54 protein-coding genes and 1 riboswitch (1 of these 55 running past the window's edge) are annotated in these 54,662 nt (G+C 74.1%); of the genes, 33 read left to right on the top strand and 21 right to left on the bottom strand.

The window, feature by feature from the left end:
• Positions 1-484, bottom strand: partial view of a TMEM165/GDT1 family protein gene (locus ADL08_RS06460; RefSeq protein WP_053641084.1) — the 5' portion only. The gene continues 101 nt to the left of window position 1, outside the view; only the first 484 of its 585 coding nucleotides appear in the window; its start codon is at positions 482-484; its stop codon lies beyond the left edge, outside the window.
• 298 nt (positions 485-782) lie between these two features.
• Between ADL08_RS06460 and ADL08_RS06455 the strand changes: the two genes are divergently transcribed.
• From ADL08_RS06455 to ADL08_RS06445, 3 genes are read left to right on the top strand one after another with little or no spacing between them, the layout of a single operon-like run.
• Positions 783-1,421, top strand: a complete 639-nt coding sequence (locus ADL08_RS06455; RefSeq protein WP_078968396.1) for a TetR/AcrR family transcriptional regulator — start codon at positions 783-785, stop codon at positions 1,419-1,421.
• Positions 1,418-2,953, top strand: a complete 1,536-nt coding sequence (locus tag ADL08_RS06450; RefSeq protein ID WP_053641083.1) for an MFS transporter — start codon at positions 1,418-1,420, stop codon at positions 2,951-2,953. The genes ADL08_RS06455 and ADL08_RS06450 overlap by 4 nt, the downstream gene beginning before the upstream one ends.
• A gap of 1 nt (position 2,954) precedes the next feature.
• Positions 2,955-4,067, top strand: a complete 1,113-nt coding sequence (locus tag ADL08_RS06445) for a PP2C family protein-serine/threonine phosphatase (RefSeq protein ID WP_053641082.1) — start codon at positions 2,955-2,957, stop codon at positions 4,065-4,067.
• 11 nt (positions 4,068-4,078) lie between these two features.
• Here the strand turns inward: ADL08_RS06445 and ADL08_RS06440 are convergent, their stop codons facing one another.
• Positions 4,079-5,443: an NtaA/DmoA family FMN-dependent monooxygenase gene (locus ADL08_RS06440; protein WP_053641081.1), complete on the bottom strand. Its 1,365-nt coding sequence runs from the start codon at positions 5,441-5,443 to the stop codon at positions 4,079-4,081.
• Positions 5,440-6,561 (bottom strand): LLM class flavin-dependent oxidoreductase, encoded by a 1,122-nt coding sequence (locus ADL08_RS06435; protein ID WP_053641080.1) that lies wholly within the window; start codon positions 6,559-6,561, stop codon positions 5,440-5,442. The genes ADL08_RS06440 and ADL08_RS06435 overlap by 4 nt, the downstream gene beginning before the upstream one ends.
• A gap of 608 nt (positions 6,562-7,169) precedes the next feature.
• Between ADL08_RS06435 and ADL08_RS06430 the strand changes: the two genes are divergently transcribed.
• Positions 7,170-8,351 (top strand): alpha/beta hydrolase family protein, encoded by a 1,182-nt coding sequence (locus tag ADL08_RS06430; protein ID WP_053641079.1) that lies wholly within the window; start codon positions 7,170-7,172, stop codon positions 8,349-8,351.
• 15 nt (positions 8,352-8,366) lie between these two features.
• Here ADL08_RS06430 and ADL08_RS06425 read toward each other — a convergent pair whose 3' ends face one another.
• Positions 8,367-8,951 (bottom strand): nucleosidase, encoded by a 585-nt coding sequence (locus ADL08_RS06425; RefSeq protein WP_234352025.1) that lies wholly within the window; start codon positions 8,949-8,951, stop codon positions 8,367-8,369.
• Between the two features lie 245 nt (positions 8,952-9,196).
• Between ADL08_RS06425 and ADL08_RS06420 the strand changes: the two genes are divergently transcribed.
• Positions 9,197-9,562 (top strand): luciferase family protein, encoded by a 366-nt coding sequence (locus ADL08_RS06420; protein ID WP_234352024.1) that lies wholly within the window; start codon positions 9,197-9,199, stop codon positions 9,560-9,562.
• A 44-nt stretch (positions 9,563-9,606) separates the two neighbouring features.
• Here ADL08_RS06420 and ADL08_RS06415 read toward each other — a convergent pair whose 3' ends face one another.
• Positions 9,607-10,098: a PaaI family thioesterase gene (locus ADL08_RS06415; protein ID WP_053641076.1), complete on the bottom strand. Its 492-nt coding sequence runs from the start codon at positions 10,096-10,098 to the stop codon at positions 9,607-9,609.
• Between the two features lie 101 nt (positions 10,099-10,199).
• On the opposite strand from ADL08_RS06415, the gene ADL08_RS06410 reads away from it, so the two are divergent.
• Both ADL08_RS06410 and ADL08_RS06405 read left to right on the top strand, forming a co-directional pair.
• On the top strand, positions 10,200-10,673 hold the full coding sequence (locus ADL08_RS06410; RefSeq protein ID WP_053641075.1) for a winged helix-turn-helix transcriptional regulator: 474 nt from the start codon (positions 10,200-10,202) through the stop codon (positions 10,671-10,673).
• A gap of 171 nt (positions 10,674-10,844) precedes the next feature.
• Positions 10,845-11,714 carry a YhjD/YihY/BrkB family envelope integrity protein gene (locus ADL08_RS06405; protein ID WP_053641074.1) on the top strand — a complete coding sequence of 290 codons (870 nt, stop codon included), beginning with the start codon at positions 10,845-10,847 and terminating at the stop codon, positions 11,712-11,714.
• Positions 11,715-11,760: 46 nt separating this feature from the next.
• On the opposite strand, the gene ADL08_RS06400 is transcribed toward ADL08_RS06405, so the two are convergent.
• Both ADL08_RS06400 and ADL08_RS06395 read right to left on the bottom strand, forming a co-directional pair.
• Entirely contained in the window at positions 11,761-12,570 is an 810-nt protein-coding gene (locus tag ADL08_RS06400; protein ID WP_234352023.1) for an ABC transporter permease subunit, read from the bottom strand.
• 44 nt (positions 12,571-12,614) lie between these two features.
• Positions 12,615-13,523, bottom strand: a complete 909-nt coding sequence (locus ADL08_RS06395) for an ABC transporter ATP-binding protein (protein WP_053641072.1) — start codon at positions 13,521-13,523, stop codon at positions 12,615-12,617.
• A 135-nt stretch (positions 13,524-13,658) separates the two neighbouring features.
• Between ADL08_RS06395 and ADL08_RS06390 the strand changes: the two genes are divergently transcribed.
• From ADL08_RS06390 to ADL08_RS06380, 3 genes are all read left to right on the top strand, one after another.
• Positions 13,659-15,089 carry a histidine kinase gene (locus tag ADL08_RS06390; RefSeq protein WP_053641071.1) on the top strand — a complete coding sequence of 477 codons (1,431 nt, stop codon included), beginning with the start codon at positions 13,659-13,661 and terminating at the stop codon, positions 15,087-15,089.
• Positions 15,086-15,775, top strand: coding sequence for a response regulator (locus tag ADL08_RS06385; RefSeq protein WP_053641070.1), 690 nt, complete (start codon positions 15,086-15,088; stop codon positions 15,773-15,775). Before ADL08_RS06390 ends, ADL08_RS06385 begins: the two co-directional genes overlap by 4 nt.
• A 146-nt stretch (positions 15,776-15,921) precedes the next feature.
• Positions 15,922-16,425 (top strand): NUDIX domain-containing protein, encoded by a 504-nt coding sequence (locus ADL08_RS06380; protein ID WP_053641069.1) that lies wholly within the window; start codon positions 15,922-15,924, stop codon positions 16,423-16,425.
• A gap of 51 nt (positions 16,426-16,476) precedes the next feature.
• Here the strand turns inward: ADL08_RS06380 and ADL08_RS06375 are convergent, their stop codons facing one another.
• Complete coding sequence (locus ADL08_RS06375) at positions 16,477-17,007, bottom strand: AMIN-like domain-containing (lipo)protein (protein ID WP_053641068.1); 531 nt, start codon at positions 17,005-17,007, stop codon at positions 16,477-16,479.
• 98 nt (positions 17,008-17,105) lie between these two features.
• Between ADL08_RS06375 and ADL08_RS06370 the strand changes: the two genes are divergently transcribed.
• The 3 genes from ADL08_RS06370 to ADL08_RS06360 all read left to right on the top strand — a co-directional run bounded on the left by ADL08_RS06370 (position 17,106) and on the right by ADL08_RS06360 (position 18,632).
• Complete coding sequence (locus ADL08_RS06370; protein WP_053641067.1) at positions 17,106-17,747, top strand: DUF6629 family protein; 642 nt, start codon at positions 17,106-17,108, stop codon at positions 17,745-17,747.
• 30 nt (positions 17,748-17,777) lie between these two features.
• Positions 17,778-17,999, top strand: coding sequence for a hypothetical protein (locus ADL08_RS06365; protein ID WP_234352022.1), 222 nt, complete (start codon positions 17,778-17,780; stop codon positions 17,997-17,999).
• A gap of 135 nt (positions 18,000-18,134) precedes the next feature.
• Positions 18,135-18,632, top strand: coding sequence for a peptidylprolyl isomerase (locus tag ADL08_RS06360; protein ID WP_053641065.1), 498 nt, complete (start codon positions 18,135-18,137; stop codon positions 18,630-18,632).
• 287 nt (positions 18,633-18,919) lie between these two features.
• On the opposite strand, the gene ADL08_RS06355 is transcribed toward ADL08_RS06360, so the two are convergent.
• A complete protein-coding gene (locus tag ADL08_RS06355) occupies positions 18,920-19,180 on the bottom strand; it encodes a type B 50S ribosomal protein L31 (RefSeq protein WP_053641064.1) in 261 nt (86 codons plus the stop codon).
• Between the two features lie 171 nt (positions 19,181-19,351).
• Positions 19,352-21,871, bottom strand: a complete 2,520-nt coding sequence (locus ADL08_RS06350; RefSeq protein WP_053641063.1) for a SpoIIE family protein phosphatase — start codon at positions 21,869-21,871, stop codon at positions 19,352-19,354.
• Between the two features lie 152 nt (positions 21,872-22,023).
• Between ADL08_RS06350 and ADL08_RS06345 the strand changes: the two genes are divergently transcribed.
• Positions 22,024-22,788 (top strand): alpha/beta fold hydrolase, encoded by a 765-nt coding sequence (locus ADL08_RS06345; RefSeq protein ID WP_053641062.1) that lies wholly within the window; start codon positions 22,024-22,026, stop codon positions 22,786-22,788.
• A 248-nt stretch (positions 22,789-23,036) separates the two neighbouring features.
• On the top strand, positions 23,037-24,341 hold the full coding sequence (locus ADL08_RS06340; protein WP_053641061.1) for a phosphoribosyltransferase family protein: 1,305 nt from the start codon (positions 23,037-23,039) through the stop codon (positions 24,339-24,341).
• 6 nt (positions 24,342-24,347) lie between these two features.
• On the opposite strand, the gene ADL08_RS06335 is transcribed toward ADL08_RS06340, so the two are convergent.
• A complete protein-coding gene (locus tag ADL08_RS06335; protein ID WP_053641060.1) occupies positions 24,348-25,271 on the bottom strand; it encodes a LysM peptidoglycan-binding domain-containing protein in 924 nt (307 codons plus the stop codon).
• A gap of 4 nt (positions 25,272-25,275) precedes the next feature.
• Positions 25,276-25,459: riboswitch (cyclic di-AMP (ydaO/yuaA leader) on the bottom strand.
• Positions 25,460-25,839: 380 nt separating this feature from the next.
• Between ADL08_RS06335 and ADL08_RS06330 the strand changes: the two genes are divergently transcribed.
• Positions 25,840-26,502: a DUF6197 family protein gene (locus tag ADL08_RS06330; protein WP_053641059.1), complete on the top strand. Its 663-nt coding sequence runs from the start codon at positions 25,840-25,842 to the stop codon at positions 26,500-26,502.
• Between the two features lie 45 nt (positions 26,503-26,547).
• Here ADL08_RS06330 and ADL08_RS06325 read toward each other — a convergent pair whose 3' ends face one another.
• A complete protein-coding gene (locus ADL08_RS06325) occupies positions 26,548-28,572 on the bottom strand; it encodes a phosphocholine-specific phospholipase C (protein ID WP_053641058.1) in 2,025 nt (674 codons plus the stop codon).
• Between the two features lie 168 nt (positions 28,573-28,740).
• Positions 28,741-29,550: a DeoR/GlpR family DNA-binding transcription regulator gene (locus tag ADL08_RS06320; protein ID WP_053641057.1), complete on the bottom strand. Its 810-nt coding sequence runs from the start codon at positions 29,548-29,550 to the stop codon at positions 28,741-28,743.
• A 149-nt stretch (positions 29,551-29,699) separates the two neighbouring features.
• On the opposite strand from ADL08_RS06320, the gene ADL08_RS06315 reads away from it, so the two are divergent.
• On the top strand, positions 29,700-30,623 hold the full coding sequence (locus tag ADL08_RS06315) for an SIS domain-containing protein (RefSeq protein ID WP_053641056.1): 924 nt from the start codon (positions 29,700-29,702) through the stop codon (positions 30,621-30,623).
• Positions 30,624-30,860: 237 nt separating this feature from the next.
• Positions 30,861-31,697, top strand: coding sequence for a class II fructose-bisphosphate aldolase (locus ADL08_RS06310; protein WP_053641055.1), 837 nt, complete (start codon positions 30,861-30,863; stop codon positions 31,695-31,697).
• Between the two features lie 9 nt (positions 31,698-31,706).
• On the opposite strand, the gene ADL08_RS06305 is transcribed toward ADL08_RS06310, so the two are convergent.
• Positions 31,707-32,585, bottom strand: a complete 879-nt coding sequence (locus ADL08_RS06305) for a LysR family transcriptional regulator (RefSeq protein ID WP_053641054.1) — start codon at positions 32,583-32,585, stop codon at positions 31,707-31,709.
• A 72-nt stretch (positions 32,586-32,657) separates the two neighbouring features.
• On the opposite strand from ADL08_RS06305, the gene ADL08_RS06300 reads away from it, so the two are divergent.
• Positions 32,658-33,632, top strand: a complete 975-nt coding sequence (locus ADL08_RS06300) for a DMT family transporter (RefSeq protein WP_234352021.1) — start codon at positions 32,658-32,660, stop codon at positions 33,630-33,632.
• Between the two features lie 154 nt (positions 33,633-33,786).
• Entirely contained in the window at positions 33,787-34,911 is a 1,125-nt protein-coding gene (locus ADL08_RS06295; RefSeq protein WP_053641052.1) for an ABC transporter substrate-binding protein, read from the top strand.
• 103 nt (positions 34,912-35,014) lie between these two features.
• Here the strand turns inward: ADL08_RS06295 and ADL08_RS06290 are convergent, their stop codons facing one another.
• Entirely contained in the window at positions 35,015-35,452 is a 438-nt protein-coding gene (locus tag ADL08_RS06290; RefSeq protein WP_053641051.1) for a nitroreductase family deazaflavin-dependent oxidoreductase, read from the bottom strand.
• Between the two features lie 176 nt (positions 35,453-35,628).
• On the opposite strand from ADL08_RS06290, the gene ADL08_RS06285 reads away from it, so the two are divergent.
• Positions 35,629-36,540 carry an alpha/beta fold hydrolase gene (locus tag ADL08_RS06285; protein ID WP_078968574.1) on the top strand — a complete coding sequence of 304 codons (912 nt, stop codon included), beginning with the start codon at positions 35,629-35,631 and terminating at the stop codon, positions 36,538-36,540.
• A 224-nt stretch (positions 36,541-36,764) separates the two neighbouring features.
• Positions 36,765-37,979: a S8 family peptidase gene (locus ADL08_RS06280; protein ID WP_053641050.1), complete on the top strand. Its 1,215-nt coding sequence runs from the start codon at positions 36,765-36,767 to the stop codon at positions 37,977-37,979.
• Positions 37,980-38,092: 113 nt separating this feature from the next.
• On the opposite strand, the gene ADL08_RS06275 is transcribed toward ADL08_RS06280, so the two are convergent.
• Entirely contained in the window at positions 38,093-38,554 is a 462-nt protein-coding gene (locus ADL08_RS06275; RefSeq protein WP_053641049.1) for an Lrp/AsnC family transcriptional regulator, read from the bottom strand.
• A 94-nt stretch (positions 38,555-38,648) separates the two neighbouring features.
• Between ADL08_RS06275 and ADL08_RS06270 the strand changes: the two genes are divergently transcribed.
• From ADL08_RS06270 to ADL08_RS06260, 3 genes are all read left to right on the top strand, one after another.
• Positions 38,649-39,539: a TIGR03619 family F420-dependent LLM class oxidoreductase gene (locus ADL08_RS06270; RefSeq protein ID WP_053641048.1), complete on the top strand. Its 891-nt coding sequence runs from the start codon at positions 38,649-38,651 to the stop codon at positions 39,537-39,539.
• Entirely contained in the window at positions 39,536-39,964 is a 429-nt protein-coding gene (locus tag ADL08_RS06265; RefSeq protein ID WP_053641047.1) for a nucleoside deaminase, read from the top strand. Before ADL08_RS06270 ends, ADL08_RS06265 begins: the two co-directional genes overlap by 4 nt.
• Positions 39,965-40,035: 71 nt before the next feature.
• A complete protein-coding gene (locus tag ADL08_RS06260) occupies positions 40,036-40,569 on the top strand; it encodes a GNAT family N-acetyltransferase (RefSeq protein WP_053641046.1) in 534 nt (177 codons plus the stop codon).
• Between the two features lie 52 nt (positions 40,570-40,621).
• Here the strand turns inward: ADL08_RS06260 and ADL08_RS06255 are convergent, their stop codons facing one another.
• Positions 40,622-41,908: a serine hydrolase domain-containing protein gene (locus ADL08_RS06255; protein ID WP_234352020.1), complete on the bottom strand. Its 1,287-nt coding sequence runs from the start codon at positions 41,906-41,908 to the stop codon at positions 40,622-40,624.
• A 278-nt stretch (positions 41,909-42,186) separates the two neighbouring features.
• Between ADL08_RS06255 and ADL08_RS06250 the strand changes: the two genes are divergently transcribed.
• From ADL08_RS06250 to ADL08_RS06235, 4 genes are all read left to right on the top strand, one after another.
• Positions 42,187-43,143 (top strand): GlxA family transcriptional regulator, encoded by a 957-nt coding sequence (locus tag ADL08_RS06250; RefSeq protein WP_053641045.1) that lies wholly within the window; start codon positions 42,187-42,189, stop codon positions 43,141-43,143.
• A gap of 124 nt (positions 43,144-43,267) precedes the next feature.
• Complete coding sequence (gene gap, locus ADL08_RS06245) at positions 43,268-44,263, top strand: type I glyceraldehyde-3-phosphate dehydrogenase (protein ID WP_053641044.1); 996 nt, start codon at positions 43,268-43,270, stop codon at positions 44,261-44,263.
• Between the two features lie 153 nt (positions 44,264-44,416).
• Entirely contained in the window at positions 44,417-45,160 is a 744-nt protein-coding gene (locus ADL08_RS06240) for a MerR family transcriptional regulator (protein ID WP_053641043.1), read from the top strand.
• Positions 45,161-45,261: 101 nt separating this feature from the next.
• On the top strand, positions 45,262-46,203 hold the full coding sequence (locus tag ADL08_RS06235) for a bile acid:sodium symporter (RefSeq protein WP_107092160.1): 942 nt from the start codon (positions 45,262-45,264) through the stop codon (positions 46,201-46,203).
• Positions 46,204-46,323: 120 nt separating this feature from the next.
• Here the strand turns inward: ADL08_RS06235 and ADL08_RS37540 are convergent, their stop codons facing one another.
• Both ADL08_RS37540 and ADL08_RS06230 read right to left on the bottom strand, forming a co-directional pair.
• Positions 46,324-46,488: a hypothetical protein gene (locus tag ADL08_RS37540; RefSeq protein WP_199836961.1), complete on the bottom strand. Its 165-nt coding sequence runs from the start codon at positions 46,486-46,488 to the stop codon at positions 46,324-46,326.
• Between the two features lie 144 nt (positions 46,489-46,632).
• Positions 46,633-47,364 (bottom strand): TetR/AcrR family transcriptional regulator, encoded by a 732-nt coding sequence (locus ADL08_RS06230; protein WP_063885246.1) that lies wholly within the window; start codon positions 47,362-47,364, stop codon positions 46,633-46,635.
• 185 nt (positions 47,365-47,549) lie between these two features.
• Here ADL08_RS06230 and ADL08_RS06225 point away from each other — a divergent pair, with 185 nt between their 5' ends.
• The 4 genes from ADL08_RS06225 (at position 47,550) to ADL08_RS06210 (ending at position 52,472) form a co-directional block, all read left to right on the top strand.
• Complete coding sequence (locus ADL08_RS06225) at positions 47,550-49,064, top strand: flavin-containing monooxygenase (protein WP_053641040.1); 1,515 nt, start codon at positions 47,550-47,552, stop codon at positions 49,062-49,064.
• A gap of 54 nt (positions 49,065-49,118) precedes the next feature.
• On the top strand, positions 49,119-50,081 hold the full coding sequence (locus ADL08_RS06220) for an AurF N-oxygenase family protein (protein WP_053641039.1): 963 nt from the start codon (positions 49,119-49,121) through the stop codon (positions 50,079-50,081).
• Between the two features lie 94 nt (positions 50,082-50,175).
• A complete protein-coding gene (locus ADL08_RS06215) occupies positions 50,176-51,783 on the top strand; it encodes an FAD-dependent oxidoreductase (RefSeq protein ID WP_053641038.1) in 1,608 nt (535 codons plus the stop codon).
• A gap of 188 nt (positions 51,784-51,971) precedes the next feature.
• On the top strand, positions 51,972-52,472 hold the full coding sequence (locus tag ADL08_RS06210; RefSeq protein ID WP_053641037.1) for a hemerythrin domain-containing protein: 501 nt from the start codon (positions 51,972-51,974) through the stop codon (positions 52,470-52,472).
• Positions 52,473-52,523: 51 nt separating this feature from the next.
• Here ADL08_RS06210 and ADL08_RS06205 read toward each other — a convergent pair whose 3' ends face one another.
• Together ADL08_RS06205 and ADL08_RS06200 are read right to left on the bottom strand one after the other, a co-directional pair.
• On the bottom strand, positions 52,524-53,564 hold the full coding sequence (locus ADL08_RS06205) for an NAD-dependent epimerase/dehydratase family protein (protein WP_053641125.1): 1,041 nt from the start codon (positions 53,562-53,564) through the stop codon (positions 52,524-52,526).
• A gap of 125 nt (positions 53,565-53,689) precedes the next feature.
• Complete coding sequence (locus ADL08_RS06200) at positions 53,690-54,160, bottom strand: ATP-binding protein (protein WP_053641036.1); 471 nt, start codon at positions 54,158-54,160, stop codon at positions 53,690-53,692.
• Between the last annotated feature and the right edge of the window lie 502 nt (positions 54,161-54,662).

The raw sequence follows: 54,662 nt of genomic DNA, 5'->3' as shown, positions 1-54,662 counted from the left end.
AGCGGCCCGCGACCAGGGCGAGGGCGGAGACGCTCGTCAGGGCGGCGAACGAACCGATCGCCGTCGACCAGGTGCCGTTGGTGGCGGCCAGGTTGGCGGTGGTGATCTGGGTCAGGTCGCCCCACTCGCTGATGAACACGGCCATGAAGGCGGTCGAGAAGACGGGCCAGAAGCCGGTGACCGTCCGGCCGCCCGTGTCGTCGTCCTCGTCGTCGCCCCCGCCGCGCAGCAGCATGAAGGCGCCGAAGCCGAACAAGAGCGCCGAGACGAGTTTGACGATCCAGCCCGGAAGCAGCCCGAGCAGGCTGCCGGCGCCCACCGCGATGGCGACGTGCGCCAGGAAGGCGGTGGAGGTGCCGAACCACACGTACAGGGGCCGCATGCGCGTGCCCATGGCGAGGGACGCGAACATCGTCTTGTCGGGAAGCTCGGCGAGGAAGATCAGCCCGAAGGCGGTGAGGATCGCCAAGGGGTCGAGGTGCATACCGGGGCTCTCTGCTCGGTCCGGGCCCCCGGGCCCCGCACGACACCTCGGTGGGTGACGGGAGGACCACTCGGCCCGGCATGACGGACCGCGGCCACGGATGCGCGGACATGGTTGATGCCTGGCCGAAGGTCTCGCCCGTCCACGTCGTCCGTGGACCCGGCCACCGGGAACCCGGGGGTTCCAGTGTGTCGACGACCGGTTCGCAGGGCTACTCCCCTTCGCTGCCCTCCAGTGTAACGGACCAAGGCGTGAGAGCGAGTAGACACTGTCTACTCGCTCTTGGTAGACAGTGTCCATGCAGAGAGACCAAGAAGGTCACGGGGAACACGGTCGGAAGGACGCCGGACCGCGCGACGATCGCGAGGACGACGGGCTGCGCGGACGGCTCGTCCGGGCCGGCGTCGAGCTCGTGAACGCCGAGGGCGCCCAGGCCCTTTCGCTGCGCGAGATCGCCCGCCGCGCCGGCGTCTCCCACGGTGCCCCCCGCCGTCACTTCCCCACCCACCTCGACCTCCTGTCGGCCATCGCCCGGCAGGGCTTCGCCGAACTGGCCGCCCGCGTCGCCGCCGAGGACCGGGAGGACGCCGGACCCCGCGAGCGGATCGCGCTCCTCGCCCGCGTCTACCTCGACTACGCCGGGTCGCGACGCGGCATGTACGAGCTGATGTTCCGGCACGACCTGCTGGAGAGCGGGCGGCTCGGACTGCGCGAGACGAGCCTGCCGCTCTTCGCCCGGCTCACCGACCTGGTCGCCCGCGTCCGCACCGACACGGACCCGGTCGTCGCCGCGGGCGCCCTCTGGGCCAATCTGCACGGCATCGCCCAGCTCCGGCACTGGGGCAGCCTCCGGCTCGCGACCGGCGGCGCCGATCCCGCCCCGCTGCTCGCGGCCGCCCTCGACGCCCACCTCGGGCCCGGGGAGCCGGCCCCGTGAACCGGCGCCGCACCCCCGTCCTCGCCTGCAGCGTCGTCGGAGCGGCCGTCGTCGCCCTCGACGGCACGGTCCTGACCGTCGCCCAACCCGCCCTCCAGCGCGACCTGCACGCCGACGTCGGCCAGGTCCAGTGGACCAGCACCGGCTACCTCGTGGCCGTCGCGAGCCTCCTGGTCTTCGCGGGCCGCCTCGGCGACCGCTACGGCCACCGCCGGGTCTTCGCCGTCGGCGCCCTCGGTTTCGCCGCCGCCTCCGCCGGTGTCGCCCTGGCCCCCGGCATCGGGTCCGTGATCGCGCTGCGCGTGCTCCAGGGGGTGTGCGGGGCGCTCCTCCAGCCCGCCACCCTCGGCATGCTGCGCACGGCCTTCCCGCCCGGCCGGCTCGCGACCCCGATCGCCGTCCGCACCGCAGTCATCGGCCTCGCGGCCGCCGCCGGACCGCTCGTGGGCGGCGCGTTGGTCTCCGCGTACGGCTGGCGCTCCGTCTTCCTCCTGGGCGTTCCGCCGACCCTCGCCATCGGCCTCCTGGCCCTCGGCACCCGGGAGCCGCACCCCGGGGAAGCGGGAGCCCCCGACCGGACCACGCCCGACGGGACCGTCCCCGACGGGGCCACCGCACCCGGCCTGATCGTCTCCGGCCGAGCCGGACCCCCACCCCGAACCGCCCCCGCGGGCCCGCCCGTGCCCCCCGGTCTCACCGCGCTCGATCCGGTCGGCGCCCTGCTGCTCGCCGTGGCCCTGGGCCTGCTGGTCCACGGGCTCGTCGAGACCGCCCGCCCCGGCGGCGTCCGGCCCGGCGCGCTCGCGTGCGCCGGGGCCGTCGTCGCCGCGACCGCCCTCGCCCGGCACGAACGCCGCGTCGCCCGCCCCCTGCTGCCCCCCGAACTGCTCCGGAGCGTGCCCGTCGTCGCCGGGACCGCCGCGCTCCTCGCCGCCTCGGCGGCCCTCTTCGGCTCGCTGTTCGTGGCGACGTACTTCCTCCAGGACGTCCAGCGGCTCGATCCCCTCGCCTGCGCGCTGCGCGTCCTGCCGCTCGCCCTCCTCATGGTGCTCGGCGCGCCGTTCTGCCCGCTGCTCCAGCGCCGTTTCGGCCCCCGTCGCACGGCGACGGCCGGCGCCGCCCTGCTCGCGCTCGGCGTCCTGCTGCTCTCCCGCCTGGACGCCACGGCCGGCGCCCTCCCCGTCGGCGGCTGCTCCGCCCTCCTCGGCGCCGGTTTCGTCACGCTCATGGTCACCGCCACCTCCGTCGTCGTGCACCGTGCCCCCGAGGCCCACGCCGGAGTCGCCGGGGGCCTCCAGCAGACCGCGATGAACGTCGGCCCGGCGCTCGGCGTCGCCATCGCGACCCTCCTGCTCGCCCTCGTGCCGGACGGAGGATTCGTACCGGCCCGGGGCCTCGCGCTCCCGGCCCTGGCGGCGATCGCCGCCCTCGCGCTGCCCGCCGCCCTCGCCCTGCCCGGCGGCGCCCACCGGGGGACACGCCCGGAGCCGGCGCCATCCCGGCCCGGCCGACGGCCCTGCGTACGATCATGAAATGCCCGCAGCCGGTCCCCGCAGCAGCCCAGGCACGGCGACGCGCACCCAACTCCACATCGGTCGCGCCCTGCCCTTCCTGGTCCTGCTCCTGACGGCCCTCGCCGATGTGCTCACCCCCGACCAGGAGCGCTTCGACCGCCTCCTCGTCGCCGCGCCCGCGCTCGCCGCCGTCACCTGGAGCGTGCGCGGGACCCTCGGCATCGGGCTGCTCACCATGGCGGTCCGCGTGCTGCTCAGCTTCAACCGGGGCGGGGATCCCCTGCCCGAACTCCTCGCCAGCGAGACCGTCATCGCCGTCGTGACCGCCGCAGCGGCCTGGATCAGCAGGGTCCGCACCCGCTACGAGCGCGATCTGCGCGAACTCACCGCCGTCGCCGAGGTCGTCCAGCGGGTCGTGCTGCGCCCCCTGCCCCGGCGCCTCGGCCGGTTCGAACTCCACCTGCTGTACGTGGCGGCCGCCGCCAAGGCCCGGATCGGCGGCGACTTCTACGAGGCCGTCAAGGTCCCCGGAGCCGTGCGCGTCATGCTCGGCGACGTCCAGGGCAAGGGGCTCGGCGCCGTCGAGACCGCCTCCGTCCTGCTCGGCGCGTTCCGCGCGGCCGTCCACGACGCCGAGGACCTGGCCGTCCTCGCGGACCGGCTCGACGAGGGCCTCGCCCGCTACGGCGCCTGGGACCCGGACTCCGACGCCGCCGAACGCTTCGCCACCGTCGTCCTCGTGGAACTCCCCGACGACCGGGACGTCGCACGGCTCCTCAGCTGCGGCCACCCGGCCCCGCTCCTCCAGCACGGGACCGGGGCCGAGCCGGTGCGCTTCGCCGACCCCTCGCTCCCCGTCAACCTCGCGGGCCTCGCCGACAGCCACCGCCGGATCGAGGAGGTCCCCTTCGGCCCGGGGGACCGGCTGCTCCTCTACACCGACGGCGTCAGCGAGACCCGCGACCGGGCGGGCGCCTTCTACCCGCTGGAGGCACGCCTGCGCGGCTGGGGCCGGGAGCCCTCCGACGGCCTCCTGGAACTGCTCCACCGCGACCTCGCCGCCTACGGCGACGGAGGTCCCGACGACGACGTGGCCGCCCTCCTGGTGGTCCGCCCGCCCGACGCCCCCTGAGACCGCCGGGGTCACACCACCGGGGCGAGTCCCAGGTGCTCCCGGAGCGTCGTCCCCGTGTACGCCGTCCGGTACACGCCCCGCTCCTGGAGCTCCGGCACGAGCAGCTCCACGATGTCGTCGAGGCCGTCCGGCACGAGGTACGGCGACACGTTGAAACCGTCCAGGGCCCCGTGCCGGACGAACCGCGCGAACTTCTCGGCGAGCCCGGCGGGAGTCCCCACGTGCCCGCGCTGCGGACCCAGCTCGATGACCGTCTCGCGCAGCGACCAGCCGTTGGCGTCGGCCTTCGCCCGCCACTCGGCCACCACCGCCCGGGGGTCGTCCACCCAGCGCGTCCCGAACTTCCCCTGGTCCTTGGCGACCACCGGATCCTCGGCGGGCAGCGGCCCGTCGGCGTCGCGGCCGGACAGGTCGAAGCCCCAGAGCCGGCTCGCGATGCCGAGCGCCACCGCGGGCGTGACCTGTTCCAGGCGCACCCAGCGGGCCTTCTCCTCCGCCTCCTTCTCGGTCGCCCCGATCACGATCTCCGTGCCCGGCAGGATCCGCAGCGCGTCCTCGGCCCGGCCCGCCGCCCGCAGCCGGCCCCGGATGTCCTCGGCGAAGGCGAGCGCGTCGTCGAAGTCCGTGCCGTGCGCGGAGAAGACGACGTCCACGTGGCGGGCCGCGAAGTCCCGGCCGTCCGCCGAGTCGCCCGCCTGGAAGATCACGGGATGTCCCTGGGCGCTGCGCGGCAGCGTCGGCGCCAGGTCGAGGTCGAACTGGGCGCCCTCCGTCCGTACGCGCCCCACCGCCCCCGGCACCGACCAGGAGCGGGCCTCGGCGGAGTCCGCCACCGCGTCCTGCGCCCAGCCGTTCCACACGGCGCGCGCGACGGACAGGAACTCCTCGGCGCGCCGGTAGCGGTCGGCGTGGTCGAGGAACCCGCCGCGCCGGAAGTTCTCGCCGGTCCAGGCGTTGTGCGTGGTCACCACGTTCCAGCCGGCCCGGCCGCCGGAGAGCAGGTCGAGGCCGGCGAGCCGCCGGGCGAGGTCGCCCGGCTCGTTGTAGGTGGTGTTGGAGGTGGAGACGAGGCCGATCCGCTCGGTCGCGGCGGCGAGCGCCGACAGCTGGGTGATCGAGTCGGGCCGGCCCGCCACGTCCAGCTCGTGGACGCCTCCCCCCGACTCGCGCAGCCGCAGGCCGTCGCCGAGGAAGAAGGCGTCGAAGAGGCCGCGTTCGGCGGTCCTGGTCACCCGCAGGAAGGTGGCCGGGTCGATCTGGGAGCCGCTGGACGGGTCCGACCAGATCGTCCAGTGGTTGACCCCCTGGAAGAACACCCCGAAGTGCAGCCGCGCGTCCGGGCGCGGGACGTCGTTCGGATCGGTGCGGGTCATCGGGTCTCCTCCGGGACGGACGCGGCGGCGCCGGCGGTCGTGAAGCGGCTGAAGGGCCGGGGCAGGCCCAGGGAGGTGCGGAGGGTGGTGCCCGGCAGCGGCCGGGCCGCGAGCCGCCGCACGAACAACTCGGGCAGGACGAGCCGGGAGAGCACGGCGAGGTCCTCGTCGAGGACGAGCGGCCGCAGCCGCACCCCGTCGACGTGCCCGCCGAGCTCCGTGAGCAGCTCCACCAGACCGGCGGCCGGACCGGTGTACCGCAGCCGGTCGGGACGCTCCTCCCACGGCGCGTACCGCTCCAGGTCGGCGATCCGCTCCCGTGCCGTCTCGCGCGGGGTGTCGAGCGCCACTTCGACCTCGGCGAGGGCGAGCGGCGCACCGGCGGCCGCGCCCGCCGCGCCGACCTCGGCCGGAGTCGACCCGCCGACCAGGGCCACGTCGGTCAGCTCCGCCGGGACGAGGCCGGCGGGAGCCAGGACCACGGGCCGGCCCTGCGGCGGGCGCGGCACGATCGACGGCCCCTTCACCGAGTACGTCTCGCCCTCGAAGTCCACGTAGTGCAGCCGCGTCCGGTCCAGGTAGCGGCTGGTGGCCACCGACCGGATCACCGCGTCGTCCTCCCACGAGTCCCACAGGTCCCGTACGACCCGGAGCCCGTCGCGGGCCTCGCGGGCGATCGCGTCGGCGCCCTCGACGACCGCCCGTCCCCAGGCGCGCGCGGCGGCCGGGTCCTCCTCGGTCCCCACCACCCAGCCGGCCCGGCCGGTCGAGACGTGGTCGAGCGAGGCGATCTGCGAGGACACGTGGAACGGCTCGGCGTACGTGGTCGCGAGGACGGGGGCGATGCCGAGGACGCTCGTCGACGCGGCCACGAACGCGGCCCGTTCCACCGCGCCGATCCGGCCCACCGGGCCGGTGCCGTCGGCGGAACCGGGCGGCAGGATCGAGTCCTCCAGGGTGACCAGGGTGAACCCGGCGTTCTCGGCGGCGGCCGCGACCCGGGCGAGACGGCGCGGGCTCAGCAGCTCTCCGGGGGCGTGCGCGGCACGGCGCCACGCGGCGGGATGGGCACCGTCGCCGTCGATCTCGACGGCCAGGTGCAGGGCGGGGCGGGGCATGGGAGTCCTTCCGAACGGCGAGGGCGCGCGGCGGCGCGGCAGCGGTGCGGGGCACGGCTGCGCGGGACCGGGCGACGGGACGTCACGAGAAGCGCGGACCCGGGCCCGGCGCGGGGGATCGCCGCGCCGTCCCGCGCCGGACGGGCACGGGACGCGCGGACCCGCGGGGCGGGATCAGGCGCGCAGGGAAGGACAGATGGCCGAGGCGGTACGGCAGAAGTCGACGTGCCGACGGCAGACGAGCCGGGCACCCGCCCGGACCGGGGCGTACGGCGCCGCAGTCGCTGTGAGCACGTGCGCCTCCCCCCGGGTCCCGGACCCGCCCGGACGCGGGCGGGGACTCCTCACCATAGGCAGGCGGCCTTCCGCACTGTCAAGGTCGTCTCGCCGCACGGAGCCCCCGGCCTACCGGTACGTCAGGGCGGCCGCGGGGGAGGGGAGTCGAGGGGAGCCGGACACCGGGGTCCGGGACGTCGGCACGGGTGCTCGTGGGCGACGGCACGGGTACGCGTGGGCGACGGGCCGGATCCCGCCTCAGACCCGAGGTTGATCGAAAGTGAGCCCACGGGCGGACGCGCGGGACCGTTCGGGGCGCCTACCGTGCCGGCATGACTCGACTCACCAGGGCCGTAGCGGCCACCGTCCTCACCTGTTCCCTCGCCTTAACGGCAGGGGTCGCCACCGCGGCCGCTCCCGACGGCCCCGCCCCCGGCGCCCGCACGGCGGTCACGCAGCCGGCGCGGCCCGCCGTCCTTCCCGCGCCCACCGGGCCGCACGCCGTGGGCAGTACGGTCCTGCCACTGGTCGACCGGTCCCGCACCGACCCCTGGGTGCCCACCGCCGACGGGCGGGCGCTCATGGTCACGCTCCACTACCCGGCCGCGCGCTCCGGCGGCGGCAGCCCCGCCCCGTACGCCACCCGGGAGGAGGCGCGGCTGCTCGCCGAGCAGCTCGGACCCGGCGTCTCCGGCGACGTGCTCGCCCGGACGCGCACCCACAGCAGGACCGACGTCCGGCCCGCTCCGGGCCGCCGCCCCCTGGTGCTGCTCTCGCCGGGCTTCAGCGTCTCCCGCTGGACGCTCACCGCGCTCGCCGAGGACCTCGCCTCGCGCGGCTACGTCGTCGCCTCCGTCGACCACGCCTACGAGTCGTTCGGGATCAGCCTCCCCGGCGGCCGCACCCTCACCTGCGTCGCCTGCGAGGCCCTCGACGAGGGCGGGGTGCACGGGAGCGTGGTCACCTCCACCCGCGCCGCCGACATGCGGTACGTCCTGGACCGGCTCGTCGGCCCCCGATCCGTCTGGCGGTACGCCGACGTGATCGACGCGCGCCGGATCGGCATGGCGGGCCACTCCATCGGAGGGGCGAGCGCGGCCACCGCGATGGCGGCCGACCGCCGCATCGACGCCGGGATCAACATGGACGGCGCCTTCTGGGAGGAGCTTCCGGCGGAGGGCCTGCGGGGCCGCCCGTTCATGATGCTCGGCACCCACGACGAGACGCACCTGCCCGGCGGGACCGACACCAGCTGGGACCGGACGTGGTCCGCGCTCGACGGCTGGAAGCGCTGGATCACGCTGGCCGGATCCGACCACTTCTCCTTCTCGGACGGTCCCGTGATCTCACGTCACTTCGGCCTGCCCGAGCCGGAGCTGCCCGCCGACCGGGCCGTCGCCCTCACCCGGACGTACGTCTCCGCCTTCTTCGACCGGCACCTGCGCGGACTTCCGCGACCGGTCCTGGACGGTCCGACCGCGGCCGACCCGGAGGCGCACTTCCAGAACCCCTGACCGGGGCCGGAACCCTCAGGGGCGGTACGGGACGTTCGCCGCCGCCCAGTCGGCCAGCACCCGCGCGCACCCGGCGACCGATTCCCGCCAGGTGCGCGCGGCACCCTCGCCGGCCTCGTCGCTGACGTGCTTCACGAGGCGCAGCGGCACCCCGGTGACCGCGGCGACGTGCGCGAGGGCGTACCCTTCCATGTCGACGAGCGCCGCCTGCTCCGCGAGCCGGGCACGGGCGATCTCGTCCGAGATGAAGGTGTCGCCGGTGGCCAGGACCACGTCACCGCCGTCCGGCAGGGTCAGCGGCGCCCCGTACGACTCGCCCGTCAGCATGGCGAGCAGCCGCCCGTCGAAGTCGTGCTGCACCACGGTGCCGACGACGTGCGTCCCGGTCAGGCCGGGCCGCAGCGCCCCGGCCGTTCCCAGGTTCACGATCCCGGACGGCCGGGGCCCCCGGCCGAGCACGGTCGCCAGCGCGGTCGCGGCGTTCACCTTGCCCATGCCGGTGAGCAGCACCGGCAGCCCCGTGTCGAGGAACTGCGCCTCTTCCTTGACGGCCAGTACCAGCAGGGGGCGGTCGCCCGTGATCTCTCCCAAGAGTTCCATGGGCGCCACGCTAGTTCGCGGACCTGCCCGCCGTACAACCGGGAGGGCCCGAAGGCCGGCCCCGTCACCTGCGGCGGCTCCGCGACCGACGGGGCCGGCCGCACCGTGACACAGGGTCACTTCCTTCCCACGCGCCGCCGTGCGGCACGGCCGCGCGGGCCCTCCCGATGGCCTGTTTTGCGCGTCGGCCGGATTCTTTCCGCAGGACGCTTGTGCGCGGCCCCGGCGCCCGGCACGCTCCTCGTATGAACACGGCCAGGCATGCCAGTGAACGTCTGATGAGCTGGCCCTCGCTGACCCCCGGCCGTGCCCACTGCGGCGCCGAGGTCGGACTGGGCACCGCGACGCAGGAGATCGTGCACTTCCACGGTGAACACGAGGCCGACGTCCACCTCACCCGCGCCATGATCGCCAAGCTGCGCCCGGCCCTCCTCGGGTCGAGCGCGGTCCGTCTGCGCGCCGGATCCGGCTGGGTGACGGTCCGTCTGGACATGGGCTCCGACATCGACCTGCTGGCCACCCTGGTGAGCGCGGCCCTCCAGGCCAGCGGCGTCCCCGACGCCGTCCCGGACGGCTGCACCCGCACCCGCCCGGTCACCGGCATCCGCTGAGCCCCGGTCCGCCGGACCGCCTGGCGCCCGTGTGACGCGGAAGGCTACGCCGGGACCGGGAACAGCATGCACGTGCTGGTCGCGTGACCGAGCAGCCGGTCCTCCGCGTCGTACAGCCCCGCCTCCGCGAGCGCCGTGCGGCGTCCCCGGGTCAGCACCGTGCCGACCGCTCGGACCTTGCCGGTGGCGGCCGTGACCGGACGGAGGAAACGGGTCGACAGGTCGAGCGAGGTGTACGCCGTGCCCAGGGGGAGCGTGGAGTGCACCGCGCACCCGGTCGCCGAGTCCAGCAGCGTCGCGTACACGCCGCCGTGCACGCTCCCGATCGGGTTGTAGTGCTCCTCGGCCGGCTCGAAGGAGAACACCACCCGCCCGTCCCCGACCTCTTCGAGGTCGAAGCCGAGGAGCGCGGCGATCGGCGGCCCGGGCAGCCGCCCCGCGGCGATCTCCCGCAGGAAGTCGAGCCCCGCCATCGTTCCCGCGGCCCGCGCGGAGGCCGCGGGGTCCTCCCACTCGACCGTGCGCGTTCGCCCCATGACCATGCTCCGTCCGACTCGACCAGCTGACTCTTCATGCCGAAGCTAGCCCTCGTGAAAGCTGACTGTCAACGACACAGTCAGGCGGCTAGAGTGTGACGATGAAGTGGCTGGAGACGGACACGGAGAACTGCTCGGTCCGGCGCACCCTGGACCTGGTCGGCGAGAAGTGGACCCTGCTGATCCTGCGGGACGCGTTCAACGGCGTACGCCGGTACGACGAGTTCCGCCGGCACCTCGGACTCTCCGAGGCCGTCCTCGCCGACCGCCTCCGCAAGCTCGTCGCGGCGGAGATCCTGCGGGCCGAGCCCTACCGCGAACCCGGCGCCCGCACCCGGTACGAGTACCGGCTCACCTCCAAGGGCATCGACCTCTGGCCCGTCCTCCTCGCGCTCAAGCAGTGGGGCGACACCCACGCGGGGACCCCCGAGGGCCCCGTCCTCGACGTCCGCCACACCGACTGCGGAGCCCCCGTCCGAGTGGTCGTCCAGTGCGAGGGGGAGGAACGGGCCCCCCTCTCCGTCCGCGACGTCACCGTCCGCCCCGGCCCCGGCGCCCGCCCCCTCCGCGCCTGAACCCCGCTCGGCGCCCGCCCTCCGGCTCCTGGGCCCCGTTCCCGGCGTCCACCTCCCGAGCTCCCGCCCTCCCGGAGCCCCGGTGCCCGGCCCCGCTCCTCCGGACACCGGACCCACCCGTTCGGCGGCATTCCGCGATGCCGCGCCGCCGGGCCGGGTACCTCACGAGGCATGCCCTCCACACCCGGTCCGCCGCACGACGGTGCCCCCACCGAACACGGCCACTGGTTCCGACGGGTCCACGACCGCGTCGCCGCCTCCTCCGTCGGCCTCGCGTGGAACCGCGGCCGCGCCATGGAACTCATGCACCGCGCCATGGGCTTCGCGGCGCTCAGCCTCCTCACCCTCGTCCCCCTCCTCATCGTCGTCGCAGCGGCCGACCTCGCCAGAGGACAGGGCTTCGCCCGCTGGCTCGTCCAGGGCCTCGGCGTCACCGAGGTCTCCCAGGAGGAGGTCGAGCGGCTCTTCGGCCAGCCGGGACAGGCCCTGCAGCGCACCACCGCCTTCGGCCTCACCGCCCTCGCCGCCTTCGGCGTCACCTTCGGGTCCGCCGTGCAGACCGGATACGAGCGGGTCTGGGACCTCCCCACGGCCCGCTGGCACACCATGTGGCGACACGTGGTCTGGCTCGCCGTCCTCGTCGGGGCCCTCCTCGTCTTCGTCGCCTTCCCCGCCCCCGAGAACGCGCCGACCCTTACCACCGCCGCCGTCGCCCTCGGCGACCTCCTCGGCACCTTCCTCTTCTTCTGGTGGTCCCAGCGCTTCCTGCTCTGCGGACGCATCCGCTGGCGCGCCCTCCTCCCCGGAGCCGCCCTCACCGCACTCGGCCTCCTCGGACTGCGGATCTTCTCCCAGCTCGTCTTCTCCCCCCTCATCGCCTCGAACGCGGTGACGTACGGCCAGTTCGGCACCGTCCTCGTCCTCCAGTCCTGGCTCGTCGGCGTCGGCTTCGTCGTCTACGGAGGCGCCCTCGTCGGCCGCCTCGTCCACGAGCACCTCGTCCGCCGCCGCCTGCGCCGCTTCCGGCCGAACGGCGGCTGACCCCCGTGTCCGTGCCCGCCCCGGTCCGCCGGAGCGGGCACGGCCCTCACAGGTCTTTCCGCCGCACCGCCGCCACCGAGACCGCCACCGCGCCCAGCGCCCACGACGCGTACACCAGCCAGGCACCCCCCGTCGTCCACGGGTACGGCTCCCCGTGGGTCCCCACGGCCACCAGCCGCTGCCACGCGTGGAGCGGCGTCGCATGGGCGAACACCGCCGAGAGACGGCGCTCGTCGCCGAGGACCGACGGCACCAGCAGGAGCAGCACCACCGAGCCGACGACCGAGAGCGCGCTCTGCCGCAGCACCGCGCCGAGCGCCGCCCCGGCCAGCGCGCAGACCGGTGCGAGCAGCGCGGACGCCACGACGATCCGCAGCGCCCCGGGGTGCGTGAGGGGCAGTCCGACGCCCCGCTCCGCGAGCACCGCCTGCGTCGACCAGAACGAAAGCCCCGCGGCGACCGCCCCGAACACGCTCTGAACACCGGCTATGACCAGCAGTTTCGCAGCCATCAGCGCGCCGCGCGCCGGCACCGCCGCGAATGTCGTGCGGACGAGCCCCGTGCCGTACTCGCCCGCCACCGCCACCGCCCCCGTCGCGGCGGCACAGAGGACCAGGACCATGGACGCGTTCCCCGTGAACGCGTCCCACAGCGCCAACTCGTTCGCCACGAACTCGGCCCGGCCCGCCGCGTCGTACTGGAACCAGTAGCGGTAGTGGTCCCAGGCGGTCCCGAGGTTGAAGCCGACCACGACCAGCGCGCCCAGCAGCAACGACCAGGCCGTCGATCGCAGTGACCACAGCTTCAGCCACTCCGACCCCACCAGGTCACGGAAGCGCGCACGAGGCTCCGTCACGGAGCACACCCCACTCGTGGTGCCCGTGGAAATGTCGTAGGAGGTCATCGGGCGTCTCCCGCCATGTACTCGACACTGTCCGCGGTCAGTTCCATGAAGGCTTCCTCCAGAGAGGCGGCACGGGGGACCAGCCGGTCGAGCGGCATCCGGTGCTCCATGGCTATCGCGCCGATCCGGGCGGCCGGCAGTCCCGTGACGGTCAGCAGACCCGACTCCTCCCGGACCTCCGCCCCCTCCGCGAGCAGCAGGGTCCTGAGGGCCGCCCGGTCGGGCGTGCCGACGGTCACGCTCTCCCCGGTACCGCGCGCCGCGAAGTCCGCCAGGCTCTCCGCCGCGATCAGCCTGCCCTTCCCGACGACCACCAGCTCGTCGGCGGTGTGCTCCATCTCGCTCATCAGATGGCTGGAGACGAAGACGGTGCGCCCCTCGGCGGCCAGCCGCCGGAACAGCCCCCGCACCCACTTCACCCCCGCGGGATCGAGGCCGTTGAGCGGCTCGTCGAAGAGCAGCACGGGTGGATCGCCGAGGAGCGCGCCAGCGATGCCGAGCCGCTGCCGCATGCCCAGCGAATAGCCGCCCACCCGCCGTTTCGCGGCCCCCGCGAGCCCGACCTCCTCCAGGACCTCGTCGACCCTCGCGAACGGGACGCGGTTGCCGCGTGCGAGCATCCTCAGATGCGCCCGGCCGGTCCGGCCGCCGTGCACGTCCGTCGTGTCCAGGAGTGCGCCGACGTGCCGCAGGCCGCGCGGCCGGTCCCGGAACGGCCGGCCGTCGACCGTGACGGACCCGCTCGTCGGTGCGTGCAGGCCCAGGGCCGTTCGCAGCGTGGTGCTCTTGCCCGCCCCGTTCGGCCCGAGGAAGCCGGTGACCCGGCCCGGCCGCACGGTGAACGTCAGCCCGTCGACAGCGGTCGTGGCGCCGTAGCGCTTGGTGAGTTCCATGACTTCGATCATGTGCACCACCGTGCCGCCCCGGCCCCCCGGCGGGCATCGGACCAGGGCCGACAATCGGTGTCACCGCCTGTCATCCCCGGTCTTACAACCACGGGTTGATGTCCCGTCGGCTCCCTTCGCCCTACGATCATCCGCATGTCAGCCGCACCGGCAGCACCGTTTCTCAGGAAGATCACCCCCGGCGGGTGGACCGCTCTCGCCTGGCTCGCGGGCCTCCTCTTCACCGCCCTGCTCCGGGTCCGGCTCCCCGGGCAGGAGAAGGCGGAGGTCCTCGCGGGTGTGGTGATCCTCCGCTGGGACGGCCTCACCATGCTGGCCCTCGCCACCCTGCTCGCCCTGCGCGGCAGCGTCCTCCTGGCCCGCCGCCCGGGCGCCGCCCTGCACCATCTGCTCGGCGCGGCCGTCATCGGCTCCCTGCCCCTCGGCGTCACCGCCATACCCCTCGCCCAGTACCTCGCGGTGGACGTGGCCCTCTACACGATCGCCGTGACCCGACCCCACCACGAGTCCGACCGCGCGGTGTTCCTCGGCCTCGGCACCGTCGCCGGCTACCTCGCCGTCCGCCTCGCGTGCGGCTGGAGCGTCGGCACCACCACCGCCCTCGCCGTGGGCCTCACCGCCGCGGTCGCCTGGCTCCTCGGCCGTGCACAGCGGCAGACCCGCGAGCACGCCGAGCAGACCCGGCTCAGGATCGCCGAGCAGGCCGTCACCGCCGAACGGCTGCGGATCGCCCGCGAGATGCACGACACCGTCGCCCACAGCATCGGTATTGTCGCCCTCCAGGCCGGCGCCGCGCGCCGGGTCATCGACAACCGCCCCGACCAGGCCCGCGAAGCCCTCGCCGCCATCGAGACCGCCAGCCGCGAAACCCTGGCCGGGCTGCGGCGCATGCTCGGCGTCCTGCGCACCGCCGACGAGGAGGAGGGTGGGGCCACGAAACACGACCACCGCGGCTCCATCGGCTTCGGCACCGCCTCCGTGAACTCAGGGGCGCCCTCGCTTTCAGAGGTCTCTCCGCACTCCGAGACGTCCCCATCCGCCGAGACGCCGCCGCACCCCGAGACGTCCCCATCCGCCGAGACGTCACCGCACCCCGATACCTCCCCGCATTCCGGCCCGACCGCCCTCCCGAAGGTGCCGGGGCTTCCCGAGATGCCGGGCCTTGCCGCCCTCGACCGGCTCGCCGAGACGACCGCCGCCGCCGGGGTCCGGGTCGCCGTCCGCTGGATCGGTGCTCCCCGGCCGCTGCCCCCGGACATCGACCTCTCCGCCTTCCGGCTCATACAGGAGTCCGTCACCAACGTCGTACGGCACTCCGGCGCCGACCGCTGCACGGTCACCGTCGACCACCGCGACCCGGAGGCCCTCGCCCTCGCCGTCGAGGACCTGGGCCCCACCCCCGGCCGGGAGCGCGAACGGTCCGGCGGGGGCTCCGGCTACGGCCTTCCCGGCATGCGGGAGCGCGTCGGCCTGCTGCACGGGGACTTCACCGCCGGACCCCGCCCGGACGGCGGGTTCCGCGTCACCGCCCGCCTCCCCCTCCCCGCAGGAGTCACCCCCGCATGAGCAGCAGCACCAGCGCGGCCCCCGAGCGGCCCGTCCGCATCGTCCTCGCCGACGACCAGCCCCTCGTGCGGACCGCCCTGAGCATGGTCATCGCCGAGACCGCCGACCTCGTGGTGACCGGCGAGGCCGCCGACGGCGCCGAAGCCGTCCGGCTCGTCGAGGAGACCGGCGCCCACGTCGTCGTCATGGACCTGCGGATGCCCGGCACCGACGGCATCGAGGCCACCCGGCTCATCACCGAAGGCCCCACGGACGCGCGGGTCGTCGTCCTCACCACCTTCGACGACGACGACCACGTGTTCGGAGCGCTGTACGCGGGCGCGTCCGGGTTCCTCGTCAAGGACATGGCCCTGGACGACATCCTCGCCGCCGTCCGCGTCGTCGCCTCCGGTGACGCCCTCATCGCCCCCGCTGTCACCCGGCGCCTCATCAAGGAGTTCACCGACCGCCCCCGGCCCGCGCCCGCCGCGCCACGTCGCCGTGCCGAGGGAATCACCGACCGGGAACGCGAAGTCCTCACCCTCGTCGGCCGCGGCCTCTCCAACACCGAGATCGCCGGCGAACTGCACATCAGCATGGCCACCGCGAAGACCTATGTCACCCGGCTGCTCGCCAAACTGGACGCCCGCGACCGCGTACACCTGGTCATCATCGCGTACGAGACGGGCCTGGTCTCCACCTCCTGACCTTCTGACCTCCTGATCCGCCCCGAGGAGCCGAGGGGAAGGGGTGATCACACGATCCGGTGATCCGCCGGTGAGCGGCCCGGCCGAGCTCCCCGGGCCGCTTGGATGGAGGCGATCCCATCGGCCCGTCGAGAGAGAACCGCCCCATGGCGAACACCTGGCTGCCGCCCGTCGAGTACGTAGCGACCCTCCCGAGAGCGACGGCCTACGCCTGCCTCTACTTCACCGACACCAGGGGCCGCCCCTTCCAGCTGCGCGCCACCTACTACTCCGGGATGTGGCAGTGGCCCGGCGGCAACATGGATCCGGGGGAGACGCCCTGGGAGACGGCGGTGCGCGAGTGCCGCGAGGAGACCGGGATCTCCTTCACCGGGGAACCCCGGCTGCTCGGCACCCACTTCACCACCGACCGGGGCGACGACTGGCCCGCCAACCACATCGGTTTCGTCTTCGACGGCGGCGAACTGACGGACGAGCAGATCGCCGCCGTCGTCCTCGACCCCGAGGAGCACAGCGAATACGCCCTGCGCACGCTGGACGAGTGGGAACGGGAGATGACCCCGGCCGAGTTCGCCCGCCTCGCGGCGACCGACCGCGCCCGCAGGTCCGGGACTCCCGCCTACCTGGAGGCCGGTCCCGGAGAGCACTGAACCGCGCGTCGGCGGGGCCGCCCGTCCGGACGGCCCCGCCGACGGTGCGTCTCAGGACCGGCAGCCCACCGGGTGGGGGACGTCGACCACGAGACGCTCCGGGGAGTGCAGACGGAAGGTCTTGGGCGCGGGTTCGGCGCCGAAGGCGGCTCCTACGGTGACCACGCCCTCGAAGTCGCCGGTCAGCGCGACTCCCTTGAGCGCGGGCAGGGAGACCTTCGCCAGCCTGGGGCCCCGGTACACGGACCTGCCGGCGTCGTCGTGGGCGGCGGCGGGGGAGAGTCTGATCTCCAGGAAGTACTTCCCCGCCAGCGGGACCTTCCGCCCAGAGCCGTCCTGGTACAGCGCGGAGACCTGGCGCACGGTGACCGAGGGCACGGCGCCCCGTACGTCGATCACGAGCCGGTCGAAGGTCGCGTGGCCGCCCCAGCGGGCGTTGACGACCAGGGCCGTCGCCGGGGCCGGCCCGCTCCGGGACGGAGCGCCGGCCGCGCCCGCCGGGATCGTGGCGCCGATCCCGGCGGTCAGCAGGACTCCCGCGGCGGCAGCGGTGGTGACGGCGAACGCATGACGGTGATGCATGACGTCCCCCATTCCTCGTGCTCGGGGACAGTGGTGTCACTGGTGAAGACACCCGCCATGGCCGTACGGTTCCGCCCGATATGAGATAAAAGTGCGCTATGTGCTGGAGTGCTTCGGCCGACCTCTGGGCGGGCCTCGGGATCGGCGCCGTGGGCGTGGCCTCCCTCGCCTCCGTGCGCCGTCCCGGGGACGCGCCGCTCGCCGCCCTGCCCCTGCTCCTGGGCGCCCACCAGGTCGTGGAGGCCGCCGTCTGGCACGCCGACGGCGGAGCCGGACCCGCCACCCTCGCCTGGGCCGTCATCGCCCTGCCCCTGCTGCCCCTCTGGCTCTCCGCCGGCGTCCTGACCGCCGCCCGTCCCGCCGACCGGCCGCGTCTGCTCGTGCCCCTCGCCGCCGGCCTCGCGACCGCCGGCCTCCTCGCGTACCGGCTCGCCACCCGCCCCGTCACCGCCGAGGTCCGCGGCCGGACCCTCGGCTACGTCGTCGACCTGCCGTACGCGCCGCTGCTCCTCGCCGGGTACCTCCTCGCCACCGTCGGCGCCCTGCTCCTCGCCCGCGACCGGCTCCTGCGGCTCCTCGGGCTCCTGACCGGGGCCGGAGCCGTCGTCTGCGCCGTCCTGTGGACGACCGAGTTCGTCTCCACCTGGTGCGCCCTCGCCGCCGTCGCCTCGCTGCTGCTGCTCATCTGGGTGCGCGGCCGTACCGGGCCCGATCCGCGTCCGATCCGGGAAAGCCCGTAACCCCTCGGTCGTTCAGCAGTTGACCCGGGCATGAAGAAGCGCAGCATGCTCGCCATCGCCTCCCTCGCCGCAGGTGTCGTCACCGCCCTCGTCACGCCTCCGCCGCAGGCGAACGCCGCCGTCGGGAACAATCCCATCGGCAGCCCCCTCGGCCTCCTCCAGGAGGACCACGGCGCCGAGACCGTCCTCCACGACACCGTCCAGGGCGCCGGGGGCGCCCTCCAATCCCCGGAGACCGGCGGACTGCTCTAGCTCCCGTTCGTCCCCCGTGTCCGAGGGGGCGAACGGTGCCCCGCGCCCCCACGGGCGGCGGGGCACCGGCGCTCCGTGACACGACCGGAGGCGGCCCGTGCGCACCCGGTGCGCGAGTAATGACAGGATGTCCCCATGAGCGACAACGTTTATTTCGACATCTCCATCAACGACGAGCCCGCGGGCCGCATCGTCTTCCAGCTGTTCGACGACGTCGTGCCGAAGACCGCGCAGAACTTCCGTGAGCTCGCCACCGGCGAGCACGGCTTCGGCTACGCCGGCTCCCCGTTCCACCGCGTCATCCCGCAGTTCATGCTCCAGGGCGGCGACTTCACCAACGGCAACGGCACCGGCGGCAAGAGCATCTACGGCGAGAAGTTCGCGGACGAGAACTTCGACCTCAAGCACGACCGCCCGTTCCTGCTCTCGATGGCGAACGCCGGCCGCAACACCAACGGCTCGCAGTTCTTCATCACCACGATCGTCACCGACTGGCTCGACGGCAAGCACGTCGTCTTCGGCGAGGTCGTCGAGGGCCAGGACCTGGTCAAGAAGATCGAGGGCCTCGGCTCCCGCTCCGGTGCCACCAGCGCCTCCATCAAGGTCGCCGACTCCGGCATCGTGAAGGCCTGATCGCCTCCCGGAGCTGAGCGGAGGGCCTTCGCGCCCCCGCTCGCAGGCACCGGCCGGGGCGGGGACGCGGTCCGACGGACCGCGCCCCCGCCCCGGCTCACGCAGCGGCGCGTGCGACACCGAGTCGGGCCGCGTCCCCACCGGTTGCGAGTACCGCCTCCCCGGCGGGTCCCCGCCTCCGCCACGATCTCGCGCGGACGCAGGTCGCCCCGGGCCTATGAGCGCTCTCCCGTCCTCGCGACTTCGTTCGGGAAGCCGAACCCACCACCCCGTGGCCGGGGGAGGGCTCAGCCCTCGGAAGAGCCCTGCTCGCCGAAACGGCGTTCGAACCTGGCGATCCGTCCCTCGGTGTCCACGGTCCGCGCCTTGCCCGTGTAGAACGGGTGGCTCTCGGAGGAGATCTCGACGTCGACGACGGGATACGTGTTCCCGTCGTCCCACTCGATGGTCCGGTCGCTGGTCGCGGTGGAGCGGGTCAGAAACGCGTATCCGGCCGAGCGGTCGCGGAAGACCACGGGTCCGTACTCGGGCTGCTTGTCCTGCTGCACGTGTCCTCCTCGGGCTGCCGCCCTGACTCGTCCGGGCCTGATCGGCACGGCACCCCCAGCCTCCCCGGGGCCGGGGCAGCCGACCAGTGCCACGGGCCCGACCGGGTGACGGGCCACGCGTACGCCCACCCCTCCCGCGGCCGTCCGATCGGTGCGGAACGCCCGTACGGCTCAGCCGCCCTCCGGCCACCGCGCCGCGAGCAGCAGGGCGATGTCGTCCGGCCGGGCCGTGGCCTGCCGGGCCTCCCGGGTCAGCCGGTCGGCCGTCTCCGAGAGCGGCAGGGAGGCCGTCGCGGCGAGTGCCCGGCGCAACCGCTCGATCCCCTCGTCGATGTCCCTCCCCGGCCGCTCCACGAGCCCGTCCGTGAACAGCGCGAGGACCGACCCCGGTGCCAGCCGCAACCGGGACACCGGGTACGAGGCCCGGTCGTCGATCCCGAGGACCATCCCGCCCGCCAGGTCCACCTGCTTCGCCGTCCCGTCCGGCCGCAGCAGCAACGGCTGCGGATGCCCCGCCCGCACCGCCCGCGCCTCGCCCGTCTCCGGATCGAGCAGGACGTAGCAGCAGCTCGCGAACTGTCCCGGGTCCAGGTCGATCAGCAGCCGGTTGGTGCCCCGCATGACGTCCTGCGGCCGGTGGCCCCCGAGCGCGAACGCCCGTACCGCGCTGCGCAACTGACCCATCGTGGCCGCGGCCGCCACCCCGTGACCCTGCACGTCGCCGATGACCAGGGCGAGCCGCCCCTGGCCCGTCTCGATCACGTCGTACCAGTCCCCGCCCACGTCCATGCCCTGCGTGCCCGGCAGATAGCGGCCCACCGTGTCCACCCCGACCCGGACCGGCAGCCGGTGCGGCAGCAGCGCGTCCTGGAGTCCCCGCGCGACCGCCGACTCCGTGTCGTACCGCTGCGCCCGCTCCAGGGCCTGCGCGATCAGCCCCGCGAGCGCCGTGAGCACGGTCCGCTCCTCCGGACTGAACCCGCGCGGCTGGTCGAAGCCGAGGATGCAGGAGCCCACCGGCCGGCCCGAGGCGATCAGCGGCAGGAACGCCCGCGCCCCCGAGTCCGCGTCCAGCGGAAGCCCCGGATACGCCCGGCCCAGCTGCTCCATCGACTCGAAGAACAGGGGCCTGCCCGTCGTCAGCGTCACCACCCCCGGCACCCGCTCGTCGAGGCCCACCCCGTCGAAGGGTTCGAGGAAGCCCTGCGGAAAACCCGTCTCCCACGCCAGGTAGAGACGCCGGTCGCTCAGCAGGTAGATCGCCAGCTGCCGCCCGCCGAACGCCGGCAGCAGCTCCTCCGTCACCACCGCCGACACCTGGCGCGCCGTCACCGCCTCGGTGAGCGCGATCGCGAGCGCCACCGGCCGGTACAGGTCCGCCGCCCGGTCCCCGGGCGAGGCCATGTCCTCCGTGATGCGCCGGCCCGTCCCGGCCTTGTGCGCGAGGCCCGCCGGACCCTCCTCCGGGAGGAGCACCATCGTGACCCCGTCCCGCCCCGGATGCAGCGAGACCGACAGCCAGCGGCCCCCTTCCGGACGGGCCAGGAAGCGCACCGGCTCCCCGGAGAGCAGGGCGGCACGCAGCTGCTCCTTGTGGAAGGGGTTCCCGAACCAGGGCAGCGCCTCCCACAGCGGCCGCCCGGCCAGGGCCCTGCGCGGCCTCCCGAGGAGCTGTTCCGTGCGCTCGTTGACGTACGTGACGCGGCCGAGCCGGTCGACGGCCAGGAGCGCCCTCGGCAGCCGGTCGGTGGCGTCCGAGCCGATCAGGCCGGTGCCGAGGTCGACGAGGGTGCCCACGAGCCGGGAGCCCTTCTCCGGGCCGCTCCGCCGCGCGCGTGCGGACACCTCCAGGAGGTGCAGTCCGCCGTCCGGGCCCCTCAGCCGCAGCCTGCGCACCAGGGGGCGCCCGCCGGCGCCCGTCGCGTGCCGGGCCGCCGCCCACAGCGCGTACCCGTCCTCCGACTCCAGGAGGGACATGAGGGTCTCGATCGTGCAGGGCGAGGTCACACCCGCCCCGAGGATCTTCAGGAACCCCTCGTCCATCGTCACGGTGCCCGAGACCAGGTCCCAGTCGAAGGAGCCGAACCGCACCGGCAGCCCCGAACCGGTCGGCAGCTGCACGCACACCGGATCGCCCGCCCACTCGACCGCCGTCCCCCGGCGGGACAGCTCGGTGAGGGCCTCGCCGAGCCGGAGCGCGCCCCGCGTCATCCGGCTCCGGTCCCGCGCGTCCACCGGCACGCCCGGAGTGGGCGCGCGCAGCGCCACGAGTACGCCGAAGCGCTCACGGCCCGTGATCACCGGCGCGTACAGCGAGGCGAAGGGGAAGGGGAGACTGGCCACCAGCTGGGGGAAGCGCCGCATCGCCTCCTCGACGTCGGAGAGGTGGACGGCCTGACCCGAGCGGTGGACCTCCGCCACCGGGAACGGCCGATTGGTGTGCATCCGCCACCACGGACGGAACAACGGCCCCGGCAGCCCCACGAGGACCGCGAGCCGCAGCAGACCGGGCGTCTCGGAGCGCAGGTACACCCCGCCCGCGTATCCGCCGACCTCCTCCACGGCCCCGAGCGCCGCCTCCGCGAGCGCCCACGTCAGGGCGACGGAGGCGGGTTCGTCGCCGGCTCCGCTTCCGGACGGACGCCCGGTACCGCCCGCCGGGCCGGGGCCGGAAGCGCCGTGCGAGGTCACACAGCCAGGATGCCCCGGGGGCCGAAGCCCCCGCATCCCGGGAGGACCCTTCGCGGACGGCGATGTTGACCGCACGCGTCCGTGCCGTCACACTCGGTGGTCGACCGCCGCCGTCCACACGCGGCGGCGCCATCATGCGACCAGGGGGCACGATGACGGGCCGGGTTCTTCCGTACGACGTCCACGGCGAGGGGCCGGGAAGGGCCCTGGTGCTCCACAACTGGTTCGGCGACCGCACCAGCTTCGCCCCGCTGCGCGCCCACCTGGACGGCGCCGTCGGCACCTACGCCTTCGTCGACTGCCGGGGCTACGGCGAGGCCCTCGACCACGAGGGCGCCTACACGATGGAGGAGGTCGCGGCCGACGCCCTGGCGGTCGCCGACGACCTCGGCTGGGACTCCTTCTCCGTCATCGGCCACTCGATGGGCGGCAAAGCGGCCCAGCTGATGCTCCTCGACGCGCCCGACCGCGTCCGCTCGCTCATCGGCGTCTCACCGGTCTCCGCCGCCGGGTTCCCCCTCGACGGGGAGTCCTGGGAACTCTTCGCCGGAGCCGCCGGGGAGCCGGCCAACCGGCGCGCGATCATCGACCACACCACTGGCGGCCGGTACGGCGACGCCTGGCTGAGCACGCTCGTCGACCGCTCCCTCAGCCGCTCCTCCGCCACGGCCTTCCGCGCCTACCTGGACTCCTGGTCCCGCGCCGACTTCCACGAGCGCGTCCGCGACAACCCCACGCCCGTCCTCCTCGTCGTCGGCGCGCACGACCCTGCGCTCGGCACCGAGGCGATGGAGGGCACCTGGCTGCGCTGGTACCCGAACGCCCGCCTCGAAGTCATCGAGGACGCCGGGCACTACGCCCCCGAGGAGACCCCGGGGGCCCTCGCCGAGGCCATTGAGGCCTTCCTCGCCGCCTGAGCCGCCTGAGCCGCCTGACCCGACCGGCCCTTCTGGCCTCTCCGACCCGCCTGACCCGTCCGCCCCGACCGGCCCGTCCGACCTGCCTGAGGCGTCCGGGTCGTGCGGGCCGTCCGGCGCGGGCGCCCGGGCCGTCGACCGGGCGGAGCGGGTCGGCGCGTCTACCCTGGAGGAACGGGCAGGGGACGGGCACCGCGTTCCTCCCCGGGCCCGCCCGGGCGGCCGTACGGGCGGAAGGGCCTCGGACCATGTTCTTCAGCGATCGCAGCGACGCGGGGCGGCAGCTCGCCGCCCGGCTCGACCACCTCAAGGGCCAGGACGTCGTGGTCCTCGGCCTTCCGCGCGGCGGAGTCCCGGTGGCCGTCGAGGTCGCCGACGCCCTCGACGCCCCGCTCGACATCTGTCTCGTCCGGAAACTGGGCGTGCCCCACCGGCCGGAGGTCGCGATGGGGGCGATCGGCGAGGGCGGCGTGCGGGTGCTCAACGAGCAGGTGCTCGACGAGGCCGGGGTGGACGACCGGACGCTGGCCGCCGTGGAGGAGCGCGAGCTGGCCGAGCTGGACCAGCGCGCCCGCCGCTACCGGGGCAGCCGGACGCCCGTGCCCCTGGAGGGGCGCACGGTCCTCGTCGTCGACGACGGGCTCGCCACCGGCGCCACCGCCCTGGCGGCCTGCCGGGTGGTCCGTGCCCGGGGCGCGGCCCGGATCGTCCTCGCGGTGCCGGTCGCGCCGCCCGGCTGGACGGCCCGCCTCGGCGGCGAGGCCGACGAGACCGTCGGCGTCCGCACCCCGGAGGGGTTCTACGCCGTCGGACAGTTCTACCGGGAGTTCCCGCAGACGCCGGACGACGAGGTGATCGCCTGTCTGGACCGGAGCCGGGCCGCGCGCGACCCCGTCGTCCGGGACACGGACGTACGGATCCCGGTCGACGGCGCCGTCCTCGCGGGGAGGCTCGCCGTGCCCGAAGGGGCCACCGGCCTGGTCCTGTTCGCCCACGGCAGCGGCAGCAGCCGCCACAGCCCCCGGAACCGGGCGGTCGCCGCGGAGCTGAACAGGGCCGGTCTCGGGACCCTGCTGTTCGACCTGCTGAGCGAGGCCGAGGCGGCCGATCGGGCGCACGTCTTCGACACCCCGCTCCTCGCGGGCCGGCTCGCAGGGGCCACGGAACGGCTGGCCGAGCGGCCCGACGTCGCGGGGCTCCCGCTCGGTTACTTCGGAGCGAGTACGGGAGCGGCGGCCGCGCTGTGGGCGGCGGGCGACCCCGCGTCCCCCGTCGCCGCCGTCGTCTCACGCGGCGGCAGGCCGGACCTCGCGGGCGACCGCCTGGCCGGGGTGCGGGCCCCGACCCTCCTGGTGGTGGGCGGCGACGACCCGCTGGTCCTGGACCTCAACCGGCGGGCCGGGGCGCTGCTGCGCTGCGAGAACCGGCTGGCCGTGGTGGAGGGCGCCACCCACCTCTTCGAGGAGCCCGGTGCCCTGGAGGAGGTGGCGGAGCTCGCCACCTCCTGGTTCACCGGGCACTTCCCGCGCCGGGGCGTCGGGACGCCCCGTTGAGGACGCTCAGTACGCCCCGTTGACGTTGTCGATGGAGCCGTAGCGGTCGGCCGCGTAGTTGCAGGCGGCGGTGATGTTGGCGACCGGGTCGTACAGGTCCATCGACGTGCCGGGCACGTGGTAGGCGAGGAAGGTCGGCTCGATGACCTGGAGGAGGCCCTTCGAGGGGGTGCCGTTGACGGCGTTGATGTCCCAGTTGTTGATGGCCTGCGGGTTTCCGGAGGACTCGCGCATGATGTTGCGGTGGATGCCCTCGTAGGAACCGGGGATGCCGTGCTGGGCCATGATGTCCAGCGACTGCCGGATCCAGCCGTCGAGGTTGTCGGCGTACTGGGTGGCGGCGGCCGGAGCGGCCTGGACCGGAGCGGCCGGAGCGGCGGCGGGGGCCGGGGCGGCGGCGGAGGCGCCCGTGCCGGTGGCGGCGGACGGGGCGGCCGCGCGGCGCTCGGAGCGGTTCGCCCGGTCGGTCGTGGTGGACTTCTCGGCCTTCGCGGTGGTCTTCCGCTCCGCCTTTTCCTGCGTCTTCGGCTGCGCGGGGGCGGCCTTGGCGGAACCCCGATGAATCGTCAGTTCCAGACCGGGGTGGATGAGTGACGGATTGTCACCCACGGTGCTCTGGTTGGCACGGTAAAGGCTCTTCCAGCCTCCCTGAATTCCCTTCTTGTGGGCGATCAGGGAAAGCGAGTCGCCGCTCACGACGGTGTAGGTACGCGCGGTCGCCGGGGCGGCCGGGGCCTTGGCGGCGACCGGGGCGGCGGGAGCGGCGAAGGTCTTGGCGGCGATCTCCGGAGCTCCGGCGGCGGGCGCGGCGCCGGCCGTGGCGGGGGCGATCAGGGGCAGGGACAGCGCGGCCCCACCGGTGCCGACCAGGGCGAGACCACGGGAGACGTGGCTGCGGCGGGGGCGGCGGTGCTTACCGTGTGCAGGCATGACGGATTCCTCTCCGGCGCCTACGAGGTGAGCTGTCGGGTTCGGACGGGAGATGTCCGGCCGCGCGCACGCGGCTGCACCCCGAGCCGTCCCGGAATCCGGGCCGGCGTATTCGTGGGTCCCCCGCTCCTGCCGTCGGGTGAAAAGGGAGGTTTCCGAGCGGTGGCAGGATTAGGCGTTCCGCTCGAATGGAGGTGACCGTAGGCCAGTAATGCGGCGAATAACAAGAGGATCAGTTCGGTGATCTCCGTGAATGGATCACCGAATTAAGGGAATTCAAGATCGGTCGGCTCCCGGAAGCGCCGAACTTCCTTGCGCGGCACGGGGTGGGGGAGCCCGGGGCCGTGCGGCGGGCCGTGGGGAGTGAGTCGCGTCACCTGGGGAGTTATGTCCGAATATGCGATGTAATTCCATTGATGGGGAAATAGGGCGAAAATCTATCCAGTGGTGTTTTTGTGGGTGAGGGGGTGGCGTCGGACGTGCCCGGCGCCCCTCAAGGGCAAAGCGTGCAAAGCCGACATTCTTCACGAAGAATGAAGTGTCGCCCCAGGAGCCCAGGAGCCGCCCGATGCCCCCCGCCGCCCCCCAGCTCACCCCCGACGCCCTCGACCGCGAGGCCGCCGCCCTCTACGAGAGCGCCGTCTGGCGGCGGATCGTCACCGACTGGACCGCCCCCGAACCGCTCGCGCCCGCCCCCGGACCGCCCGGACCCGGCCCGCTCGCGCCCGCCCCGGAACCGCTGCCGCCCGGCGAGGCACGGGACTGGCGGAACCTGCTCAGCGTGCCGGTGGACCGGCTCGTGGCCGAGGCGCTCGGCGCGCTCCCGGCTCCGGTCCCCGTCGAGCGCCGTCTCCCCGGCCGGATCGGAGCCGTACTGCCGGACCGGCTCCACGCCTGGCGCCGCGTCGGCCGGTCCGAGCTGCGGCCCTCGGTCCACCTCGGCTACGCGCGCCTCGTGCTGACCGAGTGGGGCTGGCAGAACGCCCCGTACAAGCTGCGCGACAGACGTGGGGCCCGCTGTGTCTGCGGGGCGCTCCTCGCCGCCCACCGGCTCGGCTACGGCGGCGCGGACACCATGAACGAGGCGGCCGCCTGGATCATGACCGAGCTGCGGTCCCGGGGGTGGCGGGACCTCATCGGTCCGTGGAACCGGGCCCCCGGACGCACGGCCGACGACGCGCTCGCCCTCCTCGACGCCACGGCCCGCCGCGCCGCGCACGCCGGCCGCTGAGGCCCGGAGCCCGGGCGCGGGGACCCCGCGCCCGGGCGGCCGGGGTCAGCCGCTGACGCTCGGGGCCCCGTTCTCGATGTGACCGGTGTACCGGCGCGACCAGGTCCCGTCGACGCCGGTGGTGATCGTGAAGTCGTACCAGCCCCGCTGGTACGCGACGGCGTTGAAGAAGTCCTCCGTGCCGGAACCCGCCGGCACCGTGTACGTCCACGGTCCGTCCGTCCGGTAGGCGTTGGAGCGGATCGTGAAGGTGACGGGTCCGCCGGAGGCGTTGGTCATCCTGAACCAGAGGGCCGTCTTCCCGGTCCCCGGCTCGGTCGCGAACCGAGCCGCCACCTCGACGTCCTTGCCCGCCTTGGAGGCGTCGCCGATGAACCGGCGCAGGAAGCGGTTGGGTCCCATCATCGAGATGTCGTACTTCCCGGACCCCGAGCCCGTACCGATGTTGAAGAAGTCGGAGGCCGTGCCGCCGGGGTCCACGGTGTACTGCCAGGCGGCCGTGTCGCGGTGCTGGTGCGGGTGGATCGAGAAGTGCGCGGCCCGCCTCGCCTCCGTCCCCCGGTTCGTCATCGAGAACCAGGCCAGGATCTTTCCGCCGGAGCCGAACTCGAAGCGGTCCAGGTTGCCGTTCACCTGGTACGGCAGGGCGCGCGCCGACCGGGTGCCGGACTCCTGCGCGGGCAGGGCGTTGTCCTGCGGGACCGGGTTCGGCAGCGGCTTGCAGGTGGCCTGCCCGATCACCTTCGCCGTCGACGGGAGCCCGGCGGGCACTCCGTACACCGGATGGGCGAAGTCGAAGACGCCGGTCAGATCGCCCGTCACCTTCCGCCGCCAGGCGCTGATGTGGGGGCAGGCGGCCGGGGTGCCGAGGGCCGTCGTCCAGGTCTCCAGGAAGCGCAGCACGGAGGTGTGGTCGAAGACCTCGGAGCTCACCCAGCCGCCGCGGGTCCACGGGGACATGACGAGCATGGGGACGCGGAAGCCCAGGCCGATCGGCACGCCGTCGAGGTACTCGCCCGGCGTCCCCGGCGGGGCGATCGGCGGCGGCACGTGGTCGAAGAAGCCGTCGTTCTCGTCGTAGTTGAGGAACAGCACGGTCGAGTCGAACACCTCGGCGTCGGCGGCCAGGGCGCGGTAGACGAGGTCGACGAAGTGCGCGCCGTCCCCGGGCGGCGCGTAGGGGTGCTCGGAGAAGGCCTCGCTCGCGACCACCCACGACACCTGCGGCAGGGTCCCCGCCAGGACGTCCGCGCGGATCGCCGCCGCGATGTCGTCCGGGGTCGAGCCGGTCGCCTTCGGGACGGAGCCCATGCCCCGGTCGTACAGCGGGTCCCCGGGGCGCGCGTCCGTGAACCTCTTGAAGTACGCGAGGCCGTTGTCGCCGTAGTTGTCCTGGGCGTTCTGGTAGACCTTCCAGCTCACCCCGGCGCGCTGGAGCGCCTCCGCGTACGTCTCCCAGGTCAGGCCCCGCTCCTCGCCGCCGTCCTTGCTGGAGGCGTCGATCCTCCCGCTCCACAGGAAGGTGCGGTTGGGGCCGGTGGCGCTGAGCGCCGAGCAGAAGTACGCGTCGCAGATCGTGTAGTGGTCGGCGAGCGCGTGGTGGAAGGGGATGTCCTCGCGGTCGAGGTGGCCGAGCGTGCGGACGTTGCCCACGCCCGTCACCCAGTTGTCGAGGCGCCCCTTGTTCCAGGCCGCGTGCTGCGAGGTCCAGCTGTGCGGCAGGTCGCCGTTGCACTGCGCGAGGGTCTCGCCGTCGACACCGCCCGCCGGTGGGGTGTCGCTCAGCTTCCACGGATGCTGACGCCCGCCCAGGTTCGGCTGGTTGAACGTCCCCCAGCCGCCCGGGATGTTGCCCGCCGCGCGGTCGCCGAAGCCCCGCACCCCGCGCAGGGTGCCGAAGTAGTGGTCGAAGCTGCGGTTCTCCTGCATGAGGATCACCACGTGCCGGACGTCGGTGAGGGTGCCGGTCGCGGCCCGTGCCGCCGCCGACGCGGCGGCCGGCGGCAGTGCCGCCCCCGCCACGAGCCCCGCGCCGATGCCGACGAACCCCCTGCGGCTGATGGGAAGCATGCCCCGCCCCTCGTGTCACGGCGTGCCCCGGCGGCACGTCGGACACATGATGGAGGGAGGAGCGTCCAAAGGTATACGCCCATGCGGTAATTACTGGGTTAACAGCCGGGATCCCAAGACCTCTTGGCCAAGGATTGGTTCGAGTGAATACCAATGCCGACGGACGGGTCAGACGGTGACGACCTTCACCCCGGCCTCGGTGAGCTGGGCGGCCGTCTCCGGCGCGATGCCCGTATCGGTCACCAGGGTGTCGATCCGGTCCAGACCACAGATCCGCGCGAACGCCCGGCGGCCCATCTTCGAGGAGTCGGTCACCACGACGACCCGGCTGGCCCGCTCCGCGAAGAGCCGGCTGATGCTCGCCTCGTCCTCGTGGTGCGCCATCACGCCCAGCTCGGCGTCGACCCCGTCGACCCCCAGCACCACCACGTCGAGCACCACCTCGCTGAGCACCCCGACCGTCAGCGGGCCGACCAGCTCATAGGTCTGGGGGCGGGCGACGCCGCCCGTCGTGACGATCTTGATCTGCGGGCGCACCGCCAGCTCACCCGCGATGTTGAGCGCGTTGGTGACCACGGTCAGGGCCGGTCCCGAGGGCGCCGTCACCGGTCCCGGTGCCTCGGCGCGCCCGCTCGCGAACCGCAGCGCCAGCGCCCGCGCCACCTCCGTCGTCGTCGTGCCGCCGTTGAGCCCGACGACCTCGCCGGGCGTGACCAGATCGGCCGCGGCCTCCGCGATCCGCTTCTTCTCCGGCGCGTGCCGGGTCGACTTGTACCGCAGGGGGAGCTCGTACGACACGCCGTGCGCGACCGCGCCGCCCCGTGTCCTCACGAGGAGCTGCTGTTCGGCGAGTTCGTCGAGGTCCCGGCGGATCGTGGCCGCGGAGACGTCGAGCGCCGCCGCAGCCTCCTCCACCTCGACCTTTCCCGAGGCCGCCAGTAGTTCGAGGAGCGTGTTCCACCGCTCGTGCTTGGACATGGGTCCCTCCCTCCCGGTCGTGCGAGCGTCCGATTCTAGCCTCCGGTGGGTGAGAGATCTGGAAACGTCATGCATGTTTCTGCTTGAATAGGTCGGAGTTCAAGCATGTTCATTCAATATCGCGCAGTATTTCTTGCAAGGAGATCGGCATGAGCACCACCCGCACCGCCGTGGAGATCGACTCCCAGCCGACGACCTGGCGCCAGGCGGCCCGCACCCTGCCCCGGCACGTCGCCGCCCTGCCCCGGCGGGGCGAGCGGGTCGCGGTCGTCGGCTGCGGCACCTCCTGGTTCATGGCCCTGGCCTACGCCGAGCTGCGCGAGTCCGGCGGCCACGGCGAGACCGACGCCTTCGCGGCCTCCGAGTTCCCCTACGGACGCCGCTACGACCGGGTCGTGGCGATCACCCGCTCCGGCACCACCAGCGAGGTCCTCGCCGTCCTCGCCCGACTGCGCGGCACCGTCCCCACGGGCGCGGTCACGGCCGACCCCGCCACCCCGGTGACGGACCTCGCCGACGAGGTCGCCGTCCTCGACTTCGCGGACGAGGAGTCGGTCGTCCAGACCCGCTTCGCCACCACCGCGCTCGCCCTCTTCCGGGCGCACCTGGAGGCCGAGGGCGCCCTCCCCGCGGGCGTGGCCACCGTCGAGGAGGCCGCGCGCGACGCCGAGCAGGCCCTCGCCTCCCCGCTGGACGAGGACGTCCTGACGGCCGAGCAGTTCACCTTCCTCGGCAGCGGCTGGACCTACGGACTCGCCCTGGAGGCCGGACTCAAGATGCGCGAGGCCGCGGGCGCGTGGACGGAGGCGTACCCCGCGATGGAGTACCGCCACGGCCCGATCAGCATCACCGGCCCCGGCCGGGTCGCCTGGGGCTTCGGCCCGCTTCCCGCCGGACTCGCGGACGACGTGCGGAAGGTCGGCGGCATCCTCTCCGAGAGCGGCCTCGACCCCCTCGCGGACCTGATCCGCGCCCAGCGCCTCGCCGTCGCCGTCGCCGAGGCCCAGGGCCTGAACCCGGACACCCCCCGCAACCTGACCCGCTCCGTGGTCCTCTCCGACGTCCATGTCTGACGATCCGAGGTCCACGGCCGACCGGCCCGCGTCCACGTCCAGGACCGACCGATCCACGTCCACGACCGGCCGGCCCGCGTCCAGGACCGACCGATCGTTGTCCATGAGTGACCGATCGTCGTCCACTCCCGACGATTCGGCGCCCGCACCCGGCCGTCCGACCCCCGCACCCGGCCGTCCGGCATCCACGCCCGACCGCCGACCCGCCGCCGACCGCACCCCGGAAGAAGACGCGCCATGCCGCTGACGCCGACCGACGAGATCGCCCGCCGCGCCCGCGCGGCGGGCACCGGAGTGGGGGCCTTCAACGTCCTCCAGCTCGAACACGCCCAGGCCATCGTGGCCGGCGCCGAGAACGCCGACCGGCCGGTCGTCCTCCAGATCAGCGAGAACACCGTCCGCTACCACGGCGTCCTGGAGCCGGTCGCCCTCGCCTCCCTGGCGATCGCCCGCGCCGCCAAGGTCCCCGTCGCCGTCCACCTCGACCACGCCGAGAACCCCGACCTCGTCCGCGAGGCCGTCGGACTCGGCCTGGGCTCGGTCATGTTCGACGCCTCGAAGCTCCCCTACGCCGAGAACGTCGCCGCGACCCGCGAGGTCGTGGAGGAGTGCCACCGCCACGGCGTCTGGGTCGAGGCCGAGCTCGGCGAGGTCGGCGGCAAGGGCGGCGCCCACACCCCGGGCGTGCGCACGGACCCGGAGGAGGCCCGCGCCTTCGTCGCCGCCACCGGCGTCGACGCCCTCGCCGTCGCCGTCGGCAGCTCCCACCAGATGCTGACCCGGGACGCGGTCCTCGACTTCGACCTGATCGCCCGGCTGCGCGCCGCGGTCGACGTCCCACTGGTCCTGCACGGTTCCTCGGGCGTCCCGAACGCGGACCTCGTCCTCGCCGTCACGGCCGGCATGACCAAGGTGAACGTCTCCACCCACCTGAACAAGGCCTTCACCCGGGCGGTCCGCACCCATCTCGCCGACCACCCCGACGCGGTCGACCCCCGCCACTACCTGACCCCGGCCCGCGCGGCCGTGGCCCGGGAGGTCGCCCACCTCCTGACGGTCCTGGCCCCGGCCTGACCCGGGCGCTCACACCTCCCGGAGCGCGGTCAGGAGGCCGCGCACGGCGGGCAGGGCCAGCGAGGACTCCCGCACCGCCGCGTGGATCGCCCGCACCGGCTCCGGGCCCCGGACCCTGCGGACGACCACGCCCGGGTGGCGGCCGCCCAGACCCATCAGCGGGATCAGGCTGATCCCGAGACCGGCCGCGACGAAACCCTGCGCGGTGGCGTACTCCTCGCACTCCACCGCGATGTCCGGGCTGAACCCGGCCGCCGCGCAGGCCTCCAGGACCGCGTCGAGGCAGGGGCCCGGGCCCTCGCTGCCGACCCACGGCTCGGCGGCGAGCTCCGCCAGGTCGACGGCGGCGCGGCGGCCGGCGAGCGGGTGCCCCTTCGGCAGCACGGCCCGGTACGGGTCGTCGACCAGGTGGACGAGCCGGAACCCCTCGCCGTACGCGTCCGGGCCGCCGCCCCGGGGCCGTACGACGAGGGTGAGGTCCGCGTCCGGGTCGGGCGCGCCCTCCGCGATCCTCAGATCGACGCGCACACCGGGGTGTTCGGCCCGGAAGCGGGCCAGGGCGGGGGCGACGAGGTCGGCGCCCGCCGTGGGGAAGTAGCGGACCGAGACCTGCCCCGTACGCCCCGCCCGCAGATCCGCGAGGGCGGTCTCGGCCTCCGCCACCCGCCGGCCGATGGCGGTGGCGTGCTCGGTCAGCAGCCGTCCGGCGGCGGTCGGCCGCACGCCCCGGCCGAAGCGTTCGAGCAGCGCGATGCCCGCCTCCTTCTCCAGGACGGCGATCTGCTGACTCACGGCGGAAGGGGTGTAACCCAGGTTCGCGGCGGCGCCCGTGACGGAGCCACTGGCGACGACGGCCCGGAGCACCTGCATGCGTCTCACATCCAGCATGTAGCAGAGCTTAACGCCGGATGCATGATTCATCGCTTGTCCTGCACGGTGGGGACGAGGGAGCGTGGAGGCATGACATCGGCGATACGCATGGGCGTCCTCGCCCTGCTCTGGGGCTCGGGCTTCCTCTGGATCAAGATCTCCCTCAACGAGGGCCTCACTCCGGGATGGATCACCTTCGTACGGTGCCTCCTCGGCGCGGCGGTGCTCCTGGCGCTCGCGCACGGGGCCGGGCAGCGGCTGCCCCGGGACCGGGGCACCTGGGGGCGGCTCGTCGTCGCCGCCTTCTTCTGCAACGCGCTGCCGTTCCTGCTCTTCTCGGTCGGCGAACAGACCGTCGACAGCGGAGTGGCGGGCGTCATGAACGCCACCACCCCGCTCTGGGCCCTCCTCATCGGCCTGGGCCTGGGCACCGAACGCCCGCTCCGCGCCGCCCGCCTCGGCGGTCTCGTCCTCGGCTTCGGCGGCGTCCTCCTGATCTTCGCGCCCTGGAGCGCGGGCTCCGGCCTCCTGAGCGGAGGCGCGCTCGCGCTGCTCGGCGCGTCCGCGAGCTACGCGGTGGCCTTCGCGTACATGGCCCGCCGTCTCACCGGCCGGGGCACCGCGCCGCTGGCGCTCTCCGCCGCGCAGCTCCTGACGGCGACCGTCCTGAGCGTGCCCGCCCCGATGGCCGGCGGCCCGGCGGCGGTGACCTGGACCGGGGTGTTCGCCGTCGTCGTCCTCGGTGTCCTCGCGACCGGGGTCACCTTCCACCTGAACTACCGCATGATCGCGGAGGAGGGCCCCACCAGCGCCGCGACGGTCGGCTACCTGCTGCCGGTGGTCTCCGTGGCCCTGGGCGCCCTCGTCCTCGACGAGCCGCTGACCGCACGGGTGGTGACGGGCATGGCGGTCGTCCTGCTGGGAGTGGGCCTGACCCGGGTGACCGGGCGGCCGGGTCCCGGGGCGAAGGCCGGCGGTGCGCGGCCGACGGTGAGGTCCGCTCCCGGGGCGCAGGCCAGTGGTGCGCGGCCGGCGGTGAGGTCCGCCGGGTCGGCGGACGGATAACCGGTTGCCCGCCGGCGACGGCGGCGGATCCAATGTCCGGCGTGACCGTCCGGGCGCGCCCGCCGGGGCGGGACGCGGAGGACGCGGACCGCCGGTCCCGGCCGGTGCGCCCGGACGGACCGCGACCGCACCGTCCCAGGGGAGACGCCACCCGATGAACACGTCACCGAGCACCTCACCGTCGCCGTCCGGAGCGGAGCACCCGGACGGGCCGCCCGTCCGTCTGGGCGCCCTCGTCCCGCTGACGCGGCCCGGCTGGACCGAGGCGGGCCGACACCTGCTCGCGGGACTCGCCCTGGCCGTCCGCGAGGTCAACGGCACCGGCGGGATCGACGGCAGCCCGCTGGAGCTCCTGGTCCGGGACACCGCGGCCGACCCGGAGCGGGCCGCGGCGGCCGTGGACGAACTGGCCGGCCTGGGCGTGGCCGCCGTGGCGGGGGAGTACCACAGCGTCGTCGCCCGCGCCGCCGCCGCCCGGGCCGACGCCCTCGGCGTGCCGTTCCTCTGCTCGTCCGCCGTGCTCGACGCGCTCACCGAGGAGCCGACGGAGTGGGTCGCGCGCCTGGCCCCGGCCCAGTCCCACGGCTGGCGGCTCTACGGGGACTTCCTCCTCGGCGCGGGCCGGCACCGGATCGCCGTGGTGACCCAGCCGAGCGTCTACTGGGCGTCCGGGACCCGGATCCTGCGGGACCACCTCGCCCCCCGCGGCGGCACCGTCGTCGCACTCGACGCGAACGCGCTCACCCCCGAGGCCCTGTGCGACGCGCTCGTCGGGCACGGCGCGACGGCGCTCCTCCTCCTCGTCGGCCACCCGGATCCCGCGGTGCCGATCGTCCGGGCCGTCCGGGGCGACCGGCGGCTCGCGGAGATCCTGATCGGCGCTCCGGCCGGACAGCCGGAGTTCGCGGAATGGGCCGAGGCCCTGGGGGAGGACGGTGCCGGGATCCCGTTCCTGCGCTACCTGCCCGAGCGCCTCGGCCCGCTCGGCGAACGCGTCGGGGGGCAACTGCGCGCACGGCTGGGCGAAGCGCCCTCCTTCGTCGCCTTCGAGGGCTGGGACACCGTCACCGTCCTCGCCGCGGCCCTGCGTGCGCACGGCACGGACCGGGCGGCCGTCGCCGCGTCGTGGCCGCGCCTGGCGGTCGAGGGCACCCGCGGGCCGATCCGGTTCTCCCGCGCGCCGGGCACCGGCGTCCGGCAGTGGACCTGGGCGCCGGTCCAGGTCGCCGACCGGGACCCGGCGGAACCCGGTCGCTTCCGGATCCTCCGTACCGGCTGAGAGCCGAGAGCCGAGAGCCGAGAGCCGAGAGCCGAGAGCCGAGAGGCGACGCCGGCGCGGGCCCGGGCCGGTGGCGGCCCGGGCCCTTCCGCCGACCGGCCGGTCAGCCGGTCCGCTCCACCACGAACACGGGGATCTCCCGGTCCGTCTTCCGCTGGTAGTCGGCGTAGTCCGGGAAGGCGGCGACGGCCCGCTCCCACCACTCCCGGCGCTCCTCGCCGCTGACGACGCGCGCCTCCATGTCCCACACCTCGGTGCCGTCGCGCAGCTCGACCTCCGGGAAGGCGACGAGGTTGTTGTACCAGACGGGGTGCTTCACGGCGCCGCCGTTCGACGCCACGAGCGCGTACGCCCCGTCGTGCTCGACCCGCATCAGCGGGGTCTTGCGGAGCTTGCCGCTCTTCGCACCCCGGTTGGTCACCAGGACCACGGGCATGCCGCGCATGGTGGTGCCCTTCGTGCCTCCGGAGGACTCGTAGAGCTCGACCTGGTTCCGCACCCATTCCTCCGGACTGGGCTCGTACTCGCCTTCGAGGGGCATGCGTGTCCTTTCGGGTAGCGTCCGGCGTCGCCGGCTCGGGGTCGGGCCCGACGCTATCCGACCGCCCGCGCGCGCGGCGGCAGGCCGCTCCGGCGGGCGTTGTCGGTACCGGCTCGTAGGGTGGCGCCCGACGGCACGACAGCGGCACGACGGCGGTACGGCAAGGGGAGAGCGGCATGCGGGAGTTGTTCCTGACGCAGGAGCGGGCGTACGTCCGGTGGATCGATCTGCCGGGCGAAGGGCCCGTACGGGTCTTCGTCCACGGCCTCGGGTGCACGGCCGTCTCGGACTTCGCCCACATCGCCACCCACCCCGCCCTCCGCGGCGGCCGGGCGCTCCTGGTGGACCTCCTCGGCCACGGACTGAGCGACCGGCCCGCGGACTTCGACTACCGCATGGAGTCCCAGGCGGCCGCGGTCGCCGCCGTCCTCGACCACCTCGGCGTGACGGGGGTGGACCTCGTCGGGCACTCGATGGGCGGCGCCGTGGCGATCCACCTGGCGGCGGCCCGCCCCGACCTGGTCGCCCGGCTCGTGGTGGCGGAGCCCAACCTGTACGCGGGCGGGGGCGCGTTCAGCTCACCGGTGGCCGCCCAGAGCGAGGAGGCGTTCGTGACGAGGGGGTTCTCCCGCATGCTGGCCCTCGCCGGTCGCGCCGACTACGCCGCCCGGCTGCGCCTCGCCGACCCGCTGGCCGTCCACCGCAGCGCGGTGGCGCTCGTCGAGGGGAGCACGCCCGCCCCGGGGGACCTGCTGGCCGGGCTCGCGGCGCTCCGCGCGTTCCTCGTCGGGGAGGCGAGCCTGCCGGACGCCGGAGCGGAGCAGGCCGCCGCGTCCGGCGTCCCGGTGATCGTGGTTCCCGGCGCGGGACACAACCTGATGCTGGACAACCCGGACGGCTTCGCCGCGGCGCTCGCCCGCTCCCTCGCGGAGACTCCGGCGGACCTGGCGGACCTGGCGGACCTGGCGGACCTGGCGGATCTGGCGGGTCGGGAGAGCCGGGTGAGTCGGGTGAGGGAGGAGAGGTCGGCGGACACGACGGATCCGGTGGACTCGGCGGGCCCGGATTCCGGCCAGCCGCGCGCCTGATCAGGCCACCGCGAAGGGGTTCGGAGGGGGTTCGATTGCGGGCGTGTGGCGGATACATGACAAGGCGTCAACTTCCTTGAGCGGTGCCCGTGGAGCCGCCAGGCTGCTGATCACGCCGGGACCGGACGCACCGGGCCCGACCGTGTACGTGGTCCCACGTGCATCCCCCACAGTCGTGCCGCCCCACCCCCGGGCACGACGTCGACGAGGAGGACTCCCTCGCAATGGCACTCCCGAAGAGCTCCAAGACCCGCTTCGCGGTGACGGCCTCCGCCGCGACCGTGGCCGCCCTGCTCGGCACCTTCGCCGCCGTCCCGGCCCAGGCGGCCCCGGCCGAGGGCACCGTCCTCGCGGCGGGTTCGGCCGACGCCGTCCCCGGCAGCTACATCGTCACCCTGAAGCAGGGGGCGGGCTTCAAGGCCGGCTCGGACAAGGGCCGGAAGCTGATAGCCGCCTACGGCGGCACCGTCCGCAAGACGTTCGGCTCCGCCCTCGACGGCTACACGGCCACCCTCGGCGCGAAGGAGGCCCGCCGCCTCGCCGCCGACCCGTCCGTCGCCTCCGTCGAGCAGGACCAGGTGGTCCGCTCCGACGCGACGCAGACCAACGCCCCCTGGGGCCTGGACCGCATCGACCAGGCGAACCTGCCGCTCTCCGGCACGTACACCTACCCCGACAGCGCGGGCGCCGGCGTCACGGCCTACGTCATCGACACCGGGGTCCGCATCAGCCACTCCGAGCTGACCGGACGCGCCGTGAACGGCTACGACGCGGTCCAGGGCGACACGGTCGCCCAGGACGGCAACGGGCACGGCACCCACGTCGCCACGACCGTCGCCGGAACCACCTACGGCGTGGCCAAGAAGGCGAAGGTCGTCGCCGTCCGCGTCCTCGACAACAACGGCTCCGGCACCACCGCCGGCGTCATCGCGGGCATCGACTGGGTCACCTCGCACCACACCGCCGGCGTCCCGGCCGTGGCCAACCTCTCCCTCGGCGGCGGCGCCTCCACCACCCTCGACAACGCGGTGAAGAAGTCCATCGCCGACGGCATCACCTACGCCGTCGCGGCCGGCAACTCCGGGGCCAACGCCTCCTCCTCGTCGCCCGCCCGGGTCGCCGAGGCCCTCACGGTCGGCGCCACCGGCAACACCGACGCCAAGGCCAGCTGGTCCAACTACGGCTCGGTCCTCGACCTCTTCGCCCCCGGCGTGTCCATCACCGCGGGCTGGCACACCGGTGACGGCGCCACCAACACCATCTCGGGCACCTCGATGGCCGCCCCGCACGTGGCGGGCGCCGCCGCGATCTACCTCGCAGGGCACCCCTCCGCCACCCCGGCCCAGGTCGCCACGGCCCTCGTCAACGGCGCCACGCCCAACAAGGTCACCGGCCCGGGCAGCGGCTCCCCGAACCGCCTCCTGCGGATCGTCCCGTAACCCCGGCCCCGTAACGCGGCCCGTCGTGGCACCACACGACAGTGGGGAACCGCCCCGGAGGCAGCCGGCGCCTCCGGGGCGGTCCCGCGTCCGGAACACCCGGGACGCGTCGCTCAGCGCCCGCGGCGACCCGGCTCGCCCGGACCGCGCGGGGAGAGCGTCCGGCTGAAGACGAGGTTCGTCGTCGTGCTGCCGAAGCCGGCCAGCGCGTCGACGAGTTCCTCCAGATGGCCCATCGACGTCGCCGCCACCTTCAGGACGTAGCAGTCGTCCCCGGTCGTCCGCAGGCACTCCAGGATCTCCGACCGCTCCGCGAGCAGCCGGCGCAGCGGCTCGTGCCGGGTGCCCGGGTACTTCAGCCGCACCACCGCGAGCACCCCGTACCCGACCCGCTCCGGATCCACCTCCGCCCGGTATCCCGTGATCACCCCGGTCTCCTCCAGGCGCCGCACCCGCTCCTTCGTCGCGGACGCGCTCAGGTTCACCCGCCGCGCCAGCTCCGTGTAGGCGACCCGGCCGTCCCGCCGGAGCTCCGTCAGGATCGCCCAGTCCGTCGCGTCGAGAGTCTCGGTCATCCCCCCAGATTACCGGCGGATCCACGGCCGAACAGCCCGTGGACGGGCGGGAATCGCTTCAGAAGGCCCTTCCCGCCGGGCTAGCCTGTGGCGCGTGGAAATCGGAGTCAACGTCCTCAACTTCGGCCCCGGAGCCGACCCGGGAACACTGCGGAGCTGGGCCCAGACCGTGGAGGGCCTCGGCTTCGGCCTGCTGATGGTCTCGGACCACGTGGTCGTCACGCCCGACGTCGCCGAGCGCTACCCGGCCCCCTTCTACGAGCCGTTCACCACCCTGTCCTGGCTGGCCGGCCTCACCACCCGCGTCCGCCTCGGCACCACGGTCCTCATCGCCCCCTACCGACACCCGCTGCTCACCGCCCGGATGGCCTCCAACCTCGACGAGCTGAGCGGCGGCCGACTGGTCCTCGGCGTGGGCGCGGGATGGGCGCGCCAGGAGTTCGCCGCCCTCGGCGTCCCCTTCGAACGGCGCGGCCGGCTGACCGACGAGCACCTGAGGACCATGCGGGAGGCCTGGGCGGACACCGCCGACCACGGCGGCCGCCGGATCCCGGTCTGGATCGGCGGCCACAGCGACGCGGGCATCCGCCGCGCCGTGCTCCTCGGGGACGCCTGGCACCCGCTGCGCCGCACCCTGCCGCAGCTGAGGGAGGGCGCCGCACGGCTGAAGGAGTACGCACAAGCGCACGGCCTCCCCGTACCCGCCCTGGCCCCGCGGATCGCCCTGAGGCTCACCGAGGAGCCGGTCACGGGAGCGGAACGGCTCGCGGGGGAGGGCACGATCGACCAGGTCGTGGACGACCTGGACCGGTTGCGGCTGCTCGGCGCCGAGAGCGTCGTCCTCGACCCGTACCACGGGGACCCCCGCGAGACCGCGCACCCGCAGGAGGCCTGGCGGGCCCTCGCCACGGTGGCCGCCCGCCTCTTCCCGGCCCGCCCCCTCCCCGATCCCGGCACCCCCCGCACCCGAACGGAGCCGTCATGACGACACCCGACGACCACGCCCTCCTCCGGCGCGCCATCGCCCTCGCGGCCGAGGCGCGCGAGGGCGGCGACCCGCCGTTCGGATCGCTCCTCGCCGCACCGGACGGAACGGTCCTGGCCGAGGACCGCAACACGACCCTCACCGACCGGGACATCACCGCGCACCCGGAACTGAAGCTGGCGCGGTGGGCCGCCAGGGAGCTGGACGGGCCCACGGCGGCGCGGACCACGCTCTACACCAGCTGCCAGCCGTGCGGGATGTGCGAGGCGGCCGTCCGGCGCGCCGGCCTCGGCCGCGTGGTCTTCGCCCTCTCGAACGAACAGCTCCTGGACATCCGCCCGGACGCCGGCGGGCCGCCCGTACCGCAGGACGGCCCCGCGCTGCTCGACGAGGTGCGGGCCGTGGTCGAGGGGTACTACCGCTGAACCCGGCGGCGGGGACCGCACCCCGCGCCCGGTGGCGCGGGCGGTCCGCCGGGTGCGTCAGGATGGGGGCCATGACCGAGATCCGCACCCCCCGCCTCGTCCTCCGCCGCTGGAGCGACGACGACCTCGTCCCGCTGTCCGAGATCAATGCCGACCCCGAGGTCATGCGCTGGATCGGCGACGGCTCGGTCCGCGACCTGGAGGAGACCGCCGAGGACATCGAGCGGTACGAGGAGGAGTGGGACGAGGAGGGCTTCGGCCCCTTCGCCGTGGAGCTCCTCGCCTCCGGCGAGCTGATCGGCTTCGCGGGCCTCTCCGTACCGGAGCACCTGCCCGGCATGGCGCACGAGGTCGGGATCGACTGGCGCCTCGGCCGGCAGTTCTGGGGCCAGGGCTACGCCTCCGAAGCCGCCCACGCGGTCCTGGAGTGGGCCCTCCAGGACCGCGGGCTCGACCGGGTCGTCGCCGTCACGCACATCGGCAACGGCGCGGCCGAGAACGTCCTCGCCAAGCTCGGCATGGAGGCCGAGCGCGATCTCGACCACCCGGTCTTCGGCGTTCCCCTGCGCGTCCACGCCATCGACCTCACCGAGTACCGGGCGTGAACCCGAGGGGCGTCCGGCCCGGTGGGGACCACGGACGCCCCTCGGGAACCGGTCAGTGGCGCTCGGGCAGGTCCCGCTCCGCCGGCAGCGACGAGAAGTCGCGGGCCGCGGGCGAGCCGGTGCGCGAGGCCGCGGCCGGCTTCTTGCCGCAGAACGCCGGTTCGAGGGTTCCGCCGAGCGCCGTGTTGACCGCGCCGCGGTTCGTGGAGTTGGCCACGGCCGACAGGCTGCGGCGGCCGTCGCGCGTCGAGAAGGCGTACGTGTAGAAGCCCTGCACGGTGCCGGTGTGCCCGTACACCCGGGTGCCGCACGACAGGTCGTAACGGCGCAGGCCGAGCCCGTAGAACCGGGTGTCGGTGGCGTCCGTCGGCGTCACCGTCGTCATCGCCTCCATCATCGGCGCGGACAGCAGACGGCCGCGCACGAGCGCCTTGGTGAAGGTGTTCAGGTCGGCGGCGTCGGAGATGACGGCCCCGGCGGACTGCGCCCAGGACACGGTCTGCTCCGTGGAGTCCACCAGTGGCTCGCCGGCCGTGTCGGGGTACAGGTACCCGCGCACGTGCTGGCCCGTGATGTGGGTCTCGGGGTGCACGTAGGAGGTGTTGCGCAGCTCCAGCGGCCCGAAGATGCGGCGCTGGTAGGCGTCCGCCACCGGCTTGCCCGTGAGCTTCTCGATGAGCATCCCGACCACCACGAAGTTGGCGTTCGAGTACTTGTAGGACACGCCGGGCTCGGTGGTCCGGGGCAGCGCCAGGGAGAGGTTCACGAGCTCCTGGTAGCCGAACACCTTGTTCCGCACGGACTCGAAGCCCGGCACCGTGTTGGCGAACATCGGATCGGTGTAGTCGGCGAGCCCGCTGCGGTGGGTGAGCAGGTGACGGACCGTGATGCGGTCGTCGGGCAGCAGGCCGGGCAGGTAGGTGTTGACCGGCGAGTCGAGCGTCAGCCGTCCCTCCTGCACCAGCTGGAGGAGCACGACCGTGGAGAAGGTCTTGCTGACGCTGCCGATCCGGAACCGCGACGCGATGTTCATGGGCGTGCCGTTCACCCGGTCCTGGACGCCGGCCGTGCGGCTCTGCACGCCGCCGGGGCCGGAGAAGCGGGCCATCGCCCCCGGCGCGCCGTTGGCCAGGGCGGAGTTCAGCGCGGTGGCCACGCCGTCCATGTCGGGTGCGGGAACGGTGTTGGCCGCCGCCCGGACGGCGGCGGGGGTCTGCGGGAAGGCGGCGGGGGTCTGCGGAACGGCGGCGGACGCACTGGTCGCGGGGGCGACGCCCGCGGCGAGTGCGGCGATCATGGTGGCGCTCACGACCAGGCGTCGGTGTGACGTCAGGGGCACGGTGGTTTCCTCGACTTCATCGGGATCGTCCGGCACGGCACACGACAGGTGTGCGCCGCGGGGCGCGGAGGGACGGCGCCGGCACGGCGCGGCCCGGGGCCCATTGATCATGAGTGCCGACACCCGGGAAAAAGTTCCTGACACGGGCCACGGGAAGCGGAAGGTGTGATTCCGAATCCCGAATCCCGGATCCCGAGGACCGGGACCCGCGCCAGGGGCCGTGACCGTGTCCGGGCGCCCGCGTCCCGCGCCCGACACGCCCCGCGTACCCTCGTGACGTGCCCGTTTCCCGTCTGCATCGCGTCGCCGTCCTCGTCCTCGAAGGGGCGAAGCCCCTCGACGTCGGCATCCCCGCGCAGGTCTTCACGACCCGCGCGAGCATGCCCTACGAGGTACGGGTGTGCGGCGCCGAACCCGGCGTCGTCGCCGGTGGTGACGGTCTGTCGTACCAGGTCGCCCACGGCCTGGACGCGCTCGCGTGGGCCGACGTCGTCTTCGTCCCCGGCTACCGCTTCCCCGACCGCGAGGACCCGCCGCCGGCCGTCGTCGACGCGCTGATCGCCGCCCACGACCGGGGCGCGCGGCTCGCCGCGATCTCGACGGGCGCCTTCGCGCTGGCCGCCACGGGACTCCTCGACGGCAAGCGCGCCACCACGCACTGGCACTACGCGCGGGCGCTCGCCGCCAAACGCCCCCTGATCCGGGTCGACGAGAACGTCCTCTTCGTCGACGAGGGCAGCGTCCTGACGTCCGCCGGTGCGGCCTCCGGCATCGACCTGTGCCTGCACATCCTGCGCGGGGACCTCGGGGTGGCCGCGTCGAACCACGCCGCCCGGCGCCTGGTCGCCGCCCCCTACCGCAGCGGCGGCCAGGCGCAGTACGTGCCGCGGAGCGTGCCCGAACCGCTCGGCGAGCGGTTCGCCGCCACCCGCGAGTGGGCGCTGCACCGGCTCGGCGAACCCCTCACCCTCGACATCCTGGCCCGGCACGCGGCGGTGTCGGCGCGCACGTTCTCGCGCCGGTTCGCCGAGGACACCGGCTACACGCCCATGCAGTGGGTCATGCGGGCCCGCGTCGACATGGCCCGTGAGCTCCTGGAGCGCTCCGAGCGGGGCGTCGAGCAGATCGCCGCCGACGTGGGGCTCGGCACCGGGGCCAACCTGCGGCTGCACTTCCAGCGGATCCTGGGCACCACGCCGAGCGAGTACCGGCGCACGTTCGCCCAGGGCGAGTAGCGGAATCCGCAGGTCGACGGCGCTTTCGCGCTCTGGCGCGATACTTGCGGACCGTGGCGATCACGCCGCTGTCACGGGTGGCCGCCGCGCACCAACATGGGTGGCGAACCGAAGGGACATCGCCATGACTCGTATCGCCATCAACGGATTCGGCCGCATCGGACGCAACGTGCTGCGCGCGCTGCTCGAGCGCGACAGCAGCCTCGAGATCGTCGCCGTCAACGACCTCACCGAGCCCACCGCGCTCGCGCGGCTCCTCGCCTTCGACTCGACCTCCGGCCGCCTCGGCCGCCCGGTGAGCGTGGACGGCGACACCCTGGTCGTCGACGGGCACCGCATCAAGGTGCTCGCCGAGCGCGAGCCGGCGCAGCTGCCCTGGGCCGAGCTCGGCGTCGACATCGTCCTGGAGGCGACCGGCCGCTTCACGTCGGCCAAGGCGGCCCGCGCCCACATCGACGCGGGTGCCAAGAAGGTGCTCGTCAGCGCGCCCGCCGACGGCGCCGACGTCACCCTCGCGTACGGCGTCAACACCGACGCGTACGACGCGGAGCTGCACACGATCGTCTCGAACGCCTCGTGCACGACGAACGCGCTCGCTCCCCTGGCCAAGGTCCTCGACGACCTCGCCGGCATCGAGCACGGCTTCATGACGACGGTCCACGCCTACACGCAGGAGCAGAACCTGCAGGACGGCCCGCACCGCGACCCGCGTCGCGCCCGCGCCGCCGGCGTCAACATCGTCCCGACCTCGACGGGTGCCGCCAAGGCCATCGGCCACGTGCTGCCGAACCTCGACGGCAAGCTGTCCGGCGACTCGATCCGCGTGCCGGTCCCGGTCGGCTCGATCGTCGAGCTGAACACGACCGTCTCCCGCGACGTGACCCGCGAGGACGTCCTCGCGGCGTACCGCACCGCCGCCGAGGGCCCGCTCAAGGGCGTCCTGGAGTACTCGGAGGACGCGCTCGTCTCCTCCGACATCACCGGCAACCCGGCCTCCTCGATCTTCGACTCGGAGCTCACCCGCGTCGAGGGCCGCCACGTCAAGGTCGTCGCCTGGTACGACAACGAGTGGGGCTTCTCGAACCGCGTGATCGACACCCTCGAACTCCTCGCCGGCTGACGAGGACACCGACGGTCCACGCGGCCGCCGTCCCCGGCAAGCGGACCTCCACGCGCCGGCCCCGCACCAGCGGGGCCGGCGCGCGCCCGTCTCCGGTGCCGTCCGGCCGGGCGCTTGACCTTCGAGCCGGGTCGAAGGTCTACGGTCGACGGCGTGAGGACCTACCGCATCTCGCAACTGGCCGAACGTTCCGGCGTCCCGGCCACGACGCTGCGCTTCTACGAGGACGCCGGCCTGCTGACCGCGGGCCGCACCCCGGCCGGGTACCGCGTCTACGGCGAGGACGCGGTGGAGCGGCTGGCCTTCGTCTCCTCGGCCAAGCTCCTGGGCCTGACCCTGGACGAGATCCGGGAGCTCCTCGACGTCCGCGAGGAGGGGGCGTGCGCGTCCGTGCGGGCGCGTCTGCTGCCCCTGGTCGAGGCCCGGATCGCGGAGACCGCGGACCGCGTCGCCGAACTCCGCGCGTTCTCCGCGCGCCTCGCCGCCGTCCGCGCCGACCTGTCCGGACCGGCGCCCGGGGGCCCGTGCGGTCCGGACTGCGGGTGCGCCACGGCCGGCACCACGACCGTCACCACGGCGGGCACCCCGGCCGCCCCCGAGTCGATCCGCGCGGTCTGCGCACTGGACGGCGCCGGGTTCGACGAGCGCGCCGGGCAGTGGCGGCGGCTGGTCGGCAGGGCCGGCGCGCGCGAGGAGATCCCCGGCGGCCTGCGCCTGTCCTTCCCCGCCGACCCCGGCCTCGCCGGTGAGATCGCCGACCTGGCCGCCGCCGAGCAGGACTGCTGCGCCTTCTTCGACTTCACCCTCCACCTGGCCCCGGCCGCTCTCCGGCTGGACGTACGGGCCCCCGCTTCCGCCGCCCGGTCACTGGCCGCCCTCTTCGGAGACCCGGTCTGACCGGCCTGCGAGGATGGCCTCCGGGCCGCGGGGAGCGGCCGGAACGGTACGAGGGAGCGGTTCGGGTGGCGCAGCGGGGACCGCGGGGCGCGGTGGAACGGATGGAGGACCACCAGGTCGCGGTCTACCTGGCGGCGATGGGCGCCGGCGCCCTGCTGGGATGGGCGGCCCCCGCCCTCGGCCCGGGTCTCGCGCACGCGATCAACCCGGTCCTCGGGGCGCTGCTGTTCGTCACCTTCCTCCAGGTCCCGGCCGCCGAGCTGGCGCGCTCGCTGCGCGACGGCAGGTTCCTGTCCGCCGCCGCGGTGGTGAACTTCGCGGTGGTGCCGCTGGTGGTCGCCGCGATGTTCGCGTTCCTCCCCGACGACCGGGCGGTCCGGCTCGGCGTCCTGCTGGTGCTGCTGTGCCCGTGCGTGGACTACGTGATCGTCTTCTGCGGCCTCGCCGGCGGCTCCGCCCGCCGGCTCCTCGCCGCCACCCCGGTCCTCCTCGTCGCGCAGATGGTCCTGCTGCCGGGATTCCTGTACCTGTTCATGGGTCCCGAGCTGGCCGACGTCGTCGAGGCCGGCCCCTTCGTCGAGGCGTTCCTCTTCCTGATCGTCGTCCCCCTGCTCCTGGCATGGGCCCTCCAGGCGTGGGCCGCGCACCGGCCGGCCGGGCGGAGGGCCTGCGACGCGGCGACCACCACGATGGTGCCGCTGATGGCCGCCACCCTCCTCGTCGTGGTGGCCTCCCAGGTCCCCGGGATCGGCGGCAGCCTCACCGACCTCGCCGCCGTCGTCCCGTTCTACGCGCTGTTCCTGGTCGCCATGGCGTTCGCCGGGAAGGCCGTGGCCCGGCTGTTCCGCCTGGGCCCGCCCGCCGGAAGGGCGATCGTCTTCACCGGCGCGACCCGCAACTCCCTCGTGGTCCTGCCGCTGGCCCTGGCCCTGCCCGACTCCCTGGCCGTCGCCGCGGTCGTCGTGGTCGCCCAGACCCTCGTCGAGGTCCTCGGCATGGTCGCCTACGTCCGCCTCGTCCCCCGGCTGGTCCCGGATCCCTGATCCCCGACCGGTTCCGCCCGTACCGGTTCCGCCCGTACCGGCTCCTCCGCGGACCGGACGGTCCGCCGGTCACACGCGCCGGCCGGGCGGCTTCCCGCCGCCCGGCCGGTGGGGCCGGTCCTACCGGGACCTGTCGTCCGGGTCCGTCGGCAGGCCCGCTTCCTCGCGGTCCTCCTCAAGGTGCTCGTCGAGCTTCTTCTCGTCGGGGCGCCGGGGCAGGCCGCGTCCGTGCCCGGTGTCCGGGTCGCCCTCGACCTGCTTGTTCGACTTGTGGTGCGGTGCCATCGGTCGCTCCTTGCCCTGCGGCTGCGGGACCGCGCGGCCGGACGGCCGTCGTGCGGGTCCGGGCTCCGGCGGCGCGAGGGGTCCCTCACACCCGATCCTGGCGCCCACCACCGCGCAAACGGAGCCGCCGGGGTGCCGGGCGGATCAGGGCCGGGGCCGCGCCGGCGGTTCCAGGGCCGCGCCGATCGGCTGGTCCGGGTCGAGTTCGAGTCCCAGCCGCCGGGTGGACTCCGAGAGGACGCCCCACAGGGCGTCGCTCAGGAAGTGGGTCAGGTCGTCGAGGGAGCTCCTCGACTCCGGGCGGGCGGCCCACTGGTTGACCACGCCGTCCACCAGGCCGACCATGCCGAACGCCAGGTTGAGCGTGAAGCCCGCGGGCGCCTTCCCGCCGTCGACCAGTTGCTCGGCGTACGCGTCGAGCAGCCGCGCCAGGTGCAGGGCGATGGCGGTGCGGGTGCCCGCGACCACCCGGGAGCCGCCGGCGTGCTGCTCGGGGGAGCCGGCGCCGAGGAACTGGTGGAGCCGGGGATGGTCCGCGACCCAGCCGACATAGGTGGCGGAGGCGAGTTCGACGGCCTCCCGGACGGTGCCCTTCGCGCCGAGGGCCGGATACAGCGCGGCCAGCAGGTCGTCCGCGATGCGTGCGCGGATCCGCTCGTCCAGGTCCTCGCGGCTGCGGAAGATCCGGTAGACCACGGAGCGGGGCATCCCCGCCTCGGCGCCGATCGCCGCCACGCTGACCGACGGGCCCTCCCGGCCGATCACGGTGAGGGCCGCGGCCAGGACCTGGTCACGGCGCTCGGCCCGGTGGCCGGACCAGCGCGTGTCCCGGCCGTCGGGGCGTCCGTCACCGCGTGCATCTCTGTCCTCCGCCACGGCGTGGATCGTACCCGGCCCTCCGGCGGGGCCGCGCACGCTCGGTTCCCGGGGGTGGCGCATTGTGTGTTACCGCCGGTACCTTGGACGCAGTGACACAGGTAAATTCCCGTACCGGTCGACGACGTTCGGAGTCCGGCGCATCGGTGCGGAAGCACGCGGGTCGGCGACAGAGGGGTATCGAGATGGAGCACCAGCACGTCGATGTGCTGATCATCGGCGCGGGGCTGTCCGGCATCAGTGCCGCCTGCCACCTGGCCGACGGGAACCCCGGCACCACGTACGCGGTCATCGAGCGGCGCGCGCGGATCGGCGGCACCTGGGACCTGTTCCGCTATCCGGGCATCCGCTCGGACTCGGACATGTACACCTTCGGCTACGGCTTCCGCGCCTGGCACGGCACCAGGATCCTCGCCGAGGGCACGGACATCCGCCGCTACGTCCAGGAGACCGCCGAGGAGCACGGCGTCACCGAGCACATCCGCTTCGGCCGCAAGGCCGTCCGCGCGGACTGGTCGAGCGACGAGGGACGGTGGACCGTCGAGATCCTGGACGAGGCCACCGGCGCGACCGAACTCTGGAAGGCCCGCTTCCTCGTGGGCGCCACCGGCTACTACGACTACGACGGCGGCCACCGGCCGGAGTTCCCCGGCGAGGAGCGCTTCGGCGGCACCCTCGTGCACCCGCAGCACTGGCCCGAGGACCTCGACCACACCGGCAAGCGCGTGGTCGTCATCGGCAGCGGCGCCACCGCCATCACCCTGGTCCCCTCGATGGCCGACACCGCCGCGCACGTCACCATGCTCCAGCGCTCGCCCACGTACATCCTGGCCCTGCCCGCCGACGACCCCGTCTCCACCGTCCTGCGCCGGCTCCGCGTCCCCGCCGGACTCGTCCACCGCGTGGGCCGCGCCCGCAACATCGCGCTCCAGCGCGGTCTGTACGCCCTGTGCCGCAAGGCGCCGCGGCTCATGCGCAAGGTGCTGCTCGGCGCCGTACGGGCGCGGCTCGGCAAGAGCGTCGACATGCGCCACTTCACCCCGTCGTACAAGCCCTGGGACCAGCGGCTGTGCGTGGTCCCCGGCGGCGACCTCTTCACGACCCTCAAGAGCGGCAGGGCCTCCGTGGTCACCGACCGCATCGAGACCTTCACCGAGAACGGGATCAGGGTGAGGTCCGGCGAGGAGATCCCGGCCGACATCGTCATCACGGCCACCGGACTGAAGCTCCAGCTCGCCGGCGGCATGGAGATCGCGGTCGACGGCGAGCGCCTCGTCACCCGCGACCACCTCCTCTACAAGGGCGTGATGGTCGACGGCGTCCCCAACCTGGCGATGATCATCGGCTACACCAACGCCTCCTGGACCCTCAAGGCCGACCTCGCCTGCGCGTACGTCAGCCGGCTGATCGCCCACATGGACCGGCACGGCCTCACCAGCGCCACCCCCGTCGCCACCGCGTCCGACCGCTCCCCGGTGTCCGTCATGGGCGAGTCGCTCACCTCCGGCTACATCGCGCGCGGCGACGCGATCATGCCCCGCCAGGGCACCCGGGACCCCTGGCGGATCTGGAACGACTACTACCGCGACCGCCGGGCCCTGCGGAGTTCTCCCGTCGAGGACCCCGCCCTCCGCTTCGAGCGGGCCCTCCCCGGGGCACGGCCCGCCGCGGGCCGTCAGGACCGCGCCCCGGCGGTCTGACGCCGCACCCGCCCACCCTTTTCGGACACCGGACACGAGAGAGCGAGGACGACAATGACCATCAGCCAGGAGAGCTACCACGAAAGGCTCCGGACCCTGTCCGAGGCGTCGGTGCACATCCACTTCGACGCCTTCACCGACATCGACTGGGACAACCCCGACTTCGCCATCGACCCGAAGGACCCCCGCTGGGTGCTCCCCGAGGCCGATCCGCTGGGCGGCCACCCGTGGTACCAGGCCCAGCCGCTGGAGGTCCGGACGAAGATCGGCCTGTGGCGGTACGCCAACATCGTCAAGGTCGGCATGCAGTTCGAGAACGTCCTCATCCGCGGGGTGATGGACTACCTCTTCTCGCTGCCGAACCAGAACCCGGAGTTCCGCTACCTCACCCACGAGGCGACGGAGGAGTGCCACCACACCCAGATGTTCCAGGAGTTCGTGAACCGCGCGGGCGCCGACGTGCCCGGCGGCCGGCGCTCCTTCCGGGTGGTCAGCCGCTTCCTGCCGCTGGCCGGCTCCCTCATCCCCGAGTCGTTCTTCACCGGCGTCCTCGCCGGGGAGGAGCCCATCGACCACCTCCAGAAGGCGATCCTGCGCAGTGGCGAGGACGTCCACCCGCTGATGCGGCGGCTCATGCAGATCCACGTCGCCGAGGAGGCCCGGCACATCTCCTTCGCCCACGAGTTCCTCCGCGTCAAGGTCCCCGGCTACGGGAAGTTCCGCCGCGGCGCCCTCTCGGTGGCCTTCCCGGTCATCATGCGGGTCCTCGGCGACGTCATCGTCGTCCCCGACCGGAAGACCGCCGAGAGGATCGGCGTCCCCCACCGGGTGATCAAGGAGATCTTCTGGAAGTCGCCCGACGGCGAGCGGATGCTCCGCGACCTCTTCTCCGACGTGCGGATGCTCGCCGAGGACATCGGCCTGATGAACCGGACCTCCCGCACGGTGTGGCGCGCCCTGCGCATCGACGGGCGCCCGTCCCGCTTCCGCGGCGAGCCCGCCCCGCACGCCGCGTGACGCCGTAACCCCCGCATCCCCCGGGCGCACGCCGTCCGAGCGGCACACCCGCCCGCCCGCCGGCCCCGTGAACGTGAACGGAGAACCACTCCCCATGCCCTACGTCGTCACCCGGTCGTGCTGCGCCGACGCGTCGTGTGTGCTGGCCTGCCCGGTCAACTGCATCCACCCCGCCCCCGGCGAACCGGGCTTCGGACGGACCGACATGCTGTACGTCGACCCCCGCACCTGCGTGGACTGCGGGGCGTGCACGACGGCCTGCCCGGTGGACGCCCTCAAACCGCACACCAAGCTCACCGAGGCGGAGCTGCCGTTCCTCGAACTCAACCGCGCCTACTACGACACCTCCCCGCACGCCGACCGCACCCCCATGGCCCTCGTGCCCCGGCAGCGCCGGGTGGAGACCGCCGGACTGCGGGTGGCCGTGGTCGGAGCCGGACCGGCCGGACTGTTCGCCGCCGACGAACTGCTCCGCCACCCCGGCGTGGCCGTCACCGTGTACGACCGGCTGCCCACCCCCTACGGACTGGCACGGGCCGGAGTCGCGCCCGACCACCAGGACACCAAGCGGGTCACCGAGCTCTTCCGGGCCATCGAGAGCCAGCCCGGCTTCTCGTACCGCCTCAACACCCGGATCGGCCGCGACCTGCACCACGAGGACCTGGTCCGCGACCACCACGCCGTGGTCTACGCCGTGGGCGCCGCCACCGACCGGCGCCTCGGCGTCGAGGGCGAGGACCTGCCCGGCAGCGCCTCCGCCACCGACTTCGTCGCCTGGTACAACGGCCACCCCGACCACAACGGCGCCGCCCACCCGCTGGACACCGAACGGGCCGTCGTCGTCGGCAACGGCAACGTGGCCCTGGACGTGGCCCGGATCCTGACCGCCGACCCCGACGCCCTCGCCCGCACCGACATCTCCGACCGGGCCCTGGCCGCGCTGCGCGCGAGCCGGATCCGCGAGGTCGTCGTCCTCGGACGCCGAGGACCCGCCGAGGCCGCCTTCACCCTGCCCGAACTGCTCGCGCTCGCCGCCCTCGACGGCATCGACGTCCTCGTGGAGGGATGGCCCGAGGACCTCCCGGCGGACGCCACGCCCAAGACGGCGGTACTCGCCGAACTCGCCGCCCGCACCCCCGTCCCCGGCCGGCGCCGCATCGTCCTGCGCTTCCTGACCGGCCCGGCGCGGATCGAGGGCGACGACCGGGTGACCGGCCTGACCGTCGTACGGACCGAGCTGCGCCGCGCCGCCGACGGCACCGTGCGCGCCGTCCCCACCACCGACACCCAGACCATCGGGACGTCCCTGGTCCTGCGCGCCGTCGGCTACCGCGCCGAGCCGGTCCCCGGCCTGCCGTTCGACGCGGACACCGCCACGGTGCCGCACGAGCGGGGCCGGGTCGAACCGGGCGTCTACGTCACCGGCTGGATCAAGCGCGGCCCCACCGGATTCATCGGCACCAACAAGTCCTGCGCCCAGGAGACCGTCACCGCCCTCCTCGACGACCTCGAAGCCGGCCGCCTGACCGCCCCCGCGGGACCGCCGGCCGCCACGGCCCGCCCCGACGCCGTCGACCTCGACGGCTGGCGGGCGATCGACGCCGCCGAGCGCGCCGAGGGCCGGGCCCAGGACCGCCCCCGCGTCAAGCTCGCCGACCGGGAGGACCTGCTCGCCGCCGCGCGCCGCCCCACCTCCGTCTGACCTCACGGAGCGGCGGCCGGTCCGGCGGGCACGCCCTGTGCGTACGCGACGACCGCCCGCACCACGTCCACGACCTCCCCGGCACCGGCCACCGGTTCGGGCGCGATTGGTTCCCCCCGGCAGGGGTACCCGCCGAACGCGTCGGAGCGCCGCACGACGGGAAGACGGACCGAGGAGGAGACGGCACGATGGCCGGTAGCAAGGACAACCAGGACGTGGTCGCGGCCATTCTGGAGGACCACCGCACGATGGAGGACCTGTTCCGCCGCATGCGGAGCGTCGAGGCGGACCGGGCCGCCGCCCTGAAGGAGTTCTCGGCCCTGCTCGTCGCGCACGGCGAGGCGGAGGAGGCCGAGGTCTACGGAGCGCTCAAGCGCTTCAAGAACGTCGACAACGAGGACGTGGACCACGGCACGGAGGAGCACGAGGAGGGGAACGAGGCCCTCCTCGCCCTCCTCGAAGTGGACGACGTCGGCTCCGACAAGTGGGACGAGCGCCTCGAGGAACTCGTCGAGGCGGTCACCCACCACCTCGACGAGGAGGAGCGCACCATCCTCAACGACACCCGGGAGAACGTCCCCGACGAGCGCAGGAAGGAACTGGGCGGCGCGTTCCTGAAGGAGCGCGCCCGGCAGCTCGCCTCTGACTGCGGCAGCGTGGAGAACGTGCGCCGGGTCGTCCGCGGATGAGACCGGGCCGTGCCGGTGGCCGGCCCGCGCGGCCCGGCCACCGGCACGGCCTCACCTCCCCGGGCTCCCGCCGGCCCCCGTCGTCGCCGCGTCGGCGGCCAGGGGCGGGGTGCCGAGCCCGGCCCCCCGGCCGAGACCTTCGAGGAACTCGCCGACGGCCTCCTCGGAGGTCCACGACGGCGTCCAGTCCAGCTCCTCGCGGGCCCGCGAGGAGTCGAGCAGGGGCAGCCGCAGGACCGCGTCGAACAGACCCGGCGCGGCGGGCACCAGGCGCAGGCGCCACGCGGCGGCGAGCACGGCGCGGGCCGCGCCCGCCGGCACCGGAACGGCGCGGGCCCTCAGGAGACGGGCCAGCACGTCGGTGTCCAGCACCGGATCGGCCGCCAGGTTGAACGCCCCCCGGACCGGCCGCACCACGGCCGCCCGGTAGGCCTCGGCGGCGTCGTCGGTGTGCAGGGCCTGGAAGCGCAGGCCCTTGACGGAGGGCACGACGGGCAGCACACCCGGCCGTACGGCGCGCCACGGCAGCAGGGGGCCCGCGAAGATGCGGCGCTGCTCGCTCGCCGCCTCCTCCTTGAACAGGAACGCCGGCCTCATCCGTACGACCCGCAGGCCGGGGTGGGACAGCTGGAACCCGTCCAGATAGCGCTCCAGATAGGCCTTCTCCCGGGTGTAGGCCGCGCCGGGCCAGCCGTGGGTGGACCAGGACTCGTCGACGGGGCGCCCGTCCTGCGGGCCGGGGGAGTAGGCGCCGACCGAGGAGGCGTGCACCAGGCAGTGCACCCCCGCCCGGGCGCACGCCTCGAAGACCCTGATGCTGCCCAGGACGTTGGTGCGCCAGGTCTCGACCGGGTCGTGCGTGGGCTGGAACTTCCAGGCGAGGTGGACGACCGCGTCGGCCCCCGCGAACAGCCCGGCCAGGTCGGGGCCGCCGGGGTCGACGTCCGCCGCCGCCCAGCGGGTCGCGCCGATCCGGAGCTCGGGGACGCGGCGGGCGACGCCGAGCACGTCCGTGACCGTACGGTCGCGGTCGAGGGCCCGGACCACGCTGGTCCCGACGTTTCCGGTGGCTCCTGTGACGACGACCCTCATGGTGCTGTCCAATCGCGGGGGACGGATGGGGGCGGTGAGGACGTGCTCACCGCCGGTCCGGGCCGGAGAACCGGCCACGCCCTGCGAGTGACCGCGCGGTGCGCTCCGTAAACACCGCCTACCGGTCACCTCTCCGGACGCGGGTGGTCACGGGATCCGGGTGCGGGCGGCACGTCCACCTCGAACCAGACGGCCTTGCCCCCGTCCCTCGGCACGCAGCCCCAGGCGGCCGACAGCCGCTCCAGGAGGTACAGGCCGTGCCCGGAGGAGCGGCTCGGGCAGTGCGGACCGCGGGGCCGGGGAGGCACCGGGCTCCTGTCGCTGACCTGGACCCACAACCGGCTCCCGGTGCGGTCGAGCCGCAGTTCGTACGGGGCGCCGCCGTGGGTGAACGCGTTGGTGACGACCTCGGAGACCAGCAGCAGGGCGTCCTCGGCGGCGACCTGGCCGGGCGCGCCGGCCGCTCCGAACCACTCGCTCAGCGCCCGCCGCGTCAGGTCCCGGCACGTGCCCGCCACCCCGGGCTCCTCCGCCAGCTCGTAGCGACGGGCGTCGGCGGCCACGGGCGGTACGCGCGGGACACGGTGACCGTTCATACGCTGCGGCTTCCCCGGGCGTCCGGGCCGAACCGCGCCGTCCGGGGCCTCTTCCCGGCAGTCGGCGCGGTGGCTTCGGGTGGGGATTGAGCAGCGCGTTTGCCCCGAACCACCTTTCGTAATCCCTCGAATATCAGGAATGTGACCCCTGTTCCCGGAAAGAGGTAAAAGGAGCAAAAGGTGTGAGAGGACCGGTGGAATCCATGAAAACCATGACGCTCGTGGCACTCACGAAACCCATGCCGCCCATGAAATCCGTAACTCCCGTGGCGTCCATGACGTCCGTGGCGGCCGCGACATCCATACGGAAAGAGGGTCCGGGGGGCGAGGGGCCCGAGCCCCGACAGGGTCATGTCTGACGGCGAGCGTGGAGGAGAGGGAGTTCAAGTGCGAAGGCTGTTGTTGCGCGGTGTGCGCGGGGTGGTGTCGCGTTGCCGGGATTTCACGGCGGAGGCGTTGGTGGACTGGGGGTGGATTCCGGCGGGGAGCGAGGCGGGGGAGG

It is taken from the genome of Streptomyces sp. NRRL F-6492 (genome assembly GCF_001280125.1).
Taxonomy (GTDB): Bacteria; Actinomycetota; Actinomycetes; order Streptomycetales; family Streptomycetaceae; genus Streptomyces.
Note: the sequence above shows the minus strand (reverse complement) of the source record. Positions and strands in the feature narration are given on the sequence as shown.

Bases quoted from the DNA above. Each gene is read 5' to 3' on its own strand.
- ADL08_RS06405 (WP_053641074.1), top strand. From the start codon at position 10,845: ATGCCCTCCACACCCGGTCCGCCGCACGACGGTGCCCCCACCGAACAC.
- ADL08_RS06300 (WP_234352021.1), top strand. From the start codon at position 32,658: ATGACATCGGCGATACGCATGGGCGTCCTCGCCCTGCTCTGGGGCTCG.
- ADL08_RS06310 (WP_053641055.1), top strand. From the start codon at position 30,861: ATGCCGCTGACGCCGACCGACGAGATCGCCCGCCGCGCCCGCGCGGCG.
- ADL08_RS06315 (WP_053641056.1), top strand. From the start codon at position 29,700: ATGAGCACCACCCGCACCGCCGTGGAGATCGACTCCCAGCCGACGACC.
- ADL08_RS06440 (WP_053641081.1), bottom strand. From the start codon at position 5,443: ATGACCCGCACCGATCCGAACGACGTCCCGCGCCCGGACGCGCGGCTG.
- ADL08_RS06340 (WP_053641061.1), top strand. From the start codon at position 23,037: ATGTTCTTCAGCGATCGCAGCGACGCGGGGCGGCAGCTCGCCGCCCGG.
- ADL08_RS06235 (WP_107092160.1), top strand. From the start codon at position 45,262: ATGGAGGACCACCAGGTCGCGGTCTACCTGGCGGCGATGGGCGCCGGC.
- ADL08_RS06215 (WP_053641038.1), top strand. From the start codon at position 50,176: ATGCCCTACGTCGTCACCCGGTCGTGCTGCGCCGACGCGTCGTGTGTG.
- ADL08_RS06345 (WP_053641062.1), top strand. From the start codon at position 22,024: ATGACGGGCCGGGTTCTTCCGTACGACGTCCACGGCGAGGGGCCGGGA.
- ADL08_RS06430 (WP_053641079.1), top strand. From the start codon at position 7,170: ATGACTCGACTCACCAGGGCCGTAGCGGCCACCGTCCTCACCTGTTCC.
- ADL08_RS06410 (WP_053641075.1), top strand. From the start codon at position 10,200: ATGAAGTGGCTGGAGACGGACACGGAGAACTGCTCGGTCCGGCGCACC.
- ADL08_RS06375 (WP_053641068.1), bottom strand. From the start codon at position 17,007: ATGCATCACCGTCATGCGTTCGCCGTCACCACCGCTGCCGCCGCGGGA.
- ADL08_RS06285 (WP_078968574.1), top strand. From the start codon at position 35,629: ATGCGGGAGTTGTTCCTGACGCAGGAGCGGGCGTACGTCCGGTGGATC.
- ADL08_RS06305 (WP_053641054.1), bottom strand. From the start codon at position 32,585: ATGCTGGATGTGAGACGCATGCAGGTGCTCCGGGCCGTCGTCGCCAGT.
- ADL08_RS06425 (WP_234352025.1), bottom strand. From the start codon at position 8,951: ATGGAACTCTTGGGAGAGATCACGGGCGACCGCCCCCTGCTGGTACTG.
- ADL08_RS06335 (WP_053641060.1), bottom strand. From the start codon at position 25,271: ATGCCTGCACACGGTAAGCACCGCCGCCCCCGCCGCAGCCACGTCTCC.
- ADL08_RS06390 (WP_053641071.1), top strand. From the start codon at position 13,659: ATGTCAGCCGCACCGGCAGCACCGTTTCTCAGGAAGATCACCCCCGGC.
- ADL08_RS06225 (WP_053641040.1), top strand. From the start codon at position 47,550: ATGGAGCACCAGCACGTCGATGTGCTGATCATCGGCGCGGGGCTGTCC.
- ADL08_RS06295 (WP_053641052.1), top strand. From the start codon at position 33,787: ATGAACACGTCACCGAGCACCTCACCGTCGCCGTCCGGAGCGGAGCAC.
- ADL08_RS06275 (WP_053641049.1), bottom strand. From the start codon at position 38,554: ATGACCGAGACTCTCGACGCGACGGACTGGGCGATCCTGACGGAGCTC.
- ADL08_RS06415 (WP_053641076.1), bottom strand. From the start codon at position 10,098: ATGGGGCGAACGCGCACGGTCGAGTGGGAGGACCCCGCGGCCTCCGCG.
- ADL08_RS06370 (WP_053641067.1), top strand. From the start codon at position 17,106: ATGTGCTGGAGTGCTTCGGCCGACCTCTGGGCGGGCCTCGGGATCGGC.
- ADL08_RS06260 (WP_053641046.1), top strand. From the start codon at position 40,036: ATGACCGAGATCCGCACCCCCCGCCTCGTCCTCCGCCGCTGGAGCGAC.
- ADL08_RS06210 (WP_053641037.1), top strand. From the start codon at position 51,972: ATGGCCGGTAGCAAGGACAACCAGGACGTGGTCGCGGCCATTCTGGAG.
- ADL08_RS06330 (WP_053641059.1), top strand. From the start codon at position 25,840: ATGCCCCCCGCCGCCCCCCAGCTCACCCCCGACGCCCTCGACCGCGAG.
- ADL08_RS06380 (WP_053641069.1), top strand. From the start codon at position 15,922: ATGGCGAACACCTGGCTGCCGCCCGTCGAGTACGTAGCGACCCTCCCG.
- ADL08_RS06205 (WP_053641125.1), bottom strand. From the start codon at position 53,564: ATGAGGGTCGTCGTCACAGGAGCCACCGGAAACGTCGGGACCAGCGTG.
- ADL08_RS06280 (WP_053641050.1), top strand. From the start codon at position 36,765: ATGGCACTCCCGAAGAGCTCCAAGACCCGCTTCGCGGTGACGGCCTCC.
- ADL08_RS06220 (WP_053641039.1), top strand. From the start codon at position 49,119: ATGACCATCAGCCAGGAGAGCTACCACGAAAGGCTCCGGACCCTGTCC.
- ADL08_RS37540 (WP_199836961.1), bottom strand. From the start codon at position 46,488: ATGGCACCGCACCACAAGTCGAACAAGCAGGTCGAGGGCGACCCGGAC.
- ADL08_RS06435 (WP_053641080.1), bottom strand. From the start codon at position 6,561: ATGCCCCGCCCCGCCCTGCACCTGGCCGTCGAGATCGACGGCGACGGT.
- ADL08_RS06385 (WP_053641070.1), top strand. From the start codon at position 15,086: ATGAGCAGCAGCACCAGCGCGGCCCCCGAGCGGCCCGTCCGCATCGTC.
- ADL08_RS06200 (WP_053641036.1), bottom strand. From the start codon at position 54,160: ATGAACGGTCACCGTGTCCCGCGCGTACCGCCCGTGGCCGCCGACGCC.
- ADL08_RS06420 (WP_234352024.1), top strand. From the start codon at position 9,197: ATGAACACGGCCAGGCATGCCAGTGAACGTCTGATGAGCTGGCCCTCG.
- ADL08_RS06360 (WP_053641065.1), top strand. From the start codon at position 18,135: ATGAGCGACAACGTTTATTTCGACATCTCCATCAACGACGAGCCCGCG.
- ADL08_RS06320 (WP_053641057.1), bottom strand. From the start codon at position 29,550: ATGTCCAAGCACGAGCGGTGGAACACGCTCCTCGAACTACTGGCGGCC.
- gap (WP_053641044.1), top strand. From the start codon at position 43,268: ATGACTCGTATCGCCATCAACGGATTCGGCCGCATCGGACGCAACGTG.
- ADL08_RS06445 (WP_053641082.1), top strand. From the start codon at position 2,955: ATGCCCGCAGCCGGTCCCCGCAGCAGCCCAGGCACGGCGACGCGCACC.
- ADL08_RS06265 (WP_053641047.1), top strand. From the start codon at position 39,536: ATGACGACACCCGACGACCACGCCCTCCTCCGGCGCGCCATCGCCCTC.
- ADL08_RS06455 (WP_078968396.1), top strand. From the start codon at position 783: ATGCAGAGAGACCAAGAAGGTCACGGGGAACACGGTCGGAAGGACGCC.
- ADL08_RS06365 (WP_234352022.1), top strand. From the start codon at position 17,778: ATGAAGAAGCGCAGCATGCTCGCCATCGCCTCCCTCGCCGCAGGTGTC.
- ADL08_RS06395 (WP_053641072.1), bottom strand. From the start codon at position 13,523: ATGATCGAAGTCATGGAACTCACCAAGCGCTACGGCGCCACGACCGCT.
- ADL08_RS06325 (WP_053641058.1), bottom strand. From the start codon at position 28,572: ATGCTTCCCATCAGCCGCAGGGGGTTCGTCGGCATCGGCGCGGGGCTC.
- ADL08_RS06290 (WP_053641051.1), bottom strand. From the start codon at position 35,452: ATGCCCCTCGAAGGCGAGTACGAGCCCAGTCCGGAGGAATGGGTGCGG.